Origin of the sequence: Citrobacter sp. Cpo040 (genome assembly GCF_030332915.1) — a bacterium.
In the GTDB taxonomy this organism is placed as follows: domain Bacteria; phylum Pseudomonadota; class Gammaproteobacteria; order Enterobacterales; family Enterobacteriaceae; genus Citrobacter; species Citrobacter portucalensis.
Window position 1 is genome coordinate 1,667,284 of sequence record NZ_JAOWGX010000034.1, and the last position, 57,671, is coordinate 1,724,954.

General features: G+C 54.1%; 52 protein-coding genes (2 of these 52 only partly in view). 21 read left to right on the plus strand and 31 right to left on the minus strand.

Annotated elements, in window-relative coordinates; all coding sequences use genetic code 11:
- The 7 genes from OGX86_RS12695 to csiE all read left to right on the plus strand — a co-directional run.
- Positions 1-922, plus strand: partial view of an autoinducer 2 ABC transporter substrate-binding protein gene (locus OGX86_RS12695; RefSeq protein ID WP_286640152.1) — the 3' portion only. It extends 62 nt beyond the left edge of the window; only the last 922 of its 984 coding nucleotides appear in the window; the start codon falls outside the window, past its left edge; the stop codon is at positions 920-922.
- A gap of 103 nt (positions 923-1,025) precedes the next feature.
- The gene (locus OGX86_RS12700; RefSeq protein ID WP_128316399.1) at positions 1,026-2,534 is read left to right on the plus strand and encodes a sugar ABC transporter ATP-binding protein; all 1,509 of its coding nucleotides are present in this window, start codon (positions 1,026-1,028) and stop codon (positions 2,532-2,534) included.
- Complete coding sequence (locus OGX86_RS12705; RefSeq protein ID WP_286640153.1) at positions 2,527-3,516, plus strand: ABC transporter permease; 990 nt, start codon at positions 2,527-2,529, stop codon at positions 3,514-3,516. Before OGX86_RS12700 ends, OGX86_RS12705 begins: the two co-directional genes overlap by 8 nt.
- A gap of 1 nt (position 3,517) precedes the next feature.
- Positions 3,518-4,471 carry an ABC transporter permease gene (locus OGX86_RS12710; RefSeq protein ID WP_003037658.1) on the plus strand — a complete coding sequence of 318 codons (954 nt, stop codon included), beginning with the start codon at positions 3,518-3,520 and terminating at the stop codon, positions 4,469-4,471.
- Between the two features lie 17 nt (positions 4,472-4,488).
- Entirely contained in the window at positions 4,489-6,126 is a 1,638-nt protein-coding gene (locus OGX86_RS12715) for an FGGY-family carbohydrate kinase (protein WP_008785469.1), read from the plus strand.
- The gene (locus tag OGX86_RS12720; protein WP_048225048.1) at positions 6,123-6,722 is read left to right on the plus strand and encodes a KpsF/GutQ family sugar-phosphate isomerase; all 600 of its coding nucleotides are present in this window, start codon (positions 6,123-6,125) and stop codon (positions 6,720-6,722) included. Before OGX86_RS12715 ends, OGX86_RS12720 begins: the two co-directional genes overlap by 4 nt.
- A 486-nt stretch (positions 6,723-7,208) precedes the next feature.
- Positions 7,209-8,486 (plus strand): stationary phase inducible protein CsiE, encoded by a 1,278-nt coding sequence (gene csiE, locus OGX86_RS12725; RefSeq protein ID WP_032944230.1) that lies wholly within the window; start codon positions 7,209-7,211, stop codon positions 8,484-8,486.
- Here the strand turns inward: csiE and OGX86_RS12730 are convergent.
- From OGX86_RS12730 to OGX86_RS12745, 4 genes are all read right to left on the minus strand, one after another.
- Entirely contained in the window at positions 8,481-9,629 is a 1,149-nt protein-coding gene (locus OGX86_RS12730; protein ID WP_128316401.1) for a 3-phenylpropionate MFS transporter, read from the minus strand. The two genes, csiE and OGX86_RS12730, sit on opposite strands and share 6 nt — an antisense overlap.
- Positions 9,630-9,717: 88 nt before the next feature.
- Positions 9,718-10,560, minus strand: a complete 843-nt coding sequence (locus tag OGX86_RS12735; protein ID WP_136392226.1) for an aldose 1-epimerase — start codon at positions 10,558-10,560, stop codon at positions 9,718-9,720.
- Positions 10,560-11,999 (minus strand): sugar porter family MFS transporter, encoded by a 1,440-nt coding sequence (locus OGX86_RS12740; RefSeq protein WP_048215775.1) that lies wholly within the window; start codon positions 11,997-11,999, stop codon positions 10,560-10,562. Before OGX86_RS12740 ends, OGX86_RS12735 begins: the two co-directional genes overlap by 1 nt.
- Positions 12,000-12,071: 72 nt before the next feature.
- Positions 12,072-15,338, minus strand: coding sequence for a DUF5107 domain-containing protein (locus tag OGX86_RS12745; RefSeq protein WP_286640158.1), 3,267 nt, complete (start codon positions 15,336-15,338; stop codon positions 12,072-12,074).
- A gap of 114 nt (positions 15,339-15,452) precedes the next feature.
- Between OGX86_RS12745 and OGX86_RS12750 the strand changes: the two genes are divergently transcribed.
- The gene (locus OGX86_RS12750) at positions 15,453-16,646 is read left to right on the plus strand and encodes an ROK family transcriptional regulator (RefSeq protein WP_048215773.1); all 1,194 of its coding nucleotides are present in this window, start codon (positions 15,453-15,455) and stop codon (positions 16,644-16,646) included.
- A 3-nt stretch (positions 16,647-16,649) separates the two neighbouring features.
- Here OGX86_RS12750 and hcaR read toward each other — a convergent pair whose 3' ends face one another.
- Complete coding sequence (gene hcaR, locus OGX86_RS12755; protein ID WP_286640160.1) at positions 16,650-17,543, minus strand: DNA-binding transcriptional regulator HcaR; 894 nt, start codon at positions 17,541-17,543, stop codon at positions 16,650-16,652.
- Positions 17,544-17,678: 135 nt separating this feature from the next.
- On the opposite strand from hcaR, the gene hcaE reads away from it, so the two are divergent.
- Genes hcaE through hcaD form a run of 5 tightly spaced genes read left to right on the plus strand, consistent with a single transcriptional unit; the run spans position 17,679 to position 21,896 of the window.
- Positions 17,679-19,040 (plus strand): 3-phenylpropionate/cinnamic acid dioxygenase subunit alpha, encoded by a 1,362-nt coding sequence (hcaE, locus tag OGX86_RS12760; RefSeq protein ID WP_286640162.1) that lies wholly within the window; start codon positions 17,679-17,681, stop codon positions 19,038-19,040.
- Complete coding sequence (hcaF, locus tag OGX86_RS12765; RefSeq protein WP_168978064.1) at positions 19,037-19,555, plus strand: 3-phenylpropionate/cinnamic acid dioxygenase subunit beta; 519 nt, start codon at positions 19,037-19,039, stop codon at positions 19,553-19,555. Before hcaE ends, hcaF begins: the two co-directional genes overlap by 4 nt.
- A complete protein-coding gene (hcaC, locus tag OGX86_RS12770; protein WP_003037633.1) occupies positions 19,555-19,875 on the plus strand; it encodes a 3-phenylpropionate/cinnamic acid dioxygenase ferredoxin subunit in 321 nt (106 codons plus the stop codon). The genes hcaF and hcaC overlap by 1 nt, the downstream gene beginning before the upstream one ends.
- Positions 19,872-20,684 (plus strand): 3-phenylpropionate-dihydrodiol/cinnamic acid-dihydrodiol dehydrogenase, encoded by an 813-nt coding sequence (gene hcaB, locus OGX86_RS12775; RefSeq protein ID WP_128316406.1) that lies wholly within the window; start codon positions 19,872-19,874, stop codon positions 20,682-20,684. The genes hcaC and hcaB overlap by 4 nt, the downstream gene beginning before the upstream one ends.
- Before the next feature lie 9 nt (positions 20,685-20,693).
- Positions 20,694-21,896, plus strand: coding sequence for a phenylpropionate dioxygenase ferredoxin reductase subunit (gene hcaD / locus OGX86_RS12780; protein WP_136392230.1), 1,203 nt, complete (start codon positions 20,694-20,696; stop codon positions 21,894-21,896).
- Between the two features lie 92 nt (positions 21,897-21,988).
- Here the strand turns inward: hcaD and glyA are convergent, their stop codons facing one another.
- A complete protein-coding gene (glyA, locus tag OGX86_RS12785; RefSeq protein ID WP_003835277.1) occupies positions 21,989-23,242 on the minus strand; it encodes a serine hydroxymethyltransferase in 1,254 nt (417 codons plus the stop codon).
- Between the two features lie 326 nt (positions 23,243-23,568).
- Here glyA and hmpA point away from each other — a divergent pair, with 326 nt between their 5' ends.
- Positions 23,569-24,759 (plus strand): NO-inducible flavohemoprotein, encoded by a 1,191-nt coding sequence (gene hmpA / locus OGX86_RS12790; RefSeq protein WP_284105826.1) that lies wholly within the window; start codon positions 23,569-23,571, stop codon positions 24,757-24,759.
- Between the two features lie 101 nt (positions 24,760-24,860).
- Here the strand turns inward: hmpA and glnB are convergent, their stop codons facing one another.
- The 5 genes from glnB to purL all read right to left on the minus strand — a co-directional run bounded on the left by glnB (position 24,861) and on the right by purL (position 33,327).
- The gene (gene glnB / locus OGX86_RS12795; RefSeq protein ID WP_002914032.1) at positions 24,861-25,199 is read right to left on the minus strand and encodes a nitrogen regulatory protein P-II; all 339 of its coding nucleotides are present in this window, start codon (positions 25,197-25,199) and stop codon (positions 24,861-24,863) included.
- Positions 25,200-25,259: 60 nt separating this feature from the next.
- Positions 25,260-26,594, minus strand: coding sequence for a two-component system response regulator GlrR (gene glrR, locus OGX86_RS12800; protein ID WP_304502732.1), 1,335 nt, complete (start codon positions 26,592-26,594; stop codon positions 25,260-25,262).
- A complete protein-coding gene (gene qseG / locus OGX86_RS12805; RefSeq protein ID WP_003835304.1) occupies positions 26,594-27,337 on the minus strand; it encodes a two-component system QseEF-associated lipoprotein QseG in 744 nt (247 codons plus the stop codon). The genes glrR and qseG overlap by 1 nt, the downstream gene beginning before the upstream one ends.
- A gap of 22 nt (positions 27,338-27,359) precedes the next feature.
- Positions 27,360-28,790, minus strand: a complete 1,431-nt coding sequence (qseE, locus tag OGX86_RS12810; RefSeq protein ID WP_286640188.1) for a two component system sensor histidine kinase QseE/GlrK — start codon at positions 28,788-28,790, stop codon at positions 27,360-27,362.
- Positions 28,791-29,439: 649 nt separating this feature from the next.
- Positions 29,440-33,327 carry a phosphoribosylformylglycinamidine synthase gene (purL, locus tag OGX86_RS12815; protein WP_048225083.1) on the minus strand — a complete coding sequence of 1,296 codons (3,888 nt, stop codon included), beginning with the start codon at positions 33,325-33,327 and terminating at the stop codon, positions 29,440-29,442.
- A gap of 257 nt (positions 33,328-33,584) precedes the next feature.
- Between purL and mltF the strand changes: the two genes are divergently transcribed.
- Positions 33,585-35,135, plus strand: a complete 1,551-nt coding sequence (gene mltF, locus OGX86_RS12820) for a membrane-bound lytic murein transglycosylase MltF (RefSeq protein ID WP_008785489.1) — start codon at positions 33,585-33,587, stop codon at positions 35,133-35,135.
- A gap of 40 nt (positions 35,136-35,175) precedes the next feature.
- Here the strand turns inward: mltF and tadA are convergent, their stop codons facing one another.
- The 4 genes from tadA to murQ are packed head-to-tail and all read right to left on the minus strand — an operon-like array spanning position 35,176 to position 38,647.
- Positions 35,176-35,712: a tRNA adenosine(34) deaminase TadA gene (tadA, locus tag OGX86_RS12825; protein ID WP_125112746.1), complete on the minus strand. Its 537-nt coding sequence runs from the start codon at positions 35,710-35,712 to the stop codon at positions 35,176-35,178.
- 28 nt (positions 35,713-35,740) lie between these two features.
- Positions 35,741-36,376: a phosphatidylglycerophosphatase C gene (yfhb, locus tag OGX86_RS12830; protein ID WP_048225088.1), complete on the minus strand. Its 636-nt coding sequence runs from the start codon at positions 36,374-36,376 to the stop codon at positions 35,741-35,743.
- Positions 36,377-36,379: 3 nt separating this feature from the next.
- Positions 36,380-37,744 carry a PTS transporter subunit EIIC gene (locus tag OGX86_RS12835; protein ID WP_008785492.1) on the minus strand — a complete coding sequence of 455 codons (1,365 nt, stop codon included), beginning with the start codon at positions 37,742-37,744 and terminating at the stop codon, positions 36,380-36,382.
- Positions 37,745-37,753: 9 nt separating this feature from the next.
- A complete protein-coding gene (gene murQ / locus OGX86_RS12840; RefSeq protein WP_048215764.1) occupies positions 37,754-38,647 on the minus strand; it encodes an N-acetylmuramic acid 6-phosphate etherase in 894 nt (297 codons plus the stop codon).
- Positions 38,648-38,764: 117 nt separating this feature from the next.
- On the opposite strand from murQ, the gene OGX86_RS12845 reads away from it, so the two are divergent.
- Both OGX86_RS12845 and OGX86_RS12850 read left to right on the plus strand, forming a co-directional pair.
- Positions 38,765-39,613, plus strand: a complete 849-nt coding sequence (locus OGX86_RS12845) for a MurR/RpiR family transcriptional regulator (RefSeq protein WP_048215763.1) — start codon at positions 38,765-38,767, stop codon at positions 39,611-39,613.
- A 55-nt stretch (positions 39,614-39,668) separates the two neighbouring features.
- Entirely contained in the window at positions 39,669-39,929 is a 261-nt protein-coding gene (locus tag OGX86_RS12850; RefSeq protein WP_003037590.1) for a YfhL family 4Fe-4S dicluster ferredoxin, read from the plus strand.
- 106 nt (positions 39,930-40,035) lie between these two features.
- Here the strand turns inward: OGX86_RS12850 and acpS are convergent, their stop codons facing one another.
- The 12 genes from acpS to rseD form a co-directional block, all read right to left on the minus strand.
- Positions 40,036-40,416: a holo-ACP synthase gene (acpS, locus tag OGX86_RS12855; RefSeq protein ID WP_003037588.1), complete on the minus strand. Its 381-nt coding sequence runs from the start codon at positions 40,414-40,416 to the stop codon at positions 40,036-40,038.
- Positions 40,416-41,147 carry a pyridoxine 5'-phosphate synthase gene (gene pdxJ, locus OGX86_RS12860; RefSeq protein WP_008785494.1) on the minus strand — a complete coding sequence of 244 codons (732 nt, stop codon included), beginning with the start codon at positions 41,145-41,147 and terminating at the stop codon, positions 40,416-40,418. Before pdxJ ends, acpS begins: the two co-directional genes overlap by 1 nt.
- A 15-nt stretch (positions 41,148-41,162) precedes the next feature.
- Complete coding sequence (gene recO / locus OGX86_RS12865) at positions 41,163-41,873, minus strand: DNA repair protein RecO (RefSeq protein WP_008785495.1); 711 nt, start codon at positions 41,871-41,873, stop codon at positions 41,163-41,165.
- A 134-nt stretch (positions 41,874-42,007) separates the two neighbouring features.
- Positions 42,008-42,913, minus strand: coding sequence for a GTPase Era (era, locus tag OGX86_RS12870; protein ID WP_032937937.1), 906 nt, complete (start codon positions 42,911-42,913; stop codon positions 42,008-42,010).
- On the minus strand, positions 42,910-43,590 hold the full coding sequence (rnc, locus tag OGX86_RS12875; RefSeq protein ID WP_003037579.1) for a ribonuclease III: 681 nt from the start codon (positions 43,588-43,590) through the stop codon (positions 42,910-42,912). The genes era and rnc overlap by 4 nt, the downstream gene beginning before the upstream one ends.
- 269 nt (positions 43,591-43,859) lie before the next feature.
- The gene (gene lepB / locus OGX86_RS12880) at positions 43,860-44,834 is read right to left on the minus strand and encodes a signal peptidase I (protein ID WP_003835329.1); all 975 of its coding nucleotides are present in this window, start codon (positions 44,832-44,834) and stop codon (positions 43,860-43,862) included.
- A 15-nt stretch (positions 44,835-44,849) separates the two neighbouring features.
- A complete protein-coding gene (gene lepA, locus OGX86_RS12885) occupies positions 44,850-46,649 on the minus strand; it encodes a translation elongation factor 4 (RefSeq protein ID WP_003037577.1) in 1,800 nt (599 codons plus the stop codon).
- A 270-nt stretch (positions 46,650-46,919) separates the two neighbouring features.
- A complete protein-coding gene (rseC, locus tag OGX86_RS12890; protein WP_286640165.1) occupies positions 46,920-47,384 on the minus strand; it encodes a SoxR-reducing system protein RseC in 465 nt (154 codons plus the stop codon).
- Positions 47,381-48,337, minus strand: a complete 957-nt coding sequence (gene rseB, locus OGX86_RS12895) for a sigma-E factor regulatory protein RseB (RefSeq protein ID WP_003835334.1) — start codon at positions 48,335-48,337, stop codon at positions 47,381-47,383. Before rseB ends, rseC begins: the two co-directional genes overlap by 4 nt.
- A complete protein-coding gene (gene rseA / locus OGX86_RS12900) occupies positions 48,337-48,987 on the minus strand; it encodes an anti-sigma-E factor RseA (protein ID WP_008785497.1) in 651 nt (216 codons plus the stop codon). Before rseA ends, rseB begins: the two co-directional genes overlap by 1 nt.
- Positions 48,988-49,018: 31 nt before the next feature.
- Positions 49,019-49,594 carry an RNA polymerase sigma factor RpoE gene (rpoE, locus tag OGX86_RS12905; protein WP_003037573.1) on the minus strand — a complete coding sequence of 192 codons (576 nt, stop codon included), beginning with the start codon at positions 49,592-49,594 and terminating at the stop codon, positions 49,019-49,021.
- A complete protein-coding gene (gene rseD / locus OGX86_RS12910; RefSeq protein ID WP_122973798.1) occupies positions 49,591-49,755 on the minus strand; it encodes a rpoE leader peptide RseD in 165 nt (54 codons plus the stop codon). Before rseD ends, rpoE begins: the two co-directional genes overlap by 4 nt.
- 263 nt (positions 49,756-50,018) lie before the next feature.
- Here rseD and nadB point away from each other — a divergent pair, with 263 nt between their 5' ends.
- The gene (nadB, locus tag OGX86_RS12915; protein ID WP_003037572.1) at positions 50,019-51,641 is read left to right on the plus strand and encodes an L-aspartate oxidase; all 1,623 of its coding nucleotides are present in this window, start codon (positions 50,019-50,021) and stop codon (positions 51,639-51,641) included.
- Here the strand turns inward: nadB and trmN are convergent.
- Positions 51,626-52,363 carry a tRNA(1)(Val) (adenine(37)-N(6))-methyltransferase TrmN gene (trmN, locus tag OGX86_RS12920; RefSeq protein WP_048215761.1) on the minus strand — a complete coding sequence of 246 codons (738 nt, stop codon included), beginning with the start codon at positions 52,361-52,363 and terminating at the stop codon, positions 51,626-51,628. The two genes, nadB and trmN, sit on opposite strands and share 16 nt — an antisense overlap.
- Before the next feature lie 130 nt (positions 52,364-52,493).
- Between trmN and srmB the strand changes: the two genes are divergently transcribed.
- On the plus strand, positions 52,494-53,822 hold the full coding sequence (srmB, locus tag OGX86_RS12925; RefSeq protein WP_003835340.1) for an ATP-dependent RNA helicase SrmB: 1,329 nt from the start codon (positions 52,494-52,496) through the stop codon (positions 53,820-53,822).
- Positions 53,823-53,839: 17 nt separating this feature from the next.
- Here srmB and OGX86_RS12930 read toward each other — a convergent pair whose 3' ends face one another.
- Positions 53,840-54,736: a LysR family transcriptional regulator gene (locus tag OGX86_RS12930; protein ID WP_239605498.1), complete on the minus strand. Its 897-nt coding sequence runs from the start codon at positions 54,734-54,736 to the stop codon at positions 53,840-53,842.
- A 102-nt stretch (positions 54,737-54,838) separates the two neighbouring features.
- On the opposite strand from OGX86_RS12930, the gene eamB reads away from it, so the two are divergent.
- On the plus strand, positions 54,839-55,426 hold the full coding sequence (gene eamB / locus OGX86_RS12935) for a cysteine/O-acetylserine transporter (RefSeq protein WP_048225104.1): 588 nt from the start codon (positions 54,839-54,841) through the stop codon (positions 55,424-55,426).
- Positions 55,427-55,505: 79 nt separating this feature from the next.
- On the opposite strand, the gene grcA is transcribed toward eamB, so the two are convergent.
- Positions 55,506-55,889 carry an autonomous glycyl radical cofactor GrcA gene (grcA, locus tag OGX86_RS12940; protein WP_003037563.1) on the minus strand — a complete coding sequence of 128 codons (384 nt, stop codon included), beginning with the start codon at positions 55,887-55,889 and terminating at the stop codon, positions 55,506-55,508.
- Between the two features lie 317 nt (positions 55,890-56,206).
- On the opposite strand from grcA, the gene ung reads away from it, so the two are divergent.
- A complete protein-coding gene (gene ung / locus OGX86_RS12945; protein ID WP_008785504.1) occupies positions 56,207-56,896 on the plus strand; it encodes a uracil-DNA glycosylase in 690 nt (229 codons plus the stop codon).
- Between the two features lie 33 nt (positions 56,897-56,929).
- On the opposite strand, the gene OGX86_RS12950 is transcribed toward ung, so the two are convergent.
- Positions 56,930-57,671: the 3' portion of a tRNA/rRNA methyltransferase gene (locus tag OGX86_RS12950; RefSeq protein ID WP_020996710.1), read on the minus strand. Its footprint extends 338 nt past the window's final position; only the last 742 of its 1,080 coding nucleotides appear in the window; its start codon lies beyond the right edge, outside the window; the stop codon is at positions 56,930-56,932.

The window sequence follows — 57,671 nt, forward strand, 5'->3', positions numbered from 1 at the left end:
GTCCTTTGCGGCGGAAAAATATGAAATTGCTGTGGTTGCCAAAGTCACCGGGATCCCATGGTTTAACCGGATGGAAACCGGCGTAAATGAAGCAGCAAAAAAACTGGATGTGAATGCTTACCAGACCGGACCTTCAACGCCGGACCCGGCGCAGCAGGTGAAAGTGATTGAGGATCTGATCGCCAAAAACGTTAATGCGATCATCGTGGTGCCGAATGATGCCAAGGTCCTTGAGCCGGTACTGAAAAAAGCGCGCGATAAAGGCATCGTGGTGCTGACGCACGAATCCCCGGATGAGCAAATTGGCCAATGGGATATCGAAACCATCGACAGTGAAAAATACGCACAGGCCAACGTCGATGAGTTAGCGAAAAATATGGGCGGCAAAGGCGGATATGCCATCTATGTTGGTTCGCTGACGGTCCCACTGCATAACGCGTGGGCGGATTATGCAATTAAGTACCAGAAAGAAAAATATCCGGAAATGTTCGAAGTCACTTCACGTCTGCCGGTCGCGGAAAGCATCGATAAATCCTACGCCACAACGCTGGATCTGATGAAAACCTACCCGCAGATGAAGGGCATTATCGGCTTCGGCTCACTGGGTCCAATCGGTGCGGGTCAGGCTGTGCAGAAAAAACGCGCCAAAGATAAGATCGCCGTCGTCGGGATCGCCATGCCAGCGCAGGCTGCACCTTACCTGATGCGCGGTGATATCAAAAAAGCGCTGCTGTGGGATCCAAAAGACGCGGGCTACGCGCTGGTCACTGTTGCCGATCAGCTGTTGCAGGGCAAAGAAGTGAACGCCGATCTGAGTATCGATGGTTTAGGGAAAGCCGATATCGACACGGAGAAGAAAGTGATCCGCTTTAACAAGATCCTCGAAGTCACCAAAGACAACGCACAATCACTTGATTTCTAAGGCTTTAGCCAACACCAGGGAACCTTAACGCCGACCGCCTGGTCGGCGCTATCAACCAAACTAACACTCAGCGTCCCCCCGGACGCGCGCAGGGGTATTGTCCATGGCAGACACCACCGCATTTATCACTCTTGAGAATATCAGCAAACAATTCCCGGGCGTGCTGGCGCTGGATAACGTGAATCTGACGCTGAGAAAAGGCGAAGTTCACTGTCTGGCGGGTCAAAACGGCTGTGGTAAAAGTACCATTATTAAAGTGATCTCCGGGGTTTATCACCCAGAAAAAGGCGCGCAGATTTTACTTGATGGCAAATTGTTCCATCACCTGACGCCGCAGCTCTCTTCGCATTATGGCATTCAGGTTATTTATCAGGACCTGTCATTGTTCCCCAACTTTAGCGTCGCAGAAAATATCGCGGTCAACCGCTATCTGCCGGGTGGTGATATCTGGGTGCGTCGTGGTGCCATGAAGCAGCAGGCGCTGGCAGCCATGAAACGTATTGGGGTGAATATCGATCCCGATAAAAAAGTTGAAAAACTCTCAATTGCTGATCGACAGCTGGTCGCCATTTGCCGGGCGATTGCCGCCGATGCGCGTCTGGTGATTATGGACGAGCCCACCGCCTCGCTAACCCGCCAGGAGGTTAATGGCCTGCTGCGAGTAGTTAATGAACTGAAAGCGGCCGGAATTTGCGTCGTGTTTGTCAGCCATCGTCTGGATGAGGTGATGGAAGTGGCTGACCGCATCAGCGTAATGCGCGACGGCAAACTGGTGGGCACATACCCTGCCAGCGAACTCGACAGCCACGAGCTGGCCTTCCTGATGACCGGACAACGCTTCCACTACAGCCCGTTGCCGGAAAGGCCCGCGATTGAGCAAGAGCCGCTGCTTGAGCTGCGCAATCTGAGCCGCAGAGGCAAATACCAAAACATTAATCTGTCGCTGCACGGCGGCGAGATCGTCTCCATTGTTGGTCTGCTGGGTGCCGGGCGCACTGAGCTTTGTCTGAGCCTGTTTGGTATGACGCACCCGGAAAGTGGCGAGATTCGCATTAACGGTCAGCCAGTTACTCTGCGCAATAACCATGACGCCATCCAACACGGGATCGGCTATGTCTCAGAAGATCGCCTGACGCAGGGGCTGATCATGGAGCAGTCGATCTACGACAACACCATCGTCACGGTGTTTGATCAACTGCACACCGGTAGCGGCCTGCTCGATCACCGTAAAGCGCAAAAGTTGGTCGCCGATTTGATCCGCGAGTTGAACATTAAAGTCTCCGATCCGCACCTGCCGGTCAAAACCCTTTCCGGCGGTAATGCCCAGCGTATCGCCATTGCCAAATGGGTGGCGACCAATCCCCGCATCCTGATCCTCGACTCGCCTACCGTTGGCGTGGATATCGCCAACAAAGAGGGCATTTACCAGATAGCCCGCGATTTAGCGGGACAGGGTATGGCGGTGCTGATGATTTGCGATGAAATCCCGGAAGCGTATTACAACAGCCACCGCGTGCTGGTAATGCGTCGCGGCAAGCTGGTGGCGGAATTTAATCCTCATCAATGCCGTGAAGAGGAGATTGCTGAAGTGGTCGAGGTAATCAATGAATAAGATGCATCTCTCCCGTTTAATCGGGCAACATGAGTTCTGGCTGGGCCTGCTGGTTGTAGCCCTTGCCGTTGGGCTGAGCATCAGCACCGACGAGTTCTTGTCTTTGGGGAACCTGACGGATGTGGCCACCAGCTACGCGATTCTCGGCATACTGGCCTGTGGGCTGTTTGTGGTGCTGATTTCCGGCGGGATCGACATCTCATTTCCGGCGATGACCGCGATAGCCCAGTATGCAATGGCCAGTTGGGTTATCGGTCACGGCGGTAACTTCGCGCTGGCGTTAATCATCGCCATTGCGGTGGGGCTGCTGCTTGGGCTGATCAACGGTTTTCTGGTCTATTGGCTACGCGTTCCGGCAATCATCATTACCATCGCCACGCTGAACGTCTACTACGGTCTGCTGGTTTACGCCACCAAAGGCACCTGGCTGTACGGCTTCCCGGACTGGTTTATGAACGGCATTAACTGGTTCTCGTTCACCGCGGCGGATGGCTACGACTACGGTTTGACCCTGCCCCTGCTGTGCCTGGCGGCGGTGATCATCTTTACCGCCGTGCTGATGAACTATACCCGTCTTGGCCGTCAGGTTTACGCCATGGGCGGCAACCGCGACGCGGCCTCGCGCCTGGGGCTGAATCTGCTGAAGCTGCATTTTTACGTCTATGGTTACATGGGCATTCTGGCAGGCGTTGCCGCCGTGGTTCAGGCGCAAATCACCCAGTCTGTTGCGCCCAATTCGCTGCTCGGCTTTGAGCTGACGGTGCTGGCGGCGGTAGTACTCGGCGGAACCAGCATGAGCGGCGGGCGCGGTACGTTGACCGGAACCCTGCTTGGCGTGATTCTGCTGGCCTTCTTACAAAATGGCCTGACGCTGCTCAGCGTCTCCTCTTACTGGCACACCGTGTTCAGCGGCGCCATTATCCTGGTCAGCATTAGCGCCACGGCCTGGAACGAAAAACGCAAACTGGCAAGGGAGCTTTGAGATGAAAACAATCGCCAGATTTTTACCCGGTGATGCCATCATTCGCCTGCAATGCGTGATTATTGTGGTCGTTGCCCTGGTCTTCTCGGCCCTGCTCGGCAGCCGTTTCTTCAGCGTCGCTAACTTCCAGTCGATTGGCTCACAGCTACCAATCCTCGGCATGCTGGCCCTCGGGATGGGCATGACCATGCTGACCGGCGGCATTAACTTGTCGATTATTGCCGGGGCGAACGCATGCTCGCTGGTGATGGCGGCGATTATCGTCACCCATCCGGATAACCCGCTGTTTCTGGTGCTGGCACTGCTGGCAGGCGCTGCCGTGGCGGTGGCTATCGGCACGCTCAACGGTGCGCTGATTGCCTGGGTCGGGGTCTCGCCTATTCTCGCCACGCTCGGCACGATGACGCTTATCTCCGGGCTGAATATTCTGCTTTCCAACGGGACGGTGATTTCCGGTTTCCCGACCGCCATTCAGTACCTTGGTAACGCCACGATTGCCGGTATTCCGGTGGCGCTACTGCTCTTTTTCCTGGTGGCAATCCTGCTGTGGGTACTGCTGGAACACACCACGCTTGGGCGTAGCCTGTATCTCGTTGGTTCCAATGAACAGGCTACCCGCTACAGCGGCGTAAATACCGTACGGGTACAAATTTCGGTGTACGTGATTTCTGCCCTGCTCGGCTGGGTCGCCGCCATTTTGATGATGGCGAAATTCAACTCAGCTAAAGCCGGATACGGTGAATCCTACCTGCTGGTCACCATCCTTGCCTCCGTCCTCGGCGGTATCAACCCGGATGGCGGCTTCGGGCGCATTATCGGCCTGGTGCTGGCACTGATTGTGCTGCAAATGCTGGAAAGCGGCCTTAACTTGCTGGGGGTCAGCAGCTATCTGACGATGGCGCTGTGGGGCGCGGTGCTGATCCTCTTTATCGCATTACAGAATCGTAAAGCCTGATTTCAGGAGAAAAAATTATGGCAAGTTACTTTATTGGTGTGGATGTCGGAACCGGAAGCGCCCGTGCTGGCGTGTTTGATCTCAACGGCAGAATGGTCGGTCAGGCCAGCCGGGCCATCGAGATTTACCGCCCGCAGGCCGATTTTGTTGAGCAGTCTTCCGATAACATCTGGCAGGCGGTGTGTAACGCGGTTCGCGATGCGATTAACCAGTCGGATATCAACCCTATCCAGGTGAAAGGTCTCGGCTTTGACGCGACCTGTTCACTAGTGGTGCTGGACAAAGAAGGTAAACCGCTGACCATTAGCCCGTCCGGGCGCAGCGAACAGAACATCATTGTGTGGATGGATCACCGCGCCATTACTCAGGCCGAGCGCATCAACGCCCTGCATCATCGGGTGCTGGACTACGTTGGCGGCATTATCTCCCCGGAAATGCAGACGCCAAAACTGCTATGGCTGAAGCAACATATGCCCAACACCTGGGCCAATGCGGGATACTACTTTGACCTGCCCGATTTCCTGACCTGGCGCGCAACGGGCGATGACACGCGCTCATTGTGTTCGACGGTGTGTAAATGGACCTATATGGGCCATGAAGACAAATGGGATGCCAGCTATTTCCGCCAGATTGGGCTGGAAGATTTGCTGGAGCATGATGCTGCCAAAATTGGTCGCTACGTGAAAACCATGGGCGAACCGCTCGGTCACGGGCTATCCGCGCGCGCCGCCAGCGAAATGGGGCTGATTCCGGGGACCGCTGTCAGCGTCTCGATCATCGATGCCCACGCCGGTACCCTCGGCACGCTCGGGGCAAGCGGTGTTTCCGGCGAGGTGGCGGATTTTGACCGTCGTATCGCGCTGATTGGCGGCACTTCCACTGGACACATGGCGATTTCCAAAGAGCCGCGTTTTATCGGCGGCGTCTGGGGTCCTTACTACTCAGCCGTGCTGCCAGAATACTGGCTTAACGAAGGTGGACAGTCGGCAACCGGGGCGTTAATCGACCACGTTATTCAGTCGCATCCTTGCTACGAAACCCTGCTGGCGCAGGCTAAATCTCAGGGGCAGACCATTTACGAAGTGCTGAATGCGCTGTTGCGTAAAATGGCCGGTGAACCGGAAGATATCGCATTTTTAACCCGCGATATGCACATCCTGCCCTATTTCCACGGCAATCGCTCGCCGCGCGCTAACCCAACGCTCACGGGCGCCATCACCGGACTGAAACTGTCACGTACGCCGGAAGATATGGCGCTACAGTACCTTGCGACCATCCAGGCCATTGCGCTGGGAACCCGCCATATCATTGAAACGATGAATCAAAGCGGCTACACCATCGATACGATAATGGCCAGCGGCGGCGGGACGAAAAACCCAATCTTCGTTCAGGAACATGCCAACGCCACCGGCTGCGCGATGCTGCTGCCTGAAGAGAGCGAAGCCATGCTGCTGGGTGGTGCTATGATGGGAACTATCGCCGCGGGCGTATTCGAAACATTCCCGGAAGCGATGTCGGCGATGAGTCGGATTGGTAAAACAGTTACCCCGCAAACAAATCGCATTAAGCAGTATTACGATCGCAAATATCGGGTATTCCACGAGATGTATCAGGATCATATGAAATACCGCCAGTTGATGCAGGAGGACGCATGAGCGACTCCTGGTCTCAGGCCACCGGCGTATTTCAGCTCTATAGCGATGCCCTGGCGGGTCTGGGGCAGCATCTGACTGAACCGCTCTGGCAGTCTCTGATGGCGGAGCTGCGCGGCTGTCAGGGGAAAATCGTCGTCACCGGCGTCGGTACCTCCGGCATCGCAGCGCGTAAAGTGGCGCATATGCTTGCGTGCGTGGAACGCCCAGCGATCTACCTCAACGCGACGGACGCGGCGCATGGCGATCTCGGTTTTTTACGCGCCAACGACCTGGTGATTATGCTGTCGCGTGGGGGGAATTCGGACGAACTCACCCGGCTGCTGCCCGGACTGACTGCGCGAAATGTGTCGATTCTGAGCGTGACTGAAAACGCCGACTCAGCCATTGCTAAAGCGTCGAGGCTGGTGATTTCCACCGGCGTCCAGCGTGAGGCCGACCCGCTGAACATGTTGGCCACCACATCAATTTTACTGGTGCTGGCTATCTTTGACGCCGCCTGCGCCTGCCTGATGAGTGAAAGCGGCTACTCAAAGGAGACGCTGCTGGCGGTGCATCCCGGCGGCGATGTGGGATTAACGCTGAGTCGTGGTAAGTAACGCCAGACAGCTGTTTCGGAGGTAATGAATCTGTTGCCTCCGGTATATTGCTACGTTCACCTTATGTTTTTCACTTCTCTGAAACGATACTGCCTGTGAACGTGTTAAGGGTACTATCGCCGTACCCTTAACAATCCCGCCGGGAGCCTGGGATGCAAGGGAGGCGGCGGTGAGCCTCCCTTGCACGTTCACGGGTATCTATGATTCAGAGAAGTGATAACGCTGGGGTGAACGGAACCCCATAGCGGAATAAAATATTCTCCATCATGTTTAACATGACATGCAGTACATCTCTGGCATATCTAAACAAAAGATAAAACAGTGAAAAAGCGGATTAACGCGCTGCGTTCCACTACCGCTATCTGTTCCGCACGTTAAAAATTCTGTGACGCTCCCCAGCATTCCTGGCGTAAAGCTTTCCATTCCTCAAATCTATGCGCAAACTTTAACTATTCTTATCAAACATACTCACGGGAGATCCTACAGATGATGTCAACGCTTGCCCCACCATCTGTACTTTCCGCTCCCCAGCGCCGTTGCCAGGTGCTGCTGACGCTTTTCCTGCCGGGGCAAATCGCTACTACACAAACCTTCAGCAGCCTCAACGGTGTCGATGATGCCACGGTTCAGGAAGATATTATTGGCGCAGGACTCGAAATCCAGCGCTATCACCGGCTCGCGATAGCCACCGCGCAGAATGGTGGCTATACGATCGAAGGAACCCCGCTAAATCAGCGTCTGTGTCTGTTGCAGTGGCTGCGCCGTGGCCTGCGGATTTGTCCTGCCTTTATCGCCCAGCAGTTTACCCCGGCGTTAAAAGCAGAACTAAAACAACGGGGGATCGCACGTACGCTGTATGACGACACCAATCTGCATGCGCTCATTAATCTGTGCTCCCGGCGCTTGCAGAAGCCGTTTGAGTGTCGTGACATCCAGTTCCTGCGCCTGTATTTACAGTATTGCCTGCTACAGCACCATGCGGGGATCACCCCGGAGTTTAACCCACTCCAGCAACGCTGGGCGCAATCCTGCGCGGAATATCCTCTCGCAGAGGAAATTGGCCGTCACTGGCAGCGCCACGTCATGCAGAGTGCACCGCTGGGCGAATCGCTGTTTATGGCGTTGCTGTTCTCAATGCTTCGCATCCCCGATCCCATCCGCGATAATCACCAGCAGGATCGCCGCTTGCGTCTTGCTATTGCGCGGCTGGTGCTGCGTTTTCGCGAGTATGGCAATGTGCGCTTCAGCGATGAGCAAGGGCTGAATGACCAGTTGTATATCCACCTGGCTCAGGCACTGAACCGCAGCGTGTTTGCCATCGGCATTGATAACACGCTGCCGGAGGAGTTCAGCCGCCTTTATCCCCGGCTGGTTCGTACTACCCGTGAGGCAATTCACGGCTTCGAGGCCGAATACGATGTGCAATTTTCCGAAGAAGAGATCGGGCTGGTGGCCGTTATTTTCGGCGCCTGGCTGATGCAGGAGAAGGATTTACACGAAAAGCAGATTATCCTGCTGACCGGTAGTAACGAACAACTTGAAGTGCATATAGAGCAACAGCTGCGCGAACTGACGCTGCTGCCGCTCAACGTAAAACATATGCCGATGCAGGACTTTCAAAAAGAGGGTGCCCCGCGCGGCGTAACGCTGATTATTACGCCTTACACCACGCCGTTACCGCTATTTTCACCCCCGTTGATTCATGCGGATCTGGCGCTTACGCCGCATCAGCAGCAGCAGATCCGCAAAATCCTCGAATCATAACGTTGCAGGCTGCGCGACCACCTTCGGGCGCAGAACGATTGCCGGGAGCGCCACCAGCGCCATCACCCAGAACACGCCGCTGCCCAGATTCTGGTACAGATAGCCCGCGAATACGGTCATGATGGCGATACTGCCGCCCATCGCTATCGCGGAATACACCGCCTGCAAACGAATAACTTCGCTCCCCTGGCGTGCCGCGATATAACGCATTGCCGCCAGGTGGCAGACGGTAAAGGTTCCGCAATGGAGGATTTGCACCACGATCAGCCACGGCAGCTCGGTGCTCCAGCCCATCAATCCCCAACGCGCCACCCCGCAAACGGCGGAAAGCAGCAGCAGATCGCGGGCGCTGAAGCGACGGAACAGCTTGTGGCTAAGCGCGAAAATAATCACCTCCGCCACCACACCTAGTGACCATAAATAGCCCACCGCCGAAGCGGAATATCCGGCAGACTGCCAATAGATGGCGCTGAAACCATAATACGCAGCATGCGCACCCTGTAGCAGACTCACGCAAGCAAGAAAACGCCAGCTCTGGGTTATCAGCGCGCGCCAGGCGGGCCATCCCGCATTCTCATGCTGACGGTTTTCACCCGCTGGCTGCACGCTCGGGCGAATCATCATGCCCAGCAGCATCGAGGCGACGCCAAGCGATAGCAGGACCAGGATCACCCGATAGTCAAACAGGCTCACCAGTTTGCCGGTTAGCGCGGAGCCGATCACAAAAGCCACAGATCCCCACAGTCGCACCCGACCGTAATCCATGGTTATCTGTTTCTGCCAGGTGTTGGCCAGCGCATCGGTCAGCGGTACCAACGGTGAGAAAAACAGGTTAAAACCGACCATCACCACCATCAGCCACGCCACGTTGGTTCCCGCCCAGAAGGCCAGCGCAAACACCAGCGTCAACAGGGCCAGAATACGTAACGCTGAGATCAGCCGAGAGGGATCGCTCACACGCGGCGCAATCAGCAAACTACCGAGAAAACGGGCAATCAGCCCCGCCCCCAGCAGTAAACCGATGGTTTCCGGCGTCAGCCCTAACCCTTCGAGCCAGACGCTCCAGAAAGGCAGAAAGATACCGTAGCTAAAGAAGTAGGTGAAATAACCGAGCGCCAGCCAGCGCGTGGAATGCAAAGCCATGAATCCCTCCCGTTTGGAGGCGATAGTCTGGCGACAAACGCAGGCTGGCGCAAGAGAGCATTAACAGGCAGATAACATGATTTTTGCCCTATTCGACGCTAATTTGCATCGCAAAATGGCAGCGTTCTCCCTGCGCTAAAACCTGCAATCCCGGCTGCCCCTGCATGTTGTGGGCATTCACCGGATGCGTTTGCGGCTCCAGACACAGGAACTCCTCACCCGACATTCTGAACAGCATCAACCACGGAGTTTGCGCTAAAATCGTGACTTTCATCACATCACGATGAATAACGGCCCGCCCGCTCCAGCCAGAATATCCGACATTCAGCCAGCTATCCTCACCGTATTGCGCATGCATGAAATCAGCCGCTGAAGGGATATCACGTTGCCATTCCAGCGGCAGATGCTGCTCCCCCTCAGGCCAGTAGCCGCTTGCGGTGAACTGCGCCGTACTGCGCTTATCAAAGGCGAAAAACGGATGGAACCCGCAGCCGTAAATCATTGGCTGCTCACCGCAATGAGTGAGCGTCAACGAGGCGTGCAGGCTCGAGGTTTCCAGTTGATAGCAAAGCTGCGCCGTATAGTCGTAGCCACAGGGATGCCAACTGCGCAACTGCAGCAAACAACCGCTTTGGGTGACAGTGATAACCTGCCAGCGTTGCAGCCAGCCGTCACCGTGCAGGAAAAAGGTGTCATCTGCGCCATGTTGAGGTAAAACCACCTCTTCACCGCGCAGCATAAAACGATTTCCCGCCACCCGATTCGCGACCGGCAGCATCGGGAACAGGCCGCAATCACCGGGTTGCTGACCATGACCTTCGCGTAAAATGGCCTGTTGATGTTGTAACGAAACCAGACTTAATAGCGAACCGCCCTGCGAGTCTACGCACATCCGCAGATGTGCGTTTTGTAGCGTCAGCAGACCATCCATTATCGGGCGCTTCGTTGCTGGGCTGATGTGCCAGCTTTTGTATGTTGCGCCGCCAGCTGTTCTTCCAGCGCTTCCAGCGTCACGCCTTTGGTTTCCGGTACATTACGCAGAACATATATGAAGCCCATCGCGCAAATCACACCGTACAGCAGGAAGCTTCCCGACGCGCCCAGACTCGCATTGAGCAGCGGGAAGGTATAGGTCAGCAGGAAGCAGGCAATCCACAGCGCCAGCGTCCCCAGCGACATCGCCAACCCACGAACGCGATTAGGGAAAATTTCAGACAGCAGCACCCAGGTCACCGGAGCCAGCGTCAGGGCATAAATAGCGATCGCCGCCAGCACCAGAACCAAAACCGGCCAGCCCATAATGCCCAACCCGTATGCCCCGGCAATGAGTACGTAGATAACCGTCAGCCCTGATGCACCGAACAGCATCAGTTTACGACGCCCAATTTTGTCCACCAGTGGCAGAGCGGCAAGGGTAAAGACCAGATTGATGATCCCTGTCGCCACGATCGATTTTAACGTACCGTTGATGTCGAATCCGGCAGAAGCGAAGATCTCCTGCGCATAGTTGAAAATAACGTTGATCCCACACCACTGCTGAAACACTGCCAGCACCATACCAATAATCACGATCGGTTTGATCTGCGGTTGTAACAGCGTTGACCACGCGACCTTGTGATTATCTTTTTGCAGCGTATGTTCAATCTCTTTCAGCGTTTGCCCGGCATATTCCGCCGAACCAATGCGCTGCAGCATGGCGCGCGCACGATCGGCTTTTCCCGCTTTCACCAGCCAGCGCGGCGATTCAGGAACAAAGAACATCAGCACCAGGAAAATTACCGCGGGCACTAATTCTGCGCCAAACATCCAGCGCCAGCCCGTCTGACCGTTCCAGCTTTCAACAATTGCCTGCTGCGTAGCGCCTGTGGCAACAGGTTCGGCAATCATCAGGTTGATAAGCTGCGCCGCCAGCACGCCAATGACGATGGTGAGCTGGTTAACGGCCACAAAGCGACCACGCTTTTCAGCGGGGCTAACCTCGGCGATATACAGTGGGCTTAGCGCAGACGCCAGACCAATCCCCACGCCGCCAACGATGCGATAAACAATAAACATATCGAAGTTACTGGCGACGGCGGTTCCCCAGGCGGAAGCGCTAAAGAGGATCGCTGAGAGAATCAGCGGCATTTTTCGGCCAAATTTATCGGCGCACCAGCCGGAAATCAGCGCGCCAAAGATACAACCAACCAGCGCGGAACTCATCGCCCAGCCGGATTGTGCCGGATCGGTAATCGAGAAATATGCTTCATAGAAGGGTTTTGCCCCACCGATCACCACCCAGTCATAGCCAAACAGTAAACCTCCGCAGGCCGCAACCAGGCAGATAGTCCAGACGTAACCAATCTTTAAATGTGTCTGCGCGTTATTCATTATGATTCCTCTTTCAGGGAAACGCAGGGTACAGTAGGTTTCGGGTGAGGTTACCCCCACCCGTTTCGGGTGTTACTGGAAAAGCCTTACGTTAATGGCGTGACGCAGCAGTAATGCCTTGTCATGTGCCGGATTGAGTTGCAGGAGTTGATCAAGTTCACGCTGACAGGCGGCGCTATTTCCCAGCCCCAGATGCCCAAGCGCATTGATAAACAGGCAGTGTTGCTGGTGTTTTGCTTGTGCTGAGGTATCCAGCACCACCAGGTCGGGTAGCGATACGGCAAAGAAATCGACATCCGGCACGTTGTCGTGATGCGACTCAACCCATTGCAGGAAGCTATTGAACAAAGCGTCCGCCTCTGCGTCATCGCCAAGTTTTCTCTGCGCCATACCCTGCCAGAAGAGATAGTCCACTGGCTGGTCGTTGTAATAACGTCCGGCATCCAGTGAGCTGCCGCCACGCGTCGCACGGGAGAAGTAGCGCTGGGATTCCTCGAAATGGCCTTGCAGCTGCGCGCAATGCCCCAGCAAATACCAGATGTCATTATCCGTTTGCCCAGGCAGACGCCCCTCCCCGAGGTTTTGTGGGTAGTGCAACGCCTGTTGCAGCTGCGCGATGGCGGTTTGCAGGTCGCCGGACTGAACGGCAGCAAGGGCACGATGCATCTGATTCAGCAGATATTGCCCGGTGGCTTTACCTTCACCACCTTCCCACGGATGGAACACGCGTTCACGTAACACTGCGGCGGCATCGTCGTAGCGCCCCACCCCATTCCACAAGCTGAGCAGTTCCACCGTCAGATCGTCTCGATGGAAGACAATCTCTTTACTGGCTTCCAGTCGCTGCAGACGCTGCTCAGCGGGTTGTGCCATTAACTTCTTGAGATAGTCGAGTTCAAACAGGAAGCGAGCATTCTGTGGTTCCAGCGCCACGGCCTGCGACAAATACTGCATCGCCTGCTGTGCATCGTGCAGTTTGTTCCAGGCATAGATTCCCAGTAAACGGTGTACCGGTGCGAAATCCGCTTCCTGCGCAAGCGTGAACTGCCAGCAGGAAACCGCCTCGGCATAACGCCGTTTGCTGTACCAGAAGCAGCCGAGGAAATAGCGGGCAAAAGCACTTTGCTCAAGAGTTTGCAGCATCTGCACTTCATCCAGCGTATTGGGGAAGCGCACGCGGTTTTGCAGACACTCACGAGCACGTTCAATGAACGGTTGTGGATTATCGCTCAGCGAAGCGCGCCACAGCATCGGCAGCGTTTCCTGGCTGTCGAGCAGTTCCAGCACGCTACGGGCAGCATCCTTTTGCCCCAAAGAAGTCAGCCAGCCTGCCAGTTCACACGCGTTGGTCCCGCGCCGCCCGGTAATCGAGATTAGCGCCTGTGCAGTGGCCTCATCCTGGCAAATAGCCCAGCGCGCATAGTGCAGGGTGTAACTCAGCGGATAATCAACCAGTTGTTGGCGAATGTAGTCCAGCGCTTGCACATTGCGATCAAACTTTGCCAGCGCCAGCGCTTTCAGCCCCATCGCCAGGTTATTACTGCCGTTAAAGCGCAGGCTCTGCTCGACCTTTTCCAATGCGCCAGCGTAGTCCTGACGCTTCATCGCCAGACGCGCTAACGACCAGAAAGCCGCATCCCGGCAGTTGCCGCTCCAGCTGGCCTTATAATAATTATCCCACGCGCTGTCATCATCGCCCTGACGTTCCTGTGCGGCGGCCAGCAGCATACTTGCCTCACCATCACGCGGATTTTTATTGAGCTTATGCGCCCGCTCCAGCGCCTTGCCAGCACATTGTGCCGCCAGCGCCCAGTCGGCGCGGTTTAGCGCCAGCGTCCCCAGGGCCACATTATTGCGGTAGTCCAGCGGATCAACGTCCAGCGCGCGGCGATAATAATCTTCGGCATAGCGGCTGGCGTGGTTGTACTGCTCCAGATGCTGACCAATAAAATAGAGTTCATCGGTATTAGAAAGCGCTTCTGGCAGCGCTGGCGCGACGGCCGCCGAAGGCAGCGGTAATTCTTTCGCGATGTGCTCTTCGTACTGCAAAAGCGTAGTGCCATCGACGCTTGTGACGGTCATCGTCACCCGGGCATGGCCATTGTCAGACACATCGGCCAGCCAGCTCTGTCCAGGCTCAAGGGTGAGGGTATTTTCATAGAACGGCTGCCCGTGCGCAGCAAGCGTAACCTGAACATCGCGTAGCGGCGCAATCGCATAAACGCCCACAGAAAGCTGGCTACGCTCACGCACCAGACGAAGCGCCAACTGCGTGCTGGCGTTTTGCACCATTCCTAGTTCGCTGTAGGGCAAGAAGTTTTGCACGAAGACTTTCTCTTCGTACGGCGCAAGCCAGGTGAAATCCGGCTGATTATCGGTAAAGACCCCGGTCATCAGTTCAATATACGGACCGTTGTCATCGGTGAGATTACGATCCCAGGCAACACCAAAGTCGCCGTATCCCCATGTCCACTGTTTTTTCCCCGGCGAAACATGGTGATCGGCCACATGCAGCAACCCACCACGCTCGCCGTGATGCCACGCGCCAACAAAATCATAATCTGATTTTTCAGCCATATAGGAGGTCGGTACGGGTACGTTCTTGTAGCGTGAGATATCCACACCGGCCGAATAGTCCACTTTGTAGTATGTGCCGGTGGCGATGGGAAACGCTGAGACATCGCGCTTACCGTGGTCAAATACCGCCGTCACATCCGGAGGGAACACGCTCTGATGATCGTCGCCGCCCTTCACCGCCGGATTCGCCCACCATAAGAAGTGGCGCGGGGTAGCGTTACCGTTAAACACCTTCCCGGTTATCTCGATCAACGCGCGATCCGGATACAGCGTGAATCCGGTCATCACCTGTAAACCGCGCATGGGTTCAACCTCACCCATCCACACGGTGTATTCACCCTGCTCACCCTGCTGCTGAGTAAAATCCACCGGCATAAAGGTGGTCGGGCGATGATGTTGCGGCCAGTTAAACTCGATACCGCCGGAGATCCACGGCCCAAGCAGACCGACCAGCGCGGGTTTCACCACTTCGTTGTAGTAGACGCAGTCGCGCTGCTGCACTTTGTCATACGCTCGATGAATACGCCCGCCTAACTCCGGCAGCAGCATGATGCGAATGAAGTCATTCTCCATCCACACCGCCTGATAGTCGCGCATTTCACGTTTGCCGGTCAGCGTATCAATCACGCCGTAAGGGTAAACCGCTCCAGAAGATCCCTGATACACCCGTTTTTCCAGAAACATTGGGTTGGCATCTTCTTCACCCGCCGCCCAAGTTGGGAGGGTGATCGTTTCCTGCCAGACTTTAACTGAACCGTACATGCCGCTCTCCACTCAATGAACAAAAGTAAAAATTCAACTTGATGCTATTCTGCGGCAGTTAGGTGGCGTTAAAATGCGCAATGCTCACGCAATATAGTTAAGGGAGTTAAGTGAATGCAGCGTTCGGGGTTCAACAACGTCAGGGTCCGTCAGGCGAATAAACAGATCTTTTTGTCTCACCTGTGGCGGGAAAAACAGCTCAGCAAGTCACAGCTGGCGCAGCTCACCAGCCTGTCGATCCCGGCGGTCAGCAATATCCTCGAAGAACTGATGGATGAAGGGAGAATCAGCCATTCGCGAGAAACCTTAAGCCAGCGCGGTTTGAGCAGCGGCAGCTATCATTTGCCAGAAAAAGGCGCCTGGACGCTGTGCATCAACGTCACCCCCACCAGCATCACCAGTCAACTGGCGGACGCGCGACTGGTGGCTGTAGGCGACTGGCAGCATGAAGTCATCAACCCCGAATCGCCAAAAGCGCTGCTGTCAGCCCTGGCGGCACACTGGCGGGAGTATCGTCGGGAATTTCCCGATGTGACGATTAATCTGGCGCTTGGCGTTCATGGTCAAGTTGATCCGATAACCGGTGCATCAAAAACCATGCCCCAGGCCCCGTGGAAAACTCCGGTGGAAATAAAATATCTGCTGGAGGAGAAGCTCGGCGTGCAGGTCCGGCTGGACAATGACTGCGTGATGCTGGCGCTGGCGGAAAAATGGCAAAACCCGGCGGCAAACGGTGATTTCTGCGTGATTAACGTTGATTACGGTATTGGCTCATCGTTTGTGATTAACGATAACATCTGGCGCGGTAGCCTGTATGGCAGCGGTCAGATTGGGCATACCATCATTCATCCCGATGGTGTCGCCTGTGACTGTGGTCGCTATGGCTGTCTGGAAACCGTAGCGTCATTAAGCGCATTGAAAAAGCAGGCCCGGGTGTGGATGAAATCGCAGCCGACATCCCTTTACGATCCGGAAACGCTCACCACTGACCAGCTAATTGCGGCCTGGCAGCACGGAGATGTCCGCATTCAGGCCTGGGCCGAAAATGCCGCCAGCGCCATCGGGCTGAGTCTTTATAACTTTCTGAATATACTGAATATTAACCAAATATGGTTGTATGGGCGTAGCTGCGCATTTGGCGACAGCTGGCTCAATACGCTGGTGCAGCAAACTGGGTTTAACCCATTCGATCACGGCGATAACCCGCGAGCCAGAGCCACGCAGATAAGCTTCGGTAAGCTTAATCGCACCCAGCAACTGATGGGCATTGGCTATCTGTATGTCGAGTCACAGCTTAGCGAGTTATAGCCATTACTCCGTCAGGCTCACCGCTAAACGTTCATGTACCGTGGCGATAAAATCGGTCAACGCCGGTTTGATTGGCCCTTTTTTCCACGCCATCAACAGCGCAATGGTCGGAACATCGCCAACAATAGGGCGGAAAACCACCTGTCCGGTATTAAAATTATTCATATAACCGGGTATCAAAGTCACCCCCAGCCCCATGCCGACCAGGTTCATGGTCACCAGAATGTTGGTTGCCACCTGCACAATGTTGGGCTGGCTTTTTTGCTGCTGAAACCAGTTTTTGACAATCATCGCTAACGCGCCAGAGTAGGCCGGATCGGTGCTGACAAAATTCACGCCGTGTAGTTGTTCTGCGGAGATTGCTTGCTCATTAGCTAACGGATGATTCACCGGTAAAACCACTACTAACGGCTCATGAATCAGCTCCAGATAATCCAGATCCGAACTGTACACCGGGTGGCGCATTAAGCCCACATCCAGCTCTCCACTCAGGATCTTCTCTTCCTGTTCGGTGGTGATCAGACTCACCAGCTCAATGTGCGTATCAGGCTGTTTTAAACGAAACAAAGGCAGTACCTTCGGCAGCAGATTTACCTCTGCGGAAGGGACAAAACCGATGGCGAAATGATTATCTTCCTGCACCGTTTTACGGGCACGAACTTTGGCGTTTTCCGCCTGTTCGAGGATCGCCTGCGCATCTTGTAAAAAGCACTCTCCCGCCGCCGTCAGCGCAACTTTTCGTTTATCCCGCACCAACAACGGAACGCCCACGCACGTTTCCAGATCGCGGATCTGGCTGCTTAACGACGGCTGAGAGGTATGCAGCTTCTCTGCCGCTCGGGTGAAATTCAGCGCCTGCGCCACCGCTACGAAATAGCGTAAGTGCCTCAGTTCCATGCCCTTCTCCTTGTTATCGAAAAAATGTCTCAACTGGTAGAAATTTACTATTTCACAGATTGATAACTAACCAGCAACATCCTTAGGGTACAAAAAAAGAAGGTCAATACATCTTAGCTTTCAGGATTAAAAAATATGACCACACCCTCAAATTTAGACATCTACCAACTGATCGACTCGCAAAACGGTCGCGTAACCCCACGAATTTATACCGACCCTGAAATTTACCAACTGGAACTGGAACGCATCTTCGGACGCTGCTGGTTATTTCTCGCCCACGAAAGCCAAATCCCCAAACCCGGTGATTTTTTTAACACCTACATGGGCGAGGATGCGGTTGTGGTGGTTCGCCAGAAAGACGGCAGCATCAAAGCGTTTCTCAACCAGTGTCGCCACCGCGCAATGCGCGTCAGCTACGCCGACTGCGGCAATACCCGCGCCTTCACCTGCCCGTATCACGGCTGGTCGTACGGCATTAACGGCGATCTGATCGACGTCCCGCTGGAACCGCGCGCCTACCCGCAAGGGCTGTGCAAATCACACTGGGGGCTGAACGAAGTTCCTGGCGTAGAGAGCTACAAGGGACTGATTTTCGGCAACTGGGATACCTCCGCGCCTACGTTGCGCGATTATCTCGGCGATATCGCCTGGTATCTCGACGGTGTGCTGGATCGTCGTGAAGGCGGCACCGAAATCGTCGGTGGCGTACAAAAGTGGACCATCGATTGTAACTGGAAATTCCCCGCCGAACAGTTTGCCAGCGACCAGTATCACGCGCTGTTCAGCCATGCCTCGGCCGTGCAGGTGCTGGGGGCAAAAGACGACGGCAGCGACAAGCGCCTGGGCGACGGACAAACCGCCCGCCCGGTGTGGGAAACCGCCAAAGACGCGCTACAGTTCGGTCAGGATGGGCACGGCAGCGGATTTTTCTTTACCGAAAATCCCGATGCCAACGTCTGGGTCGACGGCGAAGTCTCCAGCTATTACCGCGACACCTACGCGGAAGCCGAGCAGCGTCTGGGTAAAGTTCGCGCCCTGCGTCTGGCCGGTCACAACAACATTTTCCCAACGCTTTCCTGGCTCAACGGTACTGCCACCTTAAGGGTCTGGCATCCGCGCGGGCCGGATCAAGTTGAAGTGTGGGCATTCTGTATTACCGATAAAGCCGCCTCTAATGAAGTGAAAGCTGCGTTTGAAAACAGCGCCACGCGCGCCTTTGGCCCCGCCGGATTCCTGGAGCAGGACGACTCGGAAAACTGGTGTGAAATTCAAAAACTGCTGAAGGGTCATCGCGCACGCAACACCAAGTTGTGTCTGGAAATGGGGCTTGGCCAGGAGAAACGTCGTGAAGACGGCATTCCGGGGATCACCAACTACATCTTTTCGGAAACAGCCGCGCGCGGCATGTATCAGCGCTGGGCCGATTTGCTCAGCAGCGAAAGCTGGCAGGAAGTGCAGGAGAAAACCGCAGCTTACCAGCAGGAGGTGATGAAATGAGCACCTTCGTTTCTCAGGAACTACACCACCGCATTACACAGTTTCTCTACCATGAAGCCAGCCTGCTGGATGACTGGAAGTTTCGTGACTGGCTGGCACAACTGGATGAAGACATTCGCTACACCATGCGTACGACGGTCAATGCCCAGACGCGCGATCGTCGCAAAGGCGTGCAGCCGCCGACCACCTGGATTTTCAACGACAACAAAGACCAGCTCGAACGTCGTATCGCGCGGCTGGAAACCGGCATGGCCTGGGCGGAAGAGCCACCGTCGCGTACCCGGCACCTGATCAGCAACTGCCAGGTCAATGAAACTGGAGTTCCCGACGTCTTTGCCGTGCGCCTTAATTATCTGCTGTATCGCGCGCAAAAAGAGCGCGATGAAACCTTTTACGTCGGCATGCGCATAGACAAAGTGCGCCGTTTGCCGGGCGATGAGTGGCGCTTACTGGAGCGTGAGATCGTGCTGGATCAAGCGGTGATCACCTCCCATAACCTGAGTGTACTGTTCTGATGAGTCGTGTTTATGCTTGCCCCGTAGGGGATTTGCCGGAGGGTGAAGCGCTCCGGCTTGATACCTCGCCCGTCATCGCGCTGTTCAACGTTGGCGGCGAGTTCTATGCCATTAACGATCGCTGTAGCCACGGTAACGCCTCGATGTCGGAAGGCTATCTGGAAGACGACGCTACGGTGGAATGCCCGCTGCATGCCGCCAGTTTTTGCCTGAAAACCGGCAAGGCGTTGTGTCTACCCGCCACCGATCCGCTAACCACCTACGCGGTATATGTGGACGGTAGCGATGTGTTTGTTGATATTCCAGAGGACGCAAGATGAGCGATTTACGCGATAACGTGGTCTTTATCACCGGCGGCGGCTCCGGTCTTGGCCTGGCGCTGGTCGAGCGTTTCATCGAAGAAGGTGCGCGGGTCGCCACACTGGAGCTGTCGCCAGCTAAAGTTGCCAGCCTGCGTCAGCGCTTTGGCGAACATGTGCTGGCAATCGAAGGCAACGTCACCTGCTACGCCGACTATCAGCGCGCGGTAGATCAAATCCTGACGCATTACGGTACGCTGGACTGTTTTATCGGAAATGCGGGGATATGGGATCACAATGCCTCGTTGGTCAATACGTCTGCGGATGCGCTGGAGAGCGGCTTTCATGAGCTGTTTAACGTCAACGTGCTGGGCTATCTGCTGGGCGCGAAAGCCTGTGCCGCTGCGCTTATCGCCAGCGAAGGCAGCATCATCTTTACCCTGTCCAATGCGTCATGGTATCCCGGCGGCGGCGGCCCGCTGTATACCGCCAGCAAACATGCGGCTACCGGGCTGATTCGCCAGCTGGCCTACGAGCTGGCACCAAAGGTACGTGTTAACGGTGTCGGTCCGTGCGGTATGGCGACAGATCTACGCGGCCCGCAGGCGCTGGGACAAAACGATACATCGATTATGCAGTCGCTGACGCCGGAAAAAATCGCCGCTATTTTGCCGCTACAGTTTTTCCCTGAGCCTGCGGATTTTACCGGCCCGTATGTAATGCTGGCGTCAAAACGCAACAACCGCACATTAAGTGGCGTGATGATCAATGCCGACGCCGGTCTGGGTATTCGCGGTATTCGTCACGTCGCCGCCGGACTGGATCTCTGAGGAGACGTTATGAACCCAAAAACTATCGCTATCGTCGGCGGCGGTCAGGCGGCGGCTATGGCTGCCGCTGCACTGCGCCAACAAGGTTTTGACGGCGAATTACACCTGTTTTCCGATGAGCAGCATCTGCCCTATGAACGCCCACCGCTCTCCAAAGCAATGCTACTGGACGACAATCCGCAACTTCAGCCGATACTCCCCGCTGACTGGTGGCGGGAACACAACGTACAGCTGCATCTGGGGGTTACTGTGCAGACGCTCGGCCGCCAAACCCATCAGTTGGTGCTGGCTAATGGGCAGAGTTATCCATGGGATCGGCTACTGATTGCAACGGGCGCTGCGGCACGCCCCTTTCCGCAACTGGATAAGCTGGGCGATCGTTGCTTCACCCTGCGCCACGCGGGCGATGCCGAGCGCCTGCGCGACAATTTATTGCCGGGCAAGTCGATTGTCATTGTCGGTGCGGGCACCATTGGTCTGGAACTGGCGGCCAGCGCGACTCAACGCGGCTGTCAGGTGACAGTGGTGGAGCTGGCGCCAACGGTCATGGGCCGCAACGCGCCTGCTCCGGTGCGCGACTACCTGCTAGCCCGCCACCAACTTGCGGGCGTGCGGGTACTGCTTAACAGCGCTATTGAGCATGCCGAAGCGGGAGAGTGTCTCTCGCTCATGCTGCAAAACGGCGAAACTCTCACCGCCGATGCGGTGATCTATGGTATCGGTATCGTGGCGAACGATATGCTGGCCCGCGAAGCGGGACTGGAGACAGTGAACGGCATTATCGTTGATGCCGCCTGCACCACCTCCGATCCCGCGATTTTCGCCGCCGGTGACGTAGCGATAACGCGCCAGGCTGACGGTTCGTTAGTACGCGTGGAAAGCTGGGAAAACGCCAATTTTCAGGCACAGGTTGCCGCCGCCGCGATGCTCAATCAACCGCAGCCAGCAGCAACGCTGGGCTGGTTCTGGACCGATCAGTACCGTGATAATCTACAGTTTATCGGCGAAATGCAGGGTGAGAACTGGCTCATACGCGGCAATTCAGATGCGCAGAGAGCAATATGGTTTAACCTACAGGATGGCGTGATTGTTGGGGCAGTAACGTTGAATCAGGGCCGAGAAATACGTTTATTGAGAAAATGGATTCAGGCAAAGAAAAAGCCGCCAGTGGCGACTTTAATCGATGAAACAATCTTGCTTAAGTCAATATAACTGCCGGATGGCACTTCGTTTATCCGGCCTACATGTGAGTTACCTGTAGGCCGGAAAAGGTGTTTACACCACCATCTGGCAATCCGTATTACTTACGCGTAAACCGGGAAACGTGCACAGATATCCAGCACTTTACCTTTGACGCGCTCGATAACAGCTTCGTCATTGATGTTGTCCAGAACGTCACACATCCAGCCAGCCAGCTCTTTCACTTCAGCTTCTTTAAAGCCACGGCGAGTCACAGCCGGAGAACCGATACGGATACCGGAAGTCACAAACGGGCTCTTCGGATCGTTCGGTACGCTGTTTTTGTTAACGGTGATGTTAGCACGGCCCAGCGCGGCATCAGCTTCTTTACCGGTCAGGTTTTTATCAACCAGATCCAGCAGGAACAGGTGGTTTTCAGTACCGCCAGAAACCACTTTGTAGCCACGGTTCAGGAACACTTCCACCATCGCTTTGGCGTTTTTGGCAACCTGCTGTTGATAAACCTTGAACTCAGGCTCCATCGCTTCTTTCAGCGCCACAGCTTTCGCCGCGATCACGTGCATCAGCGGGCCGCCCTGCGCACTTGGGAACACAGCAGAGTTCAGTTTTTTGTACAGCTCTTCGTCACCGCCTTTCGCCAGGATCAGGCCACCGCGTGGACCCGCCAGGGTTTTGTGGGTGGTGGTGGTCACAACGTGTGCGTGTGGAACCGGGTTCGGATAAACGCCTGCGGCAATCAGACCCGCAACGTGCGCCATATCGACGAACAGATATGCTCCGATGCTGTCAGCGATTTCACGCATTTTTGCCCAGTCAACAACACCGGAGTAAGCAGAGAAGCCGCCGATGATCATCTTCGGTTTGTGCTCTTTGGCCTGCTTAGCCATGTCTTCGTAGTCAATTTTACCGGACTCATCAATACCGTAAGGGATGATGTTGTACAGTTTGCCGGAGAAGTTAACTGGGGAGCCGTGAGTCAGGTGGCCGCCTTGTGCCAGGTTCATACCCAGAACGGTATCGCCCGGTTGCAGCAGAGCGGTATAAACAGCGAAGTTAGCCTGAGAACCAGAGTGCGGCTGTACGTTAGCGTAGTCAGCGCCAAACAGCTCTTTTGCACGATCGATAGCCAGTTGCTCAACGATATCAACGTACTCGCAACCGCCGTAGTAGCGCTTGCCCGGATAACCTTCAGCATATTTGTTGGTCAGCTGAGAACCCTGCGCCTGCATAACACGCGGGCTGGTGTAGTTTTCGGAGGCGATCAGTTCGATGTGCTCTTCCTGACGTACTTTTTCCTGCTCCATAGCCTGCCACAGTTCGGCATCATAATCGGCAATGTTCATTTCACGCTTTAACATCCGCATCTCCTGACTCAGCTAACAATAAAATTTTCGGCCTTAAAAGGCGGTCCGTAGGACAACGGCGAACAGTATAACCGAATCATTCTTCGATAACAGGTCTTGACAAAGGATTTTACGCAAACGATTACCTTCATGGTACGCAAGGCTTTGGAGAACAAAGGTCTGCTGAATTTCAACGGATTTCTTTTCAGGTTTGTGATGCAGATTTTTCACGATGTAACCTTTACAACGCAAAGTTACAAAGAACCATTTACAATGCAAGGGTATTTTTTATAAGATGCATTTGACATACATCATTAAAGTCTCAGATAAAGGAAGACCGTATGCTTGACGCACAAACCATCGCTACAGTGAAAGCCACCATTCCCCTGCTGGTTGAAACAGGCCCGAAGCTGACCGCCCATTTCTACGACCGCATGTTTACGCATAACCCAGAGCTGAAAGAAATCTTCAACATGAGTAATCAGCGTAATGGCGATCAGCGTGAAGCGCTGTTTAATGCTATTGCCGCGTATGCCAGCAATATCGAAAATCTGGCGGCACTGTTGCCGGCTGTTGAGAAAATCGCACAGAAGCATACCAGCTTCCAGATTAAACCCGAGCAGTACAACATCGTGGGTGGCCATTTACTGGCAACGCTGGACGAAATGTTCAGCCCAGGCCAGGAAGTTTTGGATGCGTGGGGCAAAGCATATGGCGTGCTGGCGAACGTTTTCATCAACCGTGAAGCGCAGATTTACAGCGAAAATGCCAATAAAAATGGCGGCTGGGAAGGTACCCGTCCTTTCCGCATCGTGGCAAAAACCCCACGCAGTGCACTTATCACCAGCTTTGAGTTTGAACCTGTCGACGGTGGCGCAGTAGCTGAATATCATCCGGGGCAATATCTGGGCGTCTGGTTAAAGCCGGAAGGTTTCCCGCATCAGGAAATTCGTCAGTACTCACTGACCCGTAAACCCGATGGCAAAGGCTACCGTATTGCGGTTAAGCGTGAAGACGGTGGTCAGGTTTCAACCTGGCTGCACAACCATGCGAATGTTGGCGACGTTGTTCACCTGGCCGCACCTGCGGGCGATTTCTTTATGGACGTCACGACCGACACCCCGGTATCTCTGATCTCCGCGGGCGTGGGACAAACCCCAATGCTGGCGATGCTGGATACGCTGGCAAAAGCGAAGCATACGGCGCAGGTTAACTGGTTCCACGCGGCAGAAAATGGTGACGTGCATGCCTTCGCTGATGAAGTCAACGAGCTCGGCAAAACGCTGCCACGCTTTAGCGCACACACCTGGTATCGTGAGCCAACCGAAGCCGATCGTGCGAAAGGTGCGTTTGATAGCGTAGGTCTGATGGATTTGAACAAACTGGAAAGCGCAATCAGCGATCCGGCGATGCAGTTTTATCTGTGCGGTCCGGTTGGTTTCATGCAGTTCGCCGCGAAGCAGCTGGTCGGTCTGGGCGTGAAAAACGAGAACATTCATTACGAATGCTTCGGTCCGCACAAAGTCTTGTAATGTGTTACGCGAGTAGGCCGGATAAGGCGTTTACGCCGCCATCCGGCAATCACTCTGCCTGATGCGCTACGCTTATCAGGCCTACAAATTAACGGCGCGGCTTAGATTGCCGCGTCGTCTTCTTCACCGGTACGAATACGAATAACGCGTGCCACGTCGAAGACAAAAATCTTACCGTCACCAATTTTGCCGGTCTGGGCAGTACGGATAATGGTGTCGACGCAGGTATCGACGATGTCGTCGGTAACCACAATTTCAATTTTTACCTTCGGCAGAAAATCCACCATATATTCCGCGCCACGGTACAACTCGGTATGGCCTTTCTGACGGCCAAAACCTTTCACTTCTGTCACAGTCATACCGGTAATGCCGACTTCTGCCAGCGCTTCGCGGACGTCGTCCAGCTTGAAGGGTTTAATAATCGCATCAATCTTTTTCATGCTATTCCTTGAAAAGGTCGCCTGTCTTTTGATCGAATAAAGCTAACATAATCCGCAGATTTATTCTTTGAAATCGTTTGCATCCAGCTCGTGCCGAGAAAGCAATTTATAGAATTCGGTGCGGTTGCGCCCCGCCATTCTTGCCGCGTGGGTCACATTGCCCTTGGTGATTTGCAGCAGCTTACGCAGATAGTTGAGCTCAAACTGGTTACGCGCCTCAACAAAGGTCGGCAGCGCGGTGTTTTCCCCTTCCAGCGCCTGCTCCACCAGCGCGTCGCTGATCACCGGCGAAGAGGTCAACGCCACGCACTGCTCAATTACGTTGACCAGCTGACGCACGTTGCCCGGCCAACTGGCGGTCATTAACCGCTTCATGGCATCGGTTGAAAAGGCGCGTACGAACGGTTTGTGCCGTTCAGCAGACTGGCGCAGCAGATGGTTCGCCAGCAGCGGAATATCTTCCGTACGCTCGGCCAGCGCAGGGATCTTCAGGCTCACCACATTGAGGCGATAGTACAAATCCTCGCGAAATTCGCCCCGTGCCATCGCTTTGGGTAAATCGCGGTGGGTCGCAGAAACGATCCGCACATCAATGTCGATATCGCGGTTACTGCCCAACGGTCTGACTTTTCGTTCCTGCAATACGCGCAACAGTTTCACCTGTAACGGCGCAGGCATATCGCCAATCTCATCGAGAAACAGCGTGCCGCCTTCCGCGGCCTGAAACAGCCCTTCACGATTGCTCACCGCACCGGTAAAAGCACCGCGCGCATGACCAAACAGTTCTGATTCCAGCAGTTGTTCCGGCAACGCGCCGCAGTTAATGGCAATGAAAGGTTTTTGGCTGCGTGGGCTGGCGTTGTGAATAGCCTGAGCGAAAACTTCTTTCCCGGTTCCGCTTTGACCGTTGATCAAGACGCTAACGTCCGATTGCGCCACCATTCGCGCCTGTTCCAGCAGGCGTAGCATCAGCGGGCTGCGGGTAACGATAGATTCGCGCCAGCTGTCATCGGTGGCGGGCGCAGACTGTTCCAGCGCCCCGTCAATCGCGTGATATAACGCGTCCTTGTCGACTGGTTTAGTGAGGAAACTGAACACCCCTTGCTGGGTCGCCGCAACGGCGTCCGGGATGGAGCCGTGAGCGGTCAGGATAATCACCGGCATCCCAGGCTGTACTTTCTGGATTTCAGTAAACAGCTGCATGCCATCCATTTCATCCATCCGCAGATCGCTAATAACCAGATCCACTTTTTCACGGTTCAGCACCCGTAACCCTTCCTGCCCACTTTCCGCGGTCACGACGCTGTAGCCTTCGCTGGTCAGTCGCATTCCAAGTAATTTCAACAGGCCCGGATCGTCATCCACCAGCAGCAGATGCGCGGGCTTACGGCTTATCATGGCGTAACCTCATCGGCAGACGGCGCTGCGCCTTCTTCGTTATCAGGCGTAGTGAGTTTATCGTTCCCGTGCAGCGCATCAGGATTGTAGTTACCGCCAGGTTTGCGCGTGGAAAGCTGGCGCTCAATATCGGTCAGATTCTCCAGCTTGCGGGTCGTGAGATCGAGCTGGGACTGCAAATGCTGCTGCTGTTGACGCAGCGTATCGAGATCGCTGTCGGACGCCTGCTGGAGTTTACTGTAGCGCATACGCTCTTCGGCAAGCTGCAACTGCAACGTTTGGCTGCTGCGCCAGACCTGATACAGCGGGCGTACCTGTGGCGGAATTTGCGGGCTTAACGCATCGAGGCGCGTAACAGCCTCCCGCCTTTCTGGCGGCGTAATGTTGGCATTATCGAGCAAAATTCCACGCCTGAAAGCGCCCTGCCAGGTATCTGTCATCAGGGTGCTGGCTTCACTACGCGCCTGCACCGGCATCAGGCGATTGGCACAATCCATCGCCCGCAGCCAGTACAACGGATTGGTTTCTGTAGACTGGCCAGACAGCGACCAGATATCCGTACAGTCGGTTGCAAGGTAGTCCGCCAGTTGATTAGGCGGAATTTTCTCCTGCGAGGGATCGCCGATAATATGATTCACCGCGTTCGGGACACAACCAACCAGCGCCAGGCACGGCAGGCTTGCGAGGATGACGCGACGAAGAAAATGTCGTTTAAGCATTCGGACAACAACGTATGGCATACTCACCAGACTTAGGTTTATTTTAGTGATTTTTCGCAGCAGCTAGCGGCAGTTCTATGCGAAAACAAACGTTTTGCGCATGGTCATCAACCAGATACAGCTTGCCCCGCATACGGCGGATGCAATCTCTGGCAATGCTTAGCCCCAACCCGCTTCCTTTTACCGCCCCTTTTCGCTGATGACTCCCCTGGAAAAAAGGCTCGAAGATCATGGTCTGTTCTGCTTCTGGAATCGGTGTGCCGGTATTCATTACATCGATGTATACCGTTGAGCCATGCAAACTGCTGCGGATCCAAATGTTACCGGATTCAGCACCATAGTGCACCGCATTGGAATAAAGATTGTCCAGCACGCTCATCAACAGCATCGGTTCTGCCAGGCAGGTGTTCACCGCAAGCGCAACATCAGTATGTATCATTTTGGCGCGAGCGGGCAGGCTATGCGCAGAAACAACGCTTTCCACCAGCGGCGCGATTTCCACACTTTCAAGTTCCACCTCGTCATCAGCCAGCTTGCGGTTGTAATCGAGGAGTTGTTCAATCAGCTTTTGCAGGTTACGGCTGCTGTCATCCAGAATACCGACCACCTCTTTTTGCTCCGGTGTTAACGGGCCAACCACCTGATCGGCCAACAATTCGGTACCTTCGCGCATGCTCGCCAGCGGTGTTTTCAGCTCATGGGAAAGATGGCGTAAAAACTGATGCCGTTGCGACTCAAGCCAGGAGAGGCGTTCGCTTAACCAGATGATACGCTGCCCCACGGATCTCAATTCCCGTGGCCCGGTAAATAATACACTATCCCCCAGCGAGCGCCCTTCTCCCAGACAGTTGATCATCCGTTCAATGCCCTTCACCGGACCGATAATCATGCGGGTAAACAGCAAGACCATCGCCAGGCTGACGAGAAACAGCACCAGTGCCTGCCAGCCAAAAAACTGCCCGCGTTCGGCTATTTCCTGCTGTAACTGCTGCCCACGAGAAAAGACCACGGTACGCGTCGCTTGCACCATCTCGGTATTGGCATTGGCGAACGCTTCCAGCCGTGCAGCCGACACACTGTCAGGACCACTGTTTTTACACTGCAACTGCGCGAGATCGTTAAGATCCTGACGCAACGCCTGGTAGAGCTTGATATCCGGCAACCCCCCCGCATGCGCATCCAGCATGTCGCTGTAGCGTTTACGCTGGCTTTGGTAGACCCTGGCCAATGTTGGGTCATCAAGCACGCAGTATTGCCGATAGCTGCGCTCCATCTCCAGCGCGACGTTGGTCATCGCCTCGCTGCGTCTGGCATCAATCAGCGTGGTGCGGTTTGTCAGCGCAGCCTGCGCGCTCAGGGCATTCAGACTTTGCCATGCCTGCCAGGCCAGAACTAACAACGGCAGCAGGATAAGCAAGAAGGCCAACGTCACCAATTGACGTAAAGATCGGGGAAAAACTGACCAGCGCTTCAAGGCGTTACTCTCAATGGACAGGAATAGATTGATGCTAACTGAGGGGAACGCCAGATACAACAAAGCCGGGATTAACCCGGCTTTGTTATGGAATAAGGCGGTGCCTAACTCGACGTTTCGCCCGGAGGTTGATATGAGCAATGCTAATATCAGATGTTGGACGGCAGGCACCTTGTTGTGCGTCATTCGAAGTTTATGTAGCACGTCCCGAAGGGGCTGACATAAGAAGGTGAATGAGCCACTGGTTAATATTATGCAGCATCTGTGCCAATATTCAAAACACTTTATTAACACAATGATAAGTATGAAAAATATTATTATTTTCACAAATAACAATTCTGGCTGTTTTTTGTTCTTTCTGTCTCCAATCAGCAACACTTGCAGCACTTAAAAACAAATCCCTATTAAATCAAATAATTAAACGTCTCTTTTTGACGACACCACAACCCTATCCATGTCGGCATTTCCCGACACTTTACTTTTAGGTGCAAGCGCTGAGTTTATTGCCGGATGGCGGCGTGAACGCCTTATCCGGCCTACAACCGCATTTTCCCTGTAGGCCTGATAAGCGTAGCGTCATCAGGCGGGTTTCATCCGGCAGACAAAAAAAAGCCCCTCGCGAAGAGGGGCTTGATGACTATTGAGCGAATTAACCGAGCTGTTTACGCGCGTTGCGGAAAATACGCATCCACGGGCTATCCTCGCCCCAGTTTTCCGGGTGCCAGGAGTTGCTCACGGTACGGAACACACGTTCCGGGTGCGGCATCATAATGGTGACGCGACCATTTTCAGTGGTCACTGCAGTAATACCGTTCGGCGAACCGTTCGGGTTAGCCGGATAGGTCTCGGTCACCTTACCGAAGTTATCAACGTAGCGCAGCGCCACCAGACCTTTGCTCTCAAGCTGAGCCAGATGCGCACCGTCACGCACTTCCACACGACCTTCACCGTGAGAAACGGCAATCGGCATCATCGAACCCACCATATCGGCAAGCAGTAAGGATGGGCTTTGCGTCACTTCGACCAGACTGAAGCGGGCTTCAAAGCGGTCGGAATGGTTACGCACAAAGCGCGGCCACAGGTCGCTTCCTGGGATCAGCTCACGCAGGTTAGACATCATCTGACAACCGTTACACACGCCGAGTGCCAGCGTTTGCGGGCGATGGAAGAAGGTTTCGAACTCATCACGGACGCGGTTGTTGAACAGAATCGACTTCGCCCAACCTTCACCAGCGCCAAGCACATCGCCGTAAGAGAAGCCGCCGCAGGCCACCAGCGCCTGGAAGTTACCCAGGCCGATACGTCCGCCCAGCAGGTCGCTCATGTGCACATCGATGGCGTCGAAACCCGCACGGTGGAAGGCTGCTGCCATTTCAACGTGGGAGTTCACGCCCTGCTCGCGCAGTACGGCCACTTTGGGACGCGCACCGGTGGCGATGTACGGAGCGGCAACATCTTCGTTGATATCAAACGACAGTTTAACGTTGAGACCAGGGTCCGCATCGTTGGTTTTAGCGTCGTGTTCTTGATCGGCGCATTCCGGATTGTCACGCAGACGCTGCATCTGCCAGGTGGTTTCCGCCCACCACATACGCAGGGTTGTACGGCTTTCGCTAAACACCGGCTGGCCGTTAGCGGTCAGGGTGAAACGATCACCTTCAACGGCTTTACCGAGGAAGTGTACGCAGTCTGCCAGGCCATGGGCAGCCAGAATCGCTTCCACCGCCTCACGCTCAGCAGCACGAACCTGAATCACCGCACCCAGTTCTTCGTTGAACAGCGCCGCCAGACGATCTTCACCCAGAGAGTGGATATCAGCGTCAATACCGCAGTGACCGGCGAAGGCCATTTCCGCCAGCGTAACCAGCAGACCGCCGTCAGAACGGTCATGATAGGCCAGCAGCTTACGCGCAGCGACCAGCGCCTGAATCGCATCGTAGAAGCCTTTCAGTTGCTCAACGTTACGCACGTCGGCAGGCTTATCGCCCAGTTGACGGTAAACCTGCGCCAGCGACGTAGCGCCCAGCGCATTGTGACCAAGACCGAGGTCAATCAGCAGCAGGGCGTTGTCTTCAGTAGACAGCTGCGGGGTAATGGTGTGGCGCACATCTTCTACGCGGGCAAAGGCGGTAATCACCAGCGACAGTGGCGAGGTCATTTCACGCTGCTCGTTACCTTCCTGCCAGCGAGTTTTCATCGACATAGAGTCTTTACCCACTGGAATGGTCAGGCCGAGCGCCGGGCATAGCTCTTCCCCAACGGCTTTTACTGCTTCGTACAGGCCAGCATCTTCACCAGGGTGACCCGCAGCCGCCATCCAGTTTGCCGACAGCTTAATACGTTTGATGTCGCCAATCTGCGTTGCCGCAATGTTGGTCAGCGCTTCACCGACCGCCAGACGCGCAGAGGCAGAGAAATCCAGTAGCGCAACCGGAGCGCGTTCGCCGATAGACATTGCTTCGCCGTAGTAGCTATCGAGGCTTGCGGTAGTGACCGCGCAGTTAGCGACCGGGATCTGCCATGGACCAACCATCTGGTCACGCGCAACCATGCCGGTAACGGTACGGTCACCGATGGTCACGAGGAACGTTTTCTCCGCGACAGTCGGCAGATGCAGCACGCGGTTAACCGCATCTGCAATCGAGATTTCACCACGATTCAGGGCATCGCCTTTGGCTTTCAGCGTCTGCACATCGCGGGTCATTTTCGGTGTTTTACCCAGCAGCACATCAAGCGGCATGTCGATCGGCTGGTTGTCGAAGTGGCTGTCGCTCAAGGTCAGATGCTGTTCTTCGGTAGCTTCACCAATAACCGCATACGGCGCGCGCTCGCGCTTACACAGTTCGTCAAACAGCGGCAATTGATCGGCAGCAACCGCCAGCACGTAGCGTTCCTGGGATTCGTTACACCAGATTTCCAGCGGGCTCATACCCGGCTCGTCGCTGAGGATATCGCGCAGCTGGAACTTACCGCCGCGACCACCATCGCTTACCAGCTCCGGCATAGCGTTAGACAGTCCACCCGCGCCAACGTCATGGATAAACAGAATCGGGTTCGCATCCCCCATCTGCCAGCAACGGTCGATAACTTCCTGGCAACGACGTTCCATTTCCGGGTTGTCACGCTGTACGGAAGCGAAATCAAGATCGGCATCAGACTGGCCAGAAGCCATAGAGGAGGCTGCCCCGCCGCCAAGGCCAATGTTCATTGCCGGGCCGCCGAGGACGATAAGCTTAGCGCCAACGACGATCTCGCCCTTCTGCACGTGATCGGCACGGATGTTACCGATCCCGCCTGCCAGCATGATCGGTTTATGGTAACCGCGCAGCTCTTCGCCGTTATGGCTGTTGACCTTTTCTTCATAGGTACGGAAGTAGCCGGTCAGCGCCGGACGACCAAATTCGTTGTTAAACGCCGCGCCGCCCAGCGGGCCTTCGGTCATGATATCAAGCGCGGTAACAATACGGTCCGGTTTGCCGAAATCTTCTTCCCACGGCTGTTCAAAGCCAGGAATACGCAGGTTGGAAACAGAGAAGCCCACCAGCCCGGCTTTCGGTTTTGCACCGCGACCTGTTGCGCCTTCATCACGAATTTCACCGCCGGATCCGGTTGCCGCGCCCGGCCATGGAGAGATGGCGGTTGGGTGGTTATGGGTTTCTACCTTCATCAGGATGTGGGCTGGCTCCTGATGGAAATCGTAGCGGCCGGTTTTGTGATCGGCAAAATAGCGGCCCACTTCAGAGCCTTCCATTACCGCAGCGTTGTCTTTATAGGCAGACAGCACGTGGTCCGGCGTGGTTTCGAAGGTATTCTTGATCATCTTGAACAGCGACTTAGGCTGCTGTTTACCATCGATAACCCAGTCGGCGTTAAAAATCTTGTGGCGACAGTGCTCAGAGTTGGCCTGCGCAAACATGTACAGTTCAATATCGTTCGGGTTACGTCCCAGTTTGGTGAACGCATCCTGCAGATAGTCAATTTCGTCTTCCGCCAGCGCCAGACCCAGACGCAGGTTAGCGTCGATCAGCGCCTGACGCCCCTCACCCAGTAGATCAACGCTGGAGACCGGCGCCGGTTGGTGATGGGCAAACAGTTTTTCGGCATCATTCAGCGCAGAGAAAACAGTCTCCATCATGCGGTCGTGCAGTTCGTCGGCCACCATCTGCCATTGCTCAGCGGTCAGCGTAGAGGCTTCTACATACCAGGCAATGCCACGTTCCAGGCGGCTAATTTGGTGCAGACCGCAGTTGTGGGCAATATCAGTCGCTTTAGAAGACCACGGGGAGATGGTGCCAGGGCGAGGCGTAACCAGCAGCAGTTTGCCTTCCGGGGCGTGGCTTTGCAGAGCAGGACCATATTTCAGCAGGCGTGCAAGCTGCGCGTGCTCATCTTCATTTAACGGTGCATTCAGATCGGCAAAATGGACGTACTCGGCGTAAATGTTGTGGACCTGGAGGTTGGCAGCCTGAAAACGTGCCAGCAGTTTGTTAATACGGAATGCAGACAGTGCAGGTGAACCACGCAGAATTTCCATCATAAGTCTCTCGTCTTCTAAGCTTTCGGTGTGCCCAAGTGGGGGAAACGGGCGTCATTATAAAGAATCTACCGCGCCGACGAAACCGTTTGCGTCGAAATAAAATCACGACCGTCACTTATCATCAAATGCAGTCAGATTTCTGAATAAGTTGCCAACTGACGCAAGTTTAAGCAAAATGCCGTTCATTAATGACGACTTCACTTCTTAATCAACACCACAGCAGACAGAGACAACGTACGGTTCAGAGAATTAACTAATTGAAAAAATTAAAGATTAATTATCTGTTCATCGGCATATTGACGCTGTTGTTGGCAGCGGCCCTTTGGCCATCTATTCCCTGGTTCGGTAAAGCCGAAAATCGTATCGCCGCCATTCAGTCGCGGGGAGAGCTGCGCGTCAGTACCATTGATTCGCCATTAACTTACGCGACCCTCAACGGCAAAAAATTCGGCCTGGATTATGAACTGGCCCAGGAATTTGCCGACTACTTAGGCGTGAAGTTAAAAGTTACCGTACGCCAGAACATCAGCCAGCTTTTTGACGACCTGGATAACGGCAATGCCGACCTGTTAGCCGCAGGCCTGGTCTATAACAGCGAGCGGGTTAAAAATTACCAGCCCGGCCCGACCTATTATTCGGTTTCACAACAGCTGGTGTACCGGGTTGGGCAATACCGTCCGCGCACGCTTGCCACGGTGAACGAAAACCAACTGACTATCGCCCCGGGGCATGTGGTGGTTAATGACCTCCAGCAGCTAAAAGAGAAAAAATTTCCCGATCTGAGCTGGAAAGTCGATGACAAAAAGGGCACCACCGAACTGCTTGATGATGTAATCGCCGGAAAGCTGGATTACACCATTGCCGATTCTGTTGCCATCAGCTTATATCAACGCGTGCATCCTGAGCTGGCCGTAGCGCTCGACGTCTCTGACGAACAACCGGTGACATGGTTTAGTCGGCTGGACGATGACAACACGCTGTCTGCCGCCCTACTGGATTTCTTCAACACCATGAATGAAGACGGTTCTCTGGCACGGCTGGAAGAGAAATATCTCGGGCATGGCGATGATTTTGACTATGTTGATACCCGCTCCTTTTTACGCGCCGTAGACAGCGTGTTGCCGGACCTCAAGCCGCTGTTTGAGAAATATGCGCAAGAGATAGACTGGCGACTGCTGGCCGCTATCTCATATCAGGAATCACACTGGGACGCGCAGGCCACCTCTCCAACCGGCGTACGCGGGCTGATGATGTTGACCAAAAATACTGCCCAGAGTCTCGGGCTGACCGACCGTACCGATGCCGAACAGAGTATCAGCGGTGGCGCACGATATTTGCAGGATATGATGAGTAAAGTACCGGATACCGTCCCCGAAGGAGAACGCATCTGGTTTGCCCTTGCAGCCTATAACATGGGTTATGCACACATGCTGGATGCGCGGGCGCTGACGGTGAAAACCAAAGGCAATCCGAACAGTTGGTCTGACGTAAAACAGCGATTACCGCTGCTCAGCCAAAAACCGTATTACAACAAGTTGACCTATGGCTATGCGCGCGGCCATGAAGCTTACGCCTATGTGGAAAATATCCGTAAGTACCAAATTAGCCTGGTGGGATATCTGCAAGAGAAAGAAAAACAGGCGCTAGAAACGCAGCAACTGGCGCAGGATTACCCGACGGTGACGCCCGCAGAGCTATTAGGTAAAGAGAAATTCCCGCTTTCGGCGTTTCTGTCTCAAACGTCGTCAAACTACCTGACGCACTCCCCTTCCCTGCTGTTTTCACCGCATAAAAAAGAGGAGAAGTAGTCTTGTACGCCTGATAAGCGCACTGCCATAAGGCTGAGAGTTACTGATTAGCGGATTTTTTCAGGGCCTTGATTTCCTGCCGGCGCATGCGGAAGAAATCACTGAGTAACGTGGCACATTCATCCCGCAGTACCCCCTCTGTCACTTCAACCCGATGATTCATTCCAGGGTGATGCAGTACATCCATTAATGACCCGGCAGCGCCCGTTTTCGCATCGCGCGCGCCAAAAACGACCCGACCGATACGGCTGTGCACCATCGCGCCAGCGCACATCACGCACGGTTCCAGAGTGACGTACAGCGTGGTATCTAACAGGCGGTAGTTTTGCAGCACCAGGCCGCCCTGACGAAGCGCCATAATCTCAGCGTGGGCCGTGGGATCATGATGTCCAATAGGGCGGTTCCAGCCTTCGCCAATTACTCGGTTGTTATGTACCAATACCGCACCCACCGGGACTTCACGCTCATCCCAGGCGCGCTTAGCCAGCGTTAAAGCATGACGCATCCAGTATTCGTGGCTAAATTCAACATCTGACAAAGGGGTAACTCCAGTAATCAAAGCGGGCGCATTATACACGTCATACTTCAAATTGCATGTGCGTTAGCTATTCGAGTTGCTGAAGCTCTCCGCGCGGCGTGACGCGCCAGCGATGCTGGCAAAAAGAGAGCAGAGGATTGTCCTGATTACTGTCACTATAGCCACTGTAAAGCTGTAGCGGCGCGCCAATGTGGCGTTCCAGTTGCGTCACTTTCTCATGGCCCAGACAGCGCAAAGTCAGTACCCAGCCGCCGTATCCCCGCGCCATTTTGCTGGCGATCAGATTGACTCGCGGTAGCCATGGAGTATCAAAGTAAACCTGCTCGACCAGTGACTGCGGAGAGCCGGTAATAAGCCAGATATCAGCGTCGGAGCTTAACAGGTAGGTTGTCAGCCGCTGCTGCACGAGCGGAAACGCCGTCACGTTACTGCGAAACCAGCGCACAAAGTCGGCCTGATGCGCTTTCAGACGCGCTTCGCTGCGCCCAAAAGTGCATCCCCATAACAGCAGGCTCATTGGCCAGCGGGCGGCACGTCCTTTTATCAGCAACGCCAGCGCAATCACCGGTAACAAAGGCAGCACAAGCAACGCGTTCAGCGGCTGGTGACGCAGCAGATAACGAATAAAACTACCGAACATATCCTGCTGGTGTAACGTGCCATCCAAATCAAAAAAGACAACGCGGCGCTGGTGATTGGTCAAACCTTATTCCTCTGGATCAGTGAATCCCAATAGCCAGGTAAACAGGAACCCGGCGATAACTGCTACCAGATAGCCTAACAGATAGAACATCACTTTTCCGGCAACAATCGTCAGTGCCAGCGGTAATCCGGAGATGCCAAAGGTGATGACCGTCGCCACCTTCCAGTAGCTAATCAGCGCCCCACCTACCGCGCCGCCAAGACAAGCACCGATAAACGGCTTACCCAACGGCAGCGTTACGCCAAAAATGAGCGGCTCGCCAATCCCCAGCAGTCCGACCGGTAGCGCCCCTTTGATCACTTTCTTTAGCCGCGCATTACGGGTTTTCATCAGAACCGCGATCGCAGCACCTATTTGCCCAACGCCCGCCATCGCCAGGATCGGAAAAAGCGCGTTATAACCGTGCGCCTGAACCAGCTCAACGTGGATGGGCACCAATCCCTGATGAAGTCCGGTGAGCACCAACGGCAGGAAGGTTCCTGCCAGCACAGCACCGACCAGAAAACCGCCGCGATCGATAGCCCAGGATGCGCCGTGAGCGATAGATTCAGAAATCCATCCGCCAAGCGGTTGCAGCGCCACAATCGCGATGACACCGGTAATGATGGTGGTTAGCAGCGGGTTAAGGATAAGCTCCAGTGATTCCGGCAACAGCGTGCGGAATTTACGTTCGATCCAGCACATCAGCGCAACCACCAGCAATACCGCAATCACCCCACCGCGCCCCGGCTGCAACGCTTCGCCAAACAGGGTAATTTGCGCCAGTTGAGGGCTGGAAAGGATCCCCGCCATCACCCCGCCCATTGCCAGGGAGCCACCGAAAACTTTGGCGGTATTCACCCCGACCAGAATATTCATAATGGCAAACACGGCGCTGCCAAATATGCCCATCAGTCCCAGCATATTTGGATAGTGGGTCGCAAAATCCCCCACGATATCCGGGCGCTTAAGGATGTTAATAATGCCGGTAATCAAACCGGAGGCGATAAACGCCGGAATAAGAGGGATAAAGACGTTCGCCAGCTTGCGCAGCGCATCGCTCATCGGCGCTTTGTACTTCGCTTTGGCTTCTGACTTGGTGCGCTCAATATCATTGGCACCTGCTCGCTCGCCGCCATCGGCAATCAGGGAACGCATGGCATCCACCACTTTGGCAGCTTTACCGGGGCCGACAATAATCTGGTGCTGTGCGCCCTGCTTCACGTAGCCGCTAACGCCGGGCAGTTGCCTGAGGCGGGGAATATCGATCTGCCCGTCATCCTGAACTTCCACCCTGACACGGGTCATACAGTTTTCCAGACGCAGAATATTGTTCTCTCCGCCAACGCCCAGCAGGATGTCGCTGGCCAGCAACGCCGTCTTATCCATATACACCTCTTAGTGTTCTAACGCCGCGCGTAAAAAACCCTGGTGAGCGGCAAGCTTTTCGCGGGCGGCAGCGGCATCCAGACCGGTGAGCGCCATTAAAATAGCTGGCTTAACATCATAATCCGTCTGCTTCAGCAGCGTTTCAGCTTGAGCCCGCGCAATACCGGTGGCTTCAACCACCATACGGCACGCCCGATCGACCAGTTTGACGTTGGTTGCCTGCATATCCACCATCAGGTTCTGGTACACCTTGCCAAATTTCACCATCGCGCCGGTGGAGATCATATTGAGCACCAGCTTTTGCGCGGTGCCGGATTTCAGTCGTGTTGACCCGGTCAGCGCCTCAGGCCCCACTACCGGAGAAATGGCAATATCCGCTTCATGCGCGATAGGGGAATCTGGATTGCAAGAAATAGCCGCCGTTGTACAGCCCACCGAACGCGCATATTTCAACCCGCCAATTACATACGGCGTGCGACCAGAAGCTGCCAGCCCCACCACCAGATCTTGTGCGGTAAGATTAAGCTCACGCAGATCGTCTTCGCCTAGCTGCGGGTTATCTTCTGCGCCTTCTACTGCCTTCAGCAAAGCGCCCGGTCCCCCGGCAATCAGCCCAACCACCAGACCGTGCGGGACGCCAAAAGTTGGCGGGCATTCAGACGCGTCCAGCACCCCAAGACGCCCGCTGGTACCTGCTCCCATGTAAATAATGCGTCCACCGGCTTTTAGCGCGTCAGCTGCCGCATCGACCGCACGCGCAACTTCAGGAAGAGTTGCTTTTACTGCTTCAGCTACCAGCGTATCCTGTTGATTAAAACGATGAACCAACTCCAGAGTGGAGAGCGCATCCAGATCCATGGTCTGAGGATTGCGGGTTTCTGAAACTAACGCACCAAGATTCATTTTTTGTTCCTTAGGAATTTTTAATTCATAATAATCTGTCATAATGGAATATTATATTCACTAAGGCGAGTGATATTTTGTTTTGTAATCGCCATCACATTTTCGCCAGGAGAAAGCATGAACTGTTTAATTCGCATTCGTCAGCGTTATCCGGATCTCGCGCAAAGCGATAAAAAACTTGCGGATTATCTTCTTGCTCAGCCGGATACTGCGCGTCATCTCAGTTCACAACAGCTGGCCTTTGAAGCGGGCGTCAGCCAGTCCAGCGTGGTGAAATTCGCGCAAAAGATGGGCTTTAAAGGATTCCCGGCACTCAAACTGGCGATTAGCGAAGCATTGGCCAGCAATCCTAATCCCCATTCCATTCCGGTACATAATCAGATTCGCGGTGACGACCCGATGCGAATGGTAGGCGAGAAACTGATTAAAGAGAACGTGGCGGCGATGCATGCAACGCTGGACGTCAACAGCGAAGAGAAACTGATGGAGAGCGTCACGATGCTGCGTTCAGCCCGCCGCATTATCGTGACCGGGATTGGCGCATCGGGTCTGGTAGCGCAAAACTTTGCCTGGAAGCTGTTGAAGATTGGTTTTAACGCGGTAGTCGAACGTGATATGCACGCCCTGCTGGCGACGGTGCAGGCGCTTTCACCAAGCGATTTGTTGCTGGCTATTTCGTACACCGGTGAGCGCCGCGAACTTAATCTGGCGGCAGATGAAACGCTGCGTACCGGCGCGAAAATCCTCGCCATCACCGGATTTACACCGAACGCCCTGCAGCAACGGGCAAGTCATTGTCTGTACACCATTGCCGAAGAGCAGGCCACGCGCAGCGCAGCGATTTCCTCCACCCACGCGCAAATGATGCTCACCGATTTACTGTTTATGGCGCTGGTGCAGCAGGATCTGGAGCATGCCCCGGAACGTATTCGCCACAGCGAAGCACTGGTAAAAAAACTGGTCTGAGCAAAGAATGCGCGTATAATGCCCGCCCGATTTGTGATGTTTTGAGAGTTTCCTGATGGCCCTGTTAATCACTAAAAAGTGTATCAATTGCGATATGTGCGAGCCCGAATGCCCGAATGAGGCGATTTCGATGGGTGATAGCATTTACGAGATTAACAGCGACAAGTGTACGGAATGCGTAGGCCATTACGACACGCCAACCTGCCAGAAAGTGTGCCCAATCCCCAATACTATTTTGAAAGATCCGGCGCATGTCGAAACAGAAGAGCAGCTGTGGGATAAGTTTGTGCTGATGCACCACGCCGATAAACTTTAGCCGCGTCGCCATCTGGCGATGAAGCCCCTACCCTGCCCCTGCAACAAACGCATAACCCGTAGGCCGGATAAGACACTACGCGTCGCCATCCGGCATCGTCCTGAATCTAACTTTCGATAATCACCGTGGCGCAGGCGTAGTGACGCTCATCGGCCAGCGTCACATGCATGTGCGCAACGCCGAGTTTTTCCGCCAGTTTTAACGCCTCTCCCCATAATCGCAGACGCGGCTTACCGAGTTCGTCGTTAAAGACTTCAAACTGATTAAATGCCAGCCCATTGCGAATACCCGTGCCAAAGGCTTTTGCTGCCGCCTCTTTGACTGCAAAACGCTTCGCCAGAAAACGCACCGGCTGCTGATGCGTTTCCCAGATTGCCCATTCGTTGTCGCTGAGCACACGTCTTGCCAGGCGGTCGCCGGAACGGGAGATCACCGCTTCGATGCGGGCAATCTCCACGATATCCGTACCTAATCCCAGAATCGCCATTAGCCACGCGCTTCCAGCATCAGGCGCTTCATTTCTACTACGGCCTCTTTCAGGCCGCTCATCACCGCACGTCCAATAATGGCATGGCCAATGTTCAGCTCGTGCATTTCCGGGATCCGAGCGATAGCTTTAACGTTGTGATACGTCAGACCGTGACCCGCATTCACCTTCAGGCCAAGACTTGCAGCATAGGTTGCCGCTTTGGCGATACGCGCCAGTTCGCTGGCCTGTTCTGCGTCGGTTTTCGCATCGGCGTAACAGCCGGTGTGAATTTCAATAAACGGTGCGCCAACTTCCGCAGCGGCCTTAATCTGCTCTTCATCGGCATCGATAAACAGCGAAACCAGAATGCCTGCGTCCGCCAGGCGTTTGCAGGCATCGCGCATCTTGTCACGCTGACCGGCGACGTCCAGCCCACCTTCAGTGGTAACTTCCTGACGCTTTTCCGGCACCAGGCAGCAAAAATGCGGCTTAGTCTCAACGGCAATCGACAGCATCTCTTCGGTGACTGCCATTTCCAGATTCATGCGTGTATCCAGCGTCTGGCGCAAAATACGTACGTCACGGTCAGTGATATGACGACGGTCTTCACGCAGGTGTACGGTAATACCGTCCGCGCCCGCCTGTTCAACGATAAACGCTGCCTGAACCGGGTCCGGATATGCGGTACCGCGTGCATTACGTAAAGTGGCAATGTGGTCAATGTTGACGCCTAACAGTAATTCGGCCATGACAATCCTCGTTTTTTATTTTCGCTTCGGCATAAACTGCCGGAATAATTCGCGGCTCTTTAAGGGCTTACCACCAAGATACGGCTTTAACGCCATGCGGGTAAAGCGTTTCGCGGCGCGAAGCGTATCAGCATCCGGAAATTCCCGCGATTCGAGTGCTTTCAGATGGCGTCCGGTAAAGGTGGCGTTATCAATCACAACGCTTGCGATAAACCCTTTTTCTTCCCTGTAGCGATAGGTCATGGTGTCGTCTACCGGCTCGCCGCTGCCCGCACAGTGGGTAAAATCGACGCCATACCCCAGATGACCAAGTAAGGCCAGCTCAAAGCGACGCAACGCAGGTTCTGGCGACCCCGTGGCGCCAGCAAGCGCCTGAATACAGTTCAGGTAATCGAAAAAGAGTGCAGAAAAGCGGGTTTCGTACTCGAGTACGCGCGAGATAAGCTCGTTAATATACAAGCCGCTGTACAGCGTGATTCCGCTAAGGGGGAGTGCCAGAGAAACGGCTTCGGCGCTGCGCAAGGTTTTGACCTCACCACGTCCACCAAAGCGAAGCAACAACGGGGTAAAAGGCTGGAGTGCGCCTTTAAGATTGGAGCGTTTGGAACGTGCGCCTTTAGCCACCAGGCGCACGCGACCCGACTCTTCCGTGAAGACGTCCAGCACGAGACTGGTTTCGCTCCAGGGGCGACTGTGCAGGACAAAAGCGCGTTGCCATCCTTCCATCATAATACTCGTCGTCTTTCAAGTTGCAGGTGCGTTGGCTGCGCCCGTTCACCCCAGTGACTTACGAGAGTAAGCTCCCGGGGATTCACGGACTTGCCGCCTTCCTGCACCTCGAAAGCCATAGAGTATTAAAACTACTGGTCGTCGCCGTAACCGAGGCTGCGCAGCGCGCGTTCGTCATCGGCCCAGCCGGATTTCACTTTCACCCACAGTTCCAGGTGAACGGGCGCTTCGAACATCTCCTGCATGTCTTTACGCGCTTCGATGCCGATGGTTTTAATCTTGGCCCCTTTGTTGCCAATAACCATCTTCTTCTGCCCTTCACGTTCGACGAGGATCAGGCCGTTAATGTCGTAGCCACCGCGTTCGTTAGAGATAAAACGCTCAATCTCCACGGTAACGGAGTACGGCAGTTCAGCACCCAGAAAACGCATCAGCTTTTCACGGATGATTTCAGAGGCCATAAAGCGCTGAGAACGGTCGGTGATGTAATCTTCCGGGAAGTGATGAATAGCTTCCGGCAAATGCTTACGCACGATGCCCGCAACGGTATCGACATTCAAGCCGGTTTCGGCAGAAATCGGTACGATATCAAGGAAGTTCATCTGGCTTGCCAGGAACTGCAGGTGCGGCAGCAGATCGGCTTTTTCCTGAACGTTGTCGACTTTGTTGACGGCCAGAATAACAGGGGCTTTGCCATCACGCAGCTTGTTGAGCACCATTTCGTCGTCCGGCGTCCAGCGGGTGCCTTCGACAACGAAAATAACCAGTTCAACATCACCGATCGAGCTACTCGCCGCTTTGTTCATCAGGCGGTTAATAGCCCGTTTTTCTTCCATATGCAGACCCGGGGTATCAACATAAATCGCCTGATACGCGCCTTCGGTATGGATGCCAACAATACGGTGACGTGTTGTCTGAGCCTTACGTGAGGTAATAGAAATCTTCTGCCCAAGCAGATTATTCAACAGGGTGGATTTGCCGACGTTCGGGCGACCGACGATAGCAATAAATCCGCAGTAAGTTTTCTCTTCGCTCATTCCAGCTCCAGTTTTTTCAACGCCTGTTCGGCGGCAGCCTGCTCAGCCTTACGACGGCTCGAACCTGTGCCAACCACCGGTTCACTCAGGCCGCTGACCTGGCAGTGGATAGTAAATTCTTGATCGTGTGCTTCACCACGGACCTGCACCACCAAATAAGACGGCAGAGGCAGGTGGCGACCCTGCAAATATTCCTGCAGGCGCGTTTTCGGATCTTTTTGTTTGTCGCCTGGGCTAATTTCATCCAGACGAGTTTGATACCAGTTCAGGATCAATTGCTCAACGGTTTGAATATCGCTGTCGAGGAAGACGCCGCCGATCAAAGCTTCAACGGTATCCGCCAGGATTGATTCACGACGGAAGCCGCCGCTTTTCAGCTCACCTGGCCCCAAACGTAAACATTCGCCGAGGTCAAACTCACGGGCTAATTCTGCCAGCGTATTGCCGCGAACCAGCGTCGCGCGCATGCGGCTCATATCACCTTCATCCACACGCGGGAAACGGTGATACAGCGCATTAGCGATAACAAAGCTCAAAATAGAGTCGCCTAAAAATTCTAAGCGCTCGTTATGTTTGCTGCTGGCGCTCCGGTGAGTTAATGCCTGCTGCAACAGCTCCTGATGATTAAAAGTGTAGCCCAGCTTCCGTTGAAGCCGATTAATTACGATGGGGTTCATGCGATACCAATAAATGAATGCGTCAACAATTCAGCACACGAAACAGACCTGATATACGCACTTCGCTGAGCCATCTGGCTTCGCCTGCATGCATTTATATACAAACCAACGCTGTTTCGTGTGCCGTGGCAACCTGTCGGTGCCAACCTAAAACTTCGGGGGAATATTCTATACACAACGACAAGGGATGTCGTTAGTCTGCGGGAATTTATCCGAGAAATAATTCACGCTGCCGCCGTAATGACGACAACGTGAACGATTATCGGTGATTAGTGAATGCCACCAATACGGCTTAAACGCACACCGGTCGGCCATTCACCTTCTTGCTTATCAAAACTCATCCAGATAGCGGTCGCTTTACCAACCAGATTCGCTTCCGGTACAAATCCCCAGTAACGGCTGTCCGCGCTGTTATCACGGTTATCACCCATCATGAAGTAGTGTCCCGGCGGAACGATCCAGGTTGCCAACGGCTGACCAGGTTGACGGTAATACATCCCCACCTGATCCTGCGCAATCGGCACGGTCAGAATGCGGTGCGTAACCTCACCCAGCGTTTCTTTACGCTCAGAAAGGCGAATACCGTTCTCTTTCGTTTCGTTCAGCGGAACTTCAAAGAAGCCGCTGGTCGCTTCACCGCCGTTACGACGAGCAAAGGTCTGTACAAAATCACTTGGCTGAACATCAGAGTACGTTACCGGCAGCGCGTTTTCACACGCCTGACCGGAACGGCATCCTGGCTGAATAGTCACCTCTTTCGCCACTGGATCGTACGTTACTTTGTCTCCCGGTAAACCGACAGCACGTTTAATGTAGTCCAGACGCGGATCTTCCGGGTATTTAAACACCACGATATCACCGCGTTTCGGATGACCGGTTTCGATCAACGTTTTCTGGTAAATCGGATCTTTAATCCCGTAGGCGAATTTCTCCACCAGGATAAAGTCACCGATAAGCAACGTCGGCATCATCGAACCTGACGGGATCTGGAATGGTTCATAGATAAATGAACGCACCACCAGCACAATCGCCAGTACCGGGAAAACGGACGCCCCGGTTTCCAGCCAGCCTGGCTTAGGTGCCACTTTTTTCAGCGTAGCTTTATCCAGTGAATCACCTGCAGCAGCTTGCGCTGCTGCCTGACGCTCCCGGCGCTTTGGCGCGAAGATGAATTTATCTACGCACCATAAAATGCCCGTCACCAGTGTGGCAATCACCAGAATCAGGGCAAACATGTTCGCCATGCCAACTCCTTAAGATTATTTGCTGTCTTTACCGACATGCAGAATGGCGAGGAACGCTTCCTGCGGCAGTTCGACGTTACCGATCTGCTTCATGCGCTTTTTACCCTCTTTCTGTTTTTGCAGCAGCTTTTTCTTACGGCTGATATCGCCACCGTAGCATTTCGCCAGAACGTTTTTACGCAGCTGCTTAACCGTTGAACGCGCGATGATGTGCGTACCAATGGCCGCCTGGATCGCGATATCAAACTGCTGGCGAGGGATCAGATCTTTCATCTTCTCAACCAGTTCACGGCCACGGCTCTGGGAGTTGTCGCGGTGGGTAATCAGCGCCAGTGCATCGACACGTTCGTTGTTGATAAGGACATCAACACGCACCATATCAGACGCCTGGAAGCGTTTGAAGTTATAGTCCAGCGACGCATAGCCGCGAGAGGTCGACTTCAGACGGTCAAAGAAATCGAGTACGACTTCCGCCATCGGAATCTCATACGTCAGCGCCACCTGGTTACCGTGGTAAACCATGTTGGTCTGGACGCCACGCTTCTCGATACACAGGGTGATGACGTTGCCAAGGTAAGCCTGCGGCAGCAGCATGTGACACTCAGCGATTGGCTCACGTAGTTCGTAGATGTTGTTCAGCGGCGGCAGCTTGGACGGGCTATCGACGTAGATAGTCTCTTTCGCCGTGGTTTCGACTTCGTAGACTACGGTCGGCGCGGTGGTGATCAGATCCAGATCGTATTCACGCTCCAGACGTTCCTGAATGATCTCCATGTGCAGCAGACCAAGGAAGCCACAACGGAAGCCGAAGCCCAGCGCGGTAGAGCTTTCCGGTTCGTAGAACAGGGAGGCGTCGTTCAGGCTCAGTTTGCCAAGCGCGTCACGGAAGTTTTCATAGTCGTCAGAGCTCACCGGGAACAGACCAGCGTAAACCTGCGGCTTCACTTTTTTAAAGCCTGGCAGCGGTTTGTCTGCCGGGTTACGCGCCTGCGTCAGGGTATCGCCAACCGGTGCGCCGAGGATGTCTTTAATCGCACAAACCAACCAACCTACCTCGCCGCATTTCAGCTCGGTACGGTCAACCTGTTTTGGCGTGAAGATGCCCAGACGGTCGGCGTTATAGACCTGACCGGTGCTCATCACTTTAATTTTGTCGCCTTTACGCATGGTGCCGTTTTTAATACGCACCAGTGACACCACGCCAAGGTAGTTATCGAACCAGGAGTCGATGATCAGCGCCTGTAAAGGGCCTTCCGGATCGCCTTCCGGCGGCGGAATATCGCGTACCAGACGTTCAAGAACGTCAGTGACGCCAACACCGGTTTTCGCCGAGCAGCGAACGGCATCCGTCGCATCGATACCAACGATATCTTCGATCTCTTCTGCCACGCGTTCAGGATCGGCGGCTGGCAGGTCAATTTTATTCAGTACCGGTACTACTTCCAGATCCATTTCCATGGCGGTATAGCAGTTAGCCAGGGTCTGCGCTTCTACGCCCTGTCCGGCATCAACCACCAGCAATGCGCCTTCACAGGCAGCAAGCGAGCGGGAAACTTCATACGAGAAGTCAACGTGGCCCGGGGTGTCGATAAAGTTAAGCTGATAGGTTTCACCATCAGATGCTTTGAAATCGAGCGTCACGCTCTGCGCTTTGATAGTAATACCGCGCTCACGCTCAAGATCCATCGAGTCGAGAACCTGCGCTTCCATTTCACGGTCAGACAGGCCACCGCAGATCTGGATAATACGGTCAGACAGCGTCGATTTACCGTGGTCGATGTGAGCTATGATTGAAAAGTTACGTATGTTCTTCATATAGTGTAATTATTGTGCCTTACGCCCGCCGGAGCAGGCTCTGAGAAGTCGCTGATCTGAGCTTAACGTCTGTTTAAGTGAAACGCCGCATTCTACACTACAACGCTGAGGCGAGGAAACGTTCATAGAGCAAGGATAGCGGGAACTGGAAACAACCTTGCAAAGTCGGTGAAACTTTTGCCGGATGGCGGCATAAACGCCTTATCCGGCCTACGCCTGCATCTGAGCACGCTGTAGGCCTGATAAGCGCAACGCCATCAGGCAAAGATATCACTGCTGGGTTTCGACGCGAATAAGATCGGGTGGGAGAGCAACGTTTAGAATGACCGGCTGCCAGGCTTCGCGTTCAGCAAGCTTACGAGAGTATCCACGAGCAATCAGGAATCCGCCCACGCCCCCCAGCACTGCGCCGCTTAATGCCGCAAGATCGGAACCACACAGCACCTGGAACAGCGCTGCGAAAAGAAACAGCCCCGCCAACGGAGACATGTAGACCAGCATCGCCGATCCCAACAGGCTACCTTCGGCAATGCCCAGTTCAACTTTTTGACCTGGGGTCAAGGGTTCGTCGCAGGGCACCACGATGGTGTGTGTGGTCTGTGGTCCCAGTTTGTTCAGCACGCGGCTCCCGCATCCGGCCCGGGAAGCACAGCTGCTACATGATGCTTTAACATCGCAGCTGACCGTCGCCAGACCATTATGCCAGGAGACGACCGTCGCCCACTCTTTAATCATTGTGCTGCCCTGAACTTGATATTGTCCGCGATACGCTTCGCCGTTTGTGGTGGAAGCTCGCCCACAATCGTAATTTCCGCGTTATCACGCACGCTGGTGCTGACTGTTCTACGGCCGGTACGCAGCAGTTGATCGGCGCTGTTCTGCGTCGCACGGTTTACGTTCACGGAGAAACTAAACAGGCCATCAGAATAAAGGCGTGATTCAATCGGCATGTTATCCATCGTCGGCAGCGGACGTCGACTGCTTGAGACCTCACTGAAACCTTGTGGCAACCACGACGGGCTCCAGTTGAAGTTGGTTTTTTCACCCGCAGGAACCGACAGCAAAGGTGGTAAATTCGCTTTTGCTAGTGTCTGCATGCTGTCGCTAACACCGTTATTCACGGTAAAGGAGATTACACGGAACTGTTCCAGCGTTTCGCCATCACGATCGAGGAGATCGACACGCATCGGCAGTTTGGTCTCCGTGTCCATCCAAACGATATAGCTGTAACGGGTGCCGTCACGCGCCACAACGCGGATCACTTCACAGAGCCGATCGGCAATACGGGTGCGGCCTACTGAGATAAAATCATAGTAGGGAGCAAGGCGTTTGAAGTCGGTGTAAATCAGGGATGGCAGAGAGTCAACGATATAATCGCCATTCAGCGTGAACGGTTCGAGGCCAGGCTCAAAATAGCTAATTTCGTTGCCGCGTTGCACCACTTCCCGGCGCGGTCCATCCATTTGTAATAGTTGCGCGAGTGGACGGTTATCCTGGCGGGCATGACGATAACGTAGGGATTCAACACCCTGCTTATTGATGCTGACAAATGACAGCTCATAGGTTAGCGACTGGCTGGCCAGATTCATCTGCTGCAACAACGCCCCGGACGCAGGATTGGCCGAGGCGTTTACAGAGAAGAACAGGCTACCAGCCACAAGTGACATGGCAAACCAAAGTTGCTTCATTACTGCGATTGCGTTCCTAAAGTTTGAATTCCTGGCACCTGCACAGCGGCTTGCTGTGTTTGGGCCTGCTCAAACTGAAGCTGTTCAGAGTGCAGTCGACGTTGCAATTCGTAATCCTGCAACATGGCATTAATACGACGACGCTGCTCCTGTACCTGCTGTTGTTGACCGCCGCTGGCCGTCGCGTCAGAAGGTACACCCAAGCTAACCGGACTGGCTTTACCCATCATCGGTAATGTATTAAATACCGGTGTTTCGGGCTGCTGGGACGTTTCAGATTGCCCATTATAGTGCTGGACGCCAACGATAACTGCAAGTGATACGCACGCGGCCACACCCATTTGGGTAAGCTGCGCGGCCCACGGACGCATTTTCTTCCAGAATGGCATTTTCTGCCACTGGTGCGGTGCTGGCTGGGCCTCAGGAATCAATGGCGCCGTCTGACGTACTGGCTCATCCTGGATGGCGGCCATTACGCGGGCGGAAATATCGAAATGGAGAACGTCGGCGGTATCACCTCGCATGGAATCGCGAATCAGGTGATAACTCTCCCAGGTTTTTTGCATTTCCGGGTCGTGAGTTAGCTCTTTGAGTAACTCAGTATCCAGCGTTTCGCCATCCATTAAAGCGGAAAGTTTCTCTTTCTGCATGCCTAATACCTTTTCCAGTATCCCGCTATCGTCAACGCCTGATAAGCGGTTGAACTTTATTATCAATAGCTTCCCTCGCTCGGAAGATACGTGAACGCACCGTACCTACCGGACAATCCATGATAGCGGCTATCTCTTCATAGCTCAGGCCATCCAGCTCCCGCAAGGTTATTGCCATGCGTAAATCTTCCGGGAGGGACTCAATAGTTCGGAAAACTATCTGTCTCAGTTCTTCTGACAACATTAAGTTCTCAGGGTTCGAAATTTCTTTCAGTGCTCCGCCACTTTCGTAATTTTCTGCTTCAATCGCATCAATATCACTGGAAGGTGGACGACGCCCCTGAGCGACCAGGTAATTCTTCGCTGTATTGACTGCAATACGATACAGCCAGGTATAAAAAGCACTATCTCCCCGGAACGAATCCAGCGCACGATAGGCTTTGATAAATGCTTCTTGTACTACATCGGGTACATCACCCGACGGTACATAGCGAGAAACCAGACTCGCCACCTTATGCTGATAGCGCACTACCAGTAGGTTAAAGGCTTTCTGATCTCCCTTCTGGACCCGTTCTACCAGGACCTGGTCCGTTAACTGCTCGCTCATCCGAGGTAAAGTCTCCCCAAACCAAATTTCCACGCGCTTTCGAAACGCCACTCCATCAGCTTCACTATGAGCAAGCAAATGCTTAGAGTGCTCAAGTTTCGTAAAGTTCCGTTACGCATTGTTTTTTGTTTGTCATGTTGTAGACAGGTCTTATCTCTCATTATAAGTCTACATAACCCGATCAACGCACTATCTGTACAGAAATGCCCATTTCACCGCTTGCAGAGTAACCCAACGGGCACTTTATTTCATCACATAATCTGATGCTAACGGCCTGCTTCACAAAATATTTATGCCTATTTCGCCCTCATCATGCTTTTCTTTCATGTTTAGTCATTGCAACACATTTAAAAATAAAACGTGCAGTATCGCGCAATGTGGTGCTATGGTGACCAAACACTGTTTAGTAAATTAAACAAACATCATGAATACGACTCCTGAATTATCCTGTGACGTGCTGATCATTGGCAGCGGAGCTGCCGGACTCTCACTGGCGCTGCGCCTGGCTGAAAAACATCAGGTTATTGTCCTGAGCAAAGGGCCGGTCAGCGAAGGCTCGACATTTTATGCCCAGGGGGGTATTGCCGCGGTTTTCGATGAAACCGACAGTATCGACTCCCACGTTGAAGATACGCTGATTGCCGGGGCCGGGCTGTGCGATCGCCATGCGGTTGAATTCGTCGCCAGCAATGCCCGCACCTGCGTTCAATGGCTTATCGATCAGGGCGTCTTATTTGATACACAGGTTCAGCCTAACGGCGAAGAGAGCTATCACCTGACCCGTGAAGGCGGTCACAGCCATCGACGCATCCTGCACGCTGCGGATGCTACCGGCAAAGAAGTCGAAACCACACTCGTCAGCCAGGCACAAAATCACCCCAATATCCGGGTTCTTGAGCGTAGCAACGCCGTCGACCTGATTGTCTCCGATAAAATCGGTCTGCCGGGAACGCGTCGGGTTGTCGGCGCATGGATCTGGAATCGTAATAAAGAAGCCGTCGAAACCTGCCATGCGAAGTCGGTAGTGTTGGCCACCGGCGGCGCGTCAAAGGTGTATCAATACACCACCAATCCGGATATTTCCTCGGGTGACGGAATTGCAATGGCCTGGCGCGCAGGATGCCGCGTCGCCAACCTGGAGTTTAACCAGTTTCACCCGACAGCGCTGTATCATCCGCAGGCGCGCAATTTTCTGCTGACCGAAGCGCTGCGCGGCGAAGGCGCGCACCTGAAGCGCCCGGACGGTTCACGCTTTATGCCCGATTTTGACGAACGTGGCGAACTGGCTCCCCGCGATATTGTCGCCCGCGCCATTGATCATGAAATGAAGCGCCTTGGTGCAGATTGCATGTTCCTCGATATCAGCCATAAGCCGGAAGAATTTGTTCGTCAGCATTTCCCGATGATTTATGAAAAGTTGCTGGGATTGGGCATTGATTTAACCAAAGAGCCGGTTCCCATCGTGCCTGCCGCGCACTATACCTGCGGCGGTGTGATGGTGGATGACTTTGGCCGTACCGATGTCGACGGGCTGTATGCGATCGGCGAGGTGAGTTACACCGGCCTGCATGGTGCCAACCGGATGGCATCGAACTCATTGCTGGAGTGTCTGGTTTATGGCTGGTCCGCGGCTGAAGATATCGACAGGCGCATGCCTTATGCTCGCGGCGTTAGCACGCTCCCGGGCTGGGATGAAAGCCGGGTAGAAAATCCGGATGAGTTGGTTGTTATCCAGCATAACTGGCATGAGCTGCGGCTGTTTATGTGGGATTACGTCGGTATTGTGCGTACGACCAAGCGCCTGGAGCGCGCTCTGCGCCGTATCACCATGCTGCAACAGGAAATCGACGAGTATTACGCCCATTTCCGCGTGTCGAACAATTTGCTGGAACTGCGTAACCTGGTGCAGGTTGCCGAGTTGATTGTCCGCTGCGCAATGATGCGCAAAGAGAGTCGGGGCCTGCACTACACGCTGGATTACCCAGAGCAGCTTCCAGAAGCCGGCCCGTCCATTCTCTCGCCGCTAAGTCATCACATAAACAGGTAAAACGCCTGGGTCAGCGCCGTGTAACCTTCAGAGTAACGTTGGTCTGGCCCACGAATCACCAGCCTGTCGCTAAAGCACTCCCCGGCCTGCGGGGAGAATGCCAGCAATACCCGATGCGGTAGTCGGGCTTCCGTTTCTGCTACATCCGTACGTAATCGCAGATGCCAGCCCATACTTAATGCCTGCTGGGTAAACGCGTTCCCAATCTGTTCCGGCAGCACTACACAAAAAAAACCTTCTTCCGTAATGCTGTCCGCCGCCAGCGTAAGCAACGCCTGGTGATCGAGCGTGGTGGTATAGCGCGCCTGCTCGCGCTGCGGTGTAGCACATTCCACGCCCTGTTCATAATAGGGAGGGTTGCTGATTATCAAATCAAAACGCACGGTCTGACGCGGTATCCACTGCTGCGCATCTTCTGTATGAACACTCACGCGATGCATCCACGGAGATTGCGCGATGTTCTCCTGCGCCTGCTGCGCGGCATCGACATCAAGCTCCACGGCGTCAATGATGACGTTTTCATCAGTGCGCTGGGCCAACATCAGCGCCAACAGGCCACTCCCGGTACCAATATCCAGGATCCGCTTTACGCCCGCAACGGGGGCCCAGGCCCCCAATAAAATGCCGTCTGTTCCGACTTTCATTGCACAGCGATCGTGTGCCACAAAAAACTGCTTAAAAGTAAATCCATTACGTCTCAGTACGGATGTAGACTGGGGCATGAAGAACAACCTTCCTGGAAAAAAAACGATAACATAGGATAAAAACAATACCTGAGAAGGTATATCCATACAAACAGATGAAGATTGCAGCCGTAACGTCTATAATCAGCGCCCCACTCAGAGGTAGAACATGACTGTAACGACTTTTTCCGAACTTGAACTCGATGAAAGCCTTCTGGATGCCCTCCAGGAAAAAGGTTTCACTCGCCCGACCGCCATTCAGGCTGCCGCCATTCCGCCTGCGCTCGATGGCCGTGATGTACTCGGTTCTGCGCCGACAGGCACCGGTAAAACGGCGGCATATTTGCTGCCAGCGTTGCAGCACCTGCTCGACTTCCCGCGCAAGAAATCTGGTCCGCCGCGCATTTTAATCCTGACGCCAACGCGCGAACTGGCGATGCAGGTTGCCGAACACGCTCGTGAGCTGGCGAAGAATACACATCTGGATATCGCTACGATTACCGGCGGCGTGGCTTACATGAACCACATGGAAGTCTTTAGCGAAAACCAGGACATCGTGGTCGCCACCACGGGTCGTCTGTTGCAATACATTAAAGAAGAAAACTTCGACTGCCATGCGGTTGAAACGCTAATTCTCGATGAAGCAGACCGTATGCTGGACATGGGCTTTGCCCAGGACATCGAGCATATCGCCGGTGAAACACGCTGGCGTAAACAAACCATGCTGTTTTCCGCCACGCTGGAAGGCGATGCGATTAAAGATTTTGCCGAGCGTCTGTTGGAAGACCCGGTCGAAGTCTCAGCGGATCCGTCCACCCGTGAACGCAAGAAGATCCATCAGTTTTACTACCGTGCCGATGATATCGAGCACAAAACTGCCATGCTGATCCACCTGTTAAAACAGCCGGAAGCGACTCGCTCGATTGTCTTCGTACGCAAACGTGAGCGTGTGCACGAGCTGGCAGGCTGGCTGCGCCAGGCGGGCATTAATAACTGCTATCTCGAAGGCGAGATGGTGCAGAACAAACGTAACGAAGCGATCAAACGCCTGACCGATGGTCGTGTGAACGTGCTGGTAGCAACCGACGTCGCCGCTCGCGGGATCGATATTCCTGACGTCAGCCACGTGTTTAACTTCGACATGCCGCGCAGTGGCGATGCCTATCTGCACCGTATTGGCCGTACCGGTCGTGCTGGCCGTAAAGGCACTGCGATCTCTTTGGTTGAAGCGCACGACCACCTGCTGCTCGGCAAAGCGAGCCGCTATATTGACGAACCGCTGAAAGCTCGCGTCATTGACGAACTGCGTCCAACCACGCGCGCGCCAAGTGAGAAATCTAACGGTAAGCCATCCAAGAAAGTGCTGGCGAAGCGCGCTGAGAAAAAGGCGAAAGAGAAAGAGAAGCCGCGGGTGAAAAAACGTCACCGCGACGCCAAAAATATCGGCAAACGTCGTAAGCCGAGCGGAGCTGCTACCCAGCAGTCCGACAAAGAGTAAACCGAATGCCGGGCCATTTAGCCCGGCATTTTTTCACGTGATGCAAAACTCTCTTCAATGCACTCAAGAAACACCCGCATCGCCGGACTAACGATTTTTCCGGCATGATAACCACACAATGCCGTAATTAACTCAGGTTGTTCACTGAACGGTAATTCAATCAACTCCCCTGAACGTAACTCCTTCTCGACGGCAAAATGCGGCAAAAAGCTGATCCCAAGATTTGCCGATACACACTGCTTAATGCTTTCAATGCTCCATAACTCAATGGTATTTTCCAGCGTAATCTGTCGTTTACGCAATAGGCCCTCGAAGCGTTGTCTGAAAATACATTGTGGCTCATTAATGATAAAACTGCAGGGAATGTGCTGGTTATGCTGAGTAAAATCAACGTGCTGAAGCAGTGGCGAAGCAACTAATGCCAGTGACTGATCGCCAAGCGGCATCAACTCCAGGGCATCGTCATTACCCACCCGATAAAAGACCCCCAGATCGACCTCGTCACTGAGCAACGCATCGCGAATGACATAACAGTTGAGCGACTGTAAAGACAGCCGCACATGGGGCGCACGTTGTTTAAATCGCTGTAAAACCTGCGGCATTTTATACGCCAGCAGCGTTTCGCCTGTTGCGACACGTAGATCGCCGCTCGGCTGCGCACCCTGATGTGCCGACTGTCGAATCGATGCCATCACGCGCGTCAGGTCATGGATATGCGGCATCAGCCGTTTTCCCTCACTGGTAAGACACATCCGGCGACCAATTTTTTCAAACAACTGCACCGAAAGCTCTTGCTCAAGCTGTTGAATATGAAAGGTAACCGTTGATTGCGTACAGCACAGTTTTTGTGATGCCCGCAGAAATGAGCCCTCTTCCACCACCGTTTTTAGCGTAATAAACCGACGTAAATCCATCCGCACCAACCCATCGAAAATATCGAATTCAGAATGCAAAAACATTCATTTTTTTAAATGTTTAGTCTCGGGTACTGTCTATCAAAACAAAGGAGATAACAAGTGACCCCCACCCTTTTAAGTGCATTCTGGACCTATACATTGATTACCGCGCTAACTCCCGGACCAAACAACATCCTTGCGCTCAGTGCCGCGACGTCACACGGTTTTCGTCAGAGTACACGCGTACTGGCCGGAATGAGTCTGGGCTTTTTAATCGTCATGCTGATGTGCGCCGGGATTTCATTTTCGCTGGCGGTCATGGATCCAGCCATCATCCATTGGCTTAGTTGGGCTGGGGCCGCTTATATCCTGTGGCTGGCGCTGAAGATCGCCACCAGCCCGACCTCGAACGATCGATTGCAGTCAGAGCCGATTAGCTTCTGGGCAAGTTTTGGCTTGCAGTTTGTTAACGTGAAAATCATTTTATACGGCATTACCGCGTTATCCACGTTTGTATTACCGTACACTCAGGACGCCCACTGGCTGATTGGGGTGAGTATTCTGTTAGCGCTGATAGGCACCTTCGGGAATGCCTGCTGGGCGCTGGCGGGCCATCTTTTTCAGCGCGTTTTTCGCCATTACGGTCGACAGTTGAATATCATTCTGGCGCTGCTGTTGGTGTATTGCGCGGTGAGGATCTTTTACTAACAGATGCAAAAAAGCGGAAGACGCACTGGCATCTTCCGCTTTTTGATTCTCTGCTAAACGGGGTTATTCCCCGTGAGCCTTACAGGCTCTCAGTAAAGGTACGAGCAATAACGTCGCGCTGCTGTTCTGGGGTCAGAGAGTTGAAACGCACTGCATAACCCGAAACACGGATGGTCAGCTGCGGATATTTTTCCGGATGCTTAACTGCATCTTCCAGCGTTTCGCGACGCAGAACGTTCACGTTCAGGTGCTGACCACCTTCCACGCGGACTTCCGGCTGTACGTCTACCGGTACTTCACGGTATTCGATTTCGCCCAGTTTGCTGACTGCAACGACTTCATCAGCATTGAAACCTGCTTTCGCAACGATGCAGCGAGCTTCGCCTTTTTCGCTGTCCAGCAGCCAGAAAGAGTTCAGCAGGTCGTCGTTTGCAGCTTTAGTAATCTGGATACCTGTAATCATTTGATGCCTCCCCGGCAAAATTATTTGATCTCGGTTGGCCGTCATCCGGCCAATTGGTAAAACCATTGTTGCTTGAGTGTATATATACCCCTCACACACCCTTGAATCTTTGATTTAAATCAATAAAAACCACACATGAAAAGTGGTGATAGGTGGATTTTATTGTTTTACATCAACTTACGCCATGTACGCAGCTAAACTTTTCACATAAATTTTCAACTATCTTTAAGGGGTAGACCATTGAGTAACGTACAGAATTTTGCGACGTCGAAAGAAGCAGTTAAGCTAGGGGGATTGAAAATTCGCAGGAGAGCGAGATGGCCACCGAATTAACCTGGCACGATGTGCTGGCTGAAGAGAAACAGCAGCCTTATTTTGTTAACACACTGCATACTGTTGCCGGCGAGCGTCAGTCAGGTATGACAATTTATCCACCGCAAAAAGATGTGTTTAACGCTTTTCGCTTTACCGAGCTTGGTGACGTGAAAGTCGTTATCCTGGGTCAGGATCCTTACCACGGTCCAGGCCAGGCACACGGTCTCGCGTTCTCTGTTCGCCCCGGCATTGCCACTCCCCCCTCGTTGCTGAACATGTACAAAGAGCTGGAGGCAACGATTCCAGGTTTCACGCGCCCAACGCACGGATATCTGGAAAGCTGGGCACGCCAGGGGGTACTGTTACTCAACACCGTACTCACCGTCCGCGCCGGTCAGGCGCATTCTCACGCCAGCCTTGGATGGGAAACATTTACCGATAAAGTCATCAGCCTGATTAACCAACATCGGGAAGGCGTGGTTTTCCTGCTCTGGGGTTCTCACGCACAGAAGAAAGGCGCGATTATTGATACGCAGCGTCACCATGTGTTGAAAGCGCCCCACCCATCACCGCTCTCTGCGCATCGCGGTTTCTTTGGCTGCAATCACTTTGTACTGGCGAATGAATGGCTGGAACAACGAGGTGAAAAGCCAATTGACTGGATGCCGGTATTACCCGCAGAAAGCGAGTAAAAAAATGCCAGCGATTCGCTGGCATTTTTATTATCAGGCTTTGTTCTGACGCCACCACTCCGCGAGCAGCACGCCTGTTGCCACAGAAACGTTGAGCGTTTCTACCTTGCCAGTGCCGTCAATCGCTATGCACAAATCGTCGGCTGAGCATGCTGCTTCTGGCAGAGCTTCACGCTCACGCCCTAATACCAGCACCATTTTTTCCGGCAGCGTGGTAGTAAACAGCGGTTTGCCTTTCGCGCTTGAGGTCATCACAACCGTGTAACCCGCCTGGCGGAAGTCGTCCAGCACATCAACAATGCTGTCGCCGGTAATCGGCTGAACGTGCTCTGCACCACCTTCAGCGGTACGGATGGCCGCACCTGATTCCAGCAGCGCCGCATCCTGAACCACTACGCCTTTCACACCAAAGTGGGCGCAGCTACGCATCATTCCGCCCAGGTTGTGCGGGTTAGCGATATCTTCCAGTGCTAGCACGCAATCTTGCGCCCCTGCCTGACCGACCCATTGCTTAACGGTAGTACCGTTACGTTTTTTGATCAGGAAACAGACGCCACCATGGTGTTCAGTACCAGAGGCTTTCGCCAGCTCGGCTTCGTCAACCACGTGATAGGCTTTGCGGTTTGCAGCCATCCAGCGTAATGCTTCTTTAAAGCGCGGGGTTACGCTCTGAACAAACCAGGCGCGGACGATGGCGTCCGGACGACTCTGGAACAGAGCCTGACAGGCATTCTCACCGTAAACGCGGGTTTCTTCCGCACGCTGACGGCGTAAT

Bases quoted from the DNA above. Each gene is read 5' to 3' on its own strand.
- OGX86_RS12700 (WP_128316399.1), top strand. From the start codon at position 1,026: ATGGCAGACACCACCGCATTTATCACTCTTGAGAATATCAGCAAACAA.
- OGX86_RS12705 (WP_286640153.1), top strand. From the start codon at position 2,527: ATGAATAAGATGCATCTCTCCCGTTTAATCGGGCAACATGAGTTCTGG.
- OGX86_RS12710 (WP_003037658.1), top strand. From the start codon at position 3,518: ATGAAAACAATCGCCAGATTTTTACCCGGTGATGCCATCATTCGCCTG.
- OGX86_RS12715 (WP_008785469.1), top strand. From the start codon at position 4,489: ATGGCAAGTTACTTTATTGGTGTGGATGTCGGAACCGGAAGCGCCCGT.
- OGX86_RS12720 (WP_048225048.1), top strand. From the start codon at position 6,123: ATGAGCGACTCCTGGTCTCAGGCCACCGGCGTATTTCAGCTCTATAGC.
- csiE (WP_032944230.1), top strand. From the start codon at position 7,209: ATGATGTCAACGCTTGCCCCACCATCTGTACTTTCCGCTCCCCAGCGC.
- OGX86_RS12730 (WP_128316401.1), bottom strand. From the start codon at position 9,629: ATGGCTTTGCATTCCACGCGCTGGCTGGCGCTCGGTTATTTCACCTAC.
- OGX86_RS12735 (WP_136392226.1), bottom strand. From the start codon at position 10,560: ATGGATGGTCTGCTGACGCTACAAAACGCACATCTGCGGATGTGCGTA.
- OGX86_RS12740 (WP_048215775.1), bottom strand. From the start codon at position 11,999: ATGAATAACGCGCAGACACATTTAAAGATTGGTTACGTCTGGACTATC.
- OGX86_RS12745 (WP_286640158.1), bottom strand. From the start codon at position 15,338: ATGTACGGTTCAGTTAAAGTCTGGCAGGAAACGATCACCCTCCCAACT.
- OGX86_RS12750 (WP_048215773.1), top strand. From the start codon at position 15,453: ATGCAGCGTTCGGGGTTCAACAACGTCAGGGTCCGTCAGGCGAATAAA.
- hcaR (WP_286640160.1), bottom strand. From the start codon at position 17,543: ATGGAACTGAGGCACTTACGCTATTTCGTAGCGGTGGCGCAGGCGCTG.
- hcaE (WP_286640162.1), top strand. From the start codon at position 17,679: ATGACCACACCCTCAAATTTAGACATCTACCAACTGATCGACTCGCAA.
- hcaF (WP_168978064.1), top strand. From the start codon at position 19,037: ATGAGCACCTTCGTTTCTCAGGAACTACACCACCGCATTACACAGTTT.
- hcaC (WP_003037633.1), top strand. From the start codon at position 19,555: ATGAGTCGTGTTTATGCTTGCCCCGTAGGGGATTTGCCGGAGGGTGAA.
- hcaB (WP_128316406.1), top strand. From the start codon at position 19,872: ATGAGCGATTTACGCGATAACGTGGTCTTTATCACCGGCGGCGGCTCC.
- hcaD (WP_136392230.1), top strand. From the start codon at position 20,694: ATGAACCCAAAAACTATCGCTATCGTCGGCGGCGGTCAGGCGGCGGCT.
- glyA (WP_003835277.1), bottom strand. From the start codon at position 23,242: ATGTTAAAGCGTGAAATGAACATTGCCGATTATGATGCCGAACTGTGG.
- hmpA (WP_284105826.1), top strand. From the start codon at position 23,569: ATGCTTGACGCACAAACCATCGCTACAGTGAAAGCCACCATTCCCCTG.
- glnB (WP_002914032.1), bottom strand. From the start codon at position 25,199: ATGAAAAAGATTGATGCGATTATTAAACCCTTCAAGCTGGACGACGTC.
- qseG (WP_003835304.1), bottom strand. From the start codon at position 27,337: ATGCCATACGTTGTTGTCCGAATGCTTAAACGACATTTTCTTCGTCGC.
- purL (WP_048225083.1), bottom strand. From the start codon at position 33,327: ATGATGGAAATTCTGCGTGGTTCACCTGCACTGTCTGCATTCCGTATT.
- OGX86_RS12835 (WP_008785492.1), bottom strand. From the start codon at position 37,744: ATGGATAAGACGGCGTTGCTGGCCAGCGACATCCTGCTGGGCGTTGGC.
- murQ (WP_048215764.1), bottom strand. From the start codon at position 38,647: ATGAATCTTGGTGCGTTAGTTTCAGAAACCCGCAATCCTCAGACCATG.
- OGX86_RS12845 (WP_048215763.1), top strand. From the start codon at position 38,765: ATGAACTGTTTAATTCGCATTCGTCAGCGTTATCCGGATCTCGCGCAA.
- OGX86_RS12850 (WP_003037590.1), top strand. From the start codon at position 39,669: ATGGCCCTGTTAATCACTAAAAAGTGTATCAATTGCGATATGTGCGAG.
- acpS (WP_003037588.1), bottom strand. From the start codon at position 40,416: ATGGCGATTCTGGGATTAGGTACGGATATCGTGGAGATTGCCCGCATC.
- pdxJ (WP_008785494.1), bottom strand. From the start codon at position 41,147: ATGGCCGAATTACTGTTAGGCGTCAACATTGACCACATTGCCACTTTA.
- recO (WP_008785495.1), bottom strand. From the start codon at position 41,873: ATGGAAGGATGGCAACGCGCTTTTGTCCTGCACAGTCGCCCCTGGAGC.
- era (WP_032937937.1), bottom strand. From the start codon at position 42,913: ATGAGCGAAGAGAAAACTTACTGCGGATTTATTGCTATCGTCGGTCGC.
- rnc (WP_003037579.1), bottom strand. From the start codon at position 43,590: ATGAACCCCATCGTAATTAATCGGCTTCAACGGAAGCTGGGCTACACT.
- lepB (WP_003835329.1), bottom strand. From the start codon at position 44,834: ATGGCGAACATGTTTGCCCTGATTCTGGTGATTGCCACACTGGTGACG.
- lepA (WP_003037577.1), bottom strand. From the start codon at position 46,649: ATGAAGAACATACGTAACTTTTCAATCATAGCTCACATCGACCACGGT.
- rseC (WP_286640165.1), bottom strand. From the start codon at position 47,384: ATGATTAAAGAGTGGGCGACGGTCGTCTCCTGGCATAATGGTCTGGCG.
- rseB (WP_003835334.1), bottom strand. From the start codon at position 48,337: ATGAAGCAACTTTGGTTTGCCATGTCACTTGTGGCTGGTAGCCTGTTC.
- rseA (WP_008785497.1), bottom strand. From the start codon at position 48,987: ATGCAGAAAGAGAAACTTTCCGCTTTAATGGATGGCGAAACGCTGGAT.
- rpoE (WP_003037573.1), bottom strand. From the start codon at position 49,594: ATGAGCGAGCAGTTAACGGACCAGGTCCTGGTAGAACGGGTCCAGAAG.
- rseD (WP_122973798.1), bottom strand. From the start codon at position 49,755: ATGAGAGATAAGACCTGTCTACAACATGACAAACAAAAAACAATGCGT.
- nadB (WP_003037572.1), top strand. From the start codon at position 50,019: ATGAATACGACTCCTGAATTATCCTGTGACGTGCTGATCATTGGCAGC.
- trmN (WP_048215761.1), bottom strand. From the start codon at position 52,363: ATGCCCCAGTCTACATCCGTACTGAGACGTAATGGATTTACTTTTAAG.
- srmB (WP_003835340.1), top strand. From the start codon at position 52,494: ATGACTGTAACGACTTTTTCCGAACTTGAACTCGATGAAAGCCTTCTG.
- OGX86_RS12930 (WP_239605498.1), bottom strand. From the start codon at position 54,736: ATGGATTTACGTCGGTTTATTACGCTAAAAACGGTGGTGGAAGAGGGC.
- grcA (WP_003037563.1), bottom strand. From the start codon at position 55,889: ATGATTACAGGTATCCAGATTACTAAAGCTGCAAACGACGACCTGCTG.
- ung (WP_008785504.1), top strand. From the start codon at position 56,207: ATGGCCACCGAATTAACCTGGCACGATGTGCTGGCTGAAGAGAAACAG.